The 54187-nt window shown below is 60.8% G+C and carries 62 protein-coding genes and 4 pseudogenes (1 of these 66 only partly in view); 39 read left to right on the forward strand and 27 right to left on the reverse strand.

The annotated features are described in order from the left end of the window. The 3 genes from ACE10X_RS03135 to ACE10X_RS03145 form a co-directional block, all read right to left on the reverse strand. Nucleotides 1-390, reverse strand: the 5' portion of a protein-coding gene (locus tag ACE10X_RS03135; RefSeq protein ID WP_202557271.1) for a hypothetical protein. It extends 60 nt beyond the left edge of the window; the window shows 390 of its 450 coding nt (coding positions 1-390); the start codon lies at nucleotides 388-390; its stop codon lies beyond the left edge, outside the window. A 6-nt stretch (nucleotides 391-396) separates the two neighbouring features. Further along, a complete protein-coding gene (locus ACE10X_RS03140; protein WP_011082904.1) occupies nucleotides 397-1647 on the reverse strand; it encodes a nucleotidyltransferase in 1251 nt (416 codons plus the stop codon). 75 nt (nucleotides 1648-1722) lie between these two features. Further along, on the reverse strand, nucleotides 1723-1944 hold the full coding sequence (locus ACE10X_RS03145) for a DUF2188 domain-containing protein (RefSeq protein WP_011082903.1): 222 nt from the start codon (nucleotides 1942-1944) through the stop codon (nucleotides 1723-1725). 134 nt (nucleotides 1945-2078) lie between these two features. Here ACE10X_RS03145 and ACE10X_RS03150 point away from each other — a divergent pair, with 134 nt between their 5' ends. The 3 genes from ACE10X_RS03150 to ACE10X_RS03160 are packed head-to-tail and all read left to right on the forward strand — an operon-like array spanning nucleotide 2079 to nucleotide 4406. Further along, a complete protein-coding gene (locus tag ACE10X_RS03150; RefSeq protein ID WP_011082902.1) occupies nucleotides 2079-2474 on the forward strand; it encodes a helix-turn-helix transcriptional regulator in 396 nt (131 codons plus the stop codon). Then, nucleotides 2471-2992, forward strand: a complete 522-nt coding sequence (locus ACE10X_RS03155) for an ImmA/IrrE family metallo-endopeptidase (RefSeq protein ID WP_011082901.1) — start codon at nucleotides 2471-2473, stop codon at nucleotides 2990-2992. Before ACE10X_RS03150 ends, ACE10X_RS03155 begins: the two co-directional genes overlap by 4 nt. Nucleotides 2993-2999: 7 nt before the next feature. Continuing rightward, the gene (locus tag ACE10X_RS03160; protein ID WP_011082900.1) at nucleotides 3000-4406 is read left to right on the forward strand and encodes an exodeoxyribonuclease I; all 1407 of its coding nucleotides are present in this window, start codon (nucleotides 3000-3002) and stop codon (nucleotides 4404-4406) included. Nucleotides 4407-4673: 267 nt separating this feature from the next. Here ACE10X_RS03160 and ACE10X_RS03165 read toward each other — a convergent pair whose 3' ends face one another. Together ACE10X_RS03165 and ACE10X_RS03170 are read right to left on the reverse strand one after the other, a co-directional pair. Then, nucleotides 4674-4889, reverse strand: a complete 216-nt coding sequence (locus tag ACE10X_RS03165) for an AlpA family transcriptional regulator (RefSeq protein ID WP_011082899.1) — start codon at nucleotides 4887-4889, stop codon at nucleotides 4674-4676. Nucleotides 4890-5250: 361 nt separating this feature from the next. Further along, on the reverse strand, nucleotides 5251-5409 hold the full coding sequence (locus tag ACE10X_RS03170; RefSeq protein WP_016839828.1) for a hypothetical protein: 159 nt from the start codon (nucleotides 5407-5409) through the stop codon (nucleotides 5251-5253). Between the two features lie 382 nt (nucleotides 5410-5791). On the opposite strand from ACE10X_RS03170, the gene ACE10X_RS03175 reads away from it, so the two are divergent. The 4 genes from ACE10X_RS03175 (at nucleotide 5792) to ACE10X_RS03190 (ending at nucleotide 11625) form a co-directional block, all read left to right on the forward strand. After that, entirely contained in the window at nucleotides 5792-6988 is a 1197-nt protein-coding gene (locus ACE10X_RS03175) for a hypothetical protein (RefSeq protein ID WP_026192137.1), read from the forward strand. Between the two features lie 172 nt (nucleotides 6989-7160). Next, entirely contained in the window at nucleotides 7161-9254 is a 2094-nt protein-coding gene (locus tag ACE10X_RS03180) for a ParB/RepB/Spo0J family partition protein (RefSeq protein ID WP_014490278.1), read from the forward strand. A gap of 56 nt (nucleotides 9255-9310) precedes the next feature. Beyond that, complete coding sequence (locus tag ACE10X_RS03185; protein WP_011082896.1) at nucleotides 9311-10369, forward strand: toprim domain-containing protein; 1059 nt, start codon at nucleotides 9311-9313, stop codon at nucleotides 10367-10369. A 326-nt stretch (nucleotides 10370-10695) separates the two neighbouring features. Further along, nucleotides 10696-11625: a DUF2493 domain-containing protein gene (locus tag ACE10X_RS03190; protein ID WP_011082895.1), complete on the forward strand. Its 930-nt coding sequence runs from the start codon at nucleotides 10696-10698 to the stop codon at nucleotides 11623-11625. A gap of 75 nt (nucleotides 11626-11700) precedes the next feature. Here the strand turns inward: ACE10X_RS03190 and ACE10X_RS03195 are convergent, their stop codons facing one another. Next, entirely contained in the window at nucleotides 11701-12369 is a 669-nt protein-coding gene (locus ACE10X_RS03195) for a hypothetical protein (RefSeq protein ID WP_011082894.1), read from the reverse strand. A 295-nt stretch (nucleotides 12370-12664) separates the two neighbouring features. On the opposite strand from ACE10X_RS03195, the gene ACE10X_RS03200 reads away from it, so the two are divergent. After that, entirely contained in the window at nucleotides 12665-13087 is a 423-nt protein-coding gene (locus tag ACE10X_RS03200; protein ID WP_014490276.1) for a hypothetical protein, read from the forward strand. Nucleotides 13088-13135: 48 nt separating this feature from the next. Here ACE10X_RS03200 and ACE10X_RS03205 read toward each other — a convergent pair whose 3' ends face one another. Continuing rightward, complete coding sequence (locus ACE10X_RS03205; RefSeq protein WP_011082892.1) at nucleotides 13136-13909, reverse strand: bifunctional 2-polyprenyl-6-hydroxyphenol methylase/3-demethylubiquinol 3-O-methyltransferase UbiG; 774 nt, start codon at nucleotides 13907-13909, stop codon at nucleotides 13136-13138. A 434-nt stretch (nucleotides 13910-14343) separates the two neighbouring features. On the opposite strand from ACE10X_RS03205, the gene ACE10X_RS03210 reads away from it, so the two are divergent. Beyond that, on the forward strand, nucleotides 14344-14550 hold the full coding sequence (locus tag ACE10X_RS03210) for a cold-shock protein (RefSeq protein WP_014490275.1): 207 nt from the start codon (nucleotides 14344-14346) through the stop codon (nucleotides 14548-14550). Nucleotides 14551-14581: 31 nt separating this feature from the next. On the opposite strand, the gene ACE10X_RS03215 is transcribed toward ACE10X_RS03210, so the two are convergent. Beyond that, nucleotides 14582-14923 carry a hypothetical protein gene (locus ACE10X_RS03215; RefSeq protein ID WP_011082890.1) on the reverse strand — a complete coding sequence of 114 codons (342 nt, stop codon included), beginning with the start codon at nucleotides 14921-14923 and terminating at the stop codon, nucleotides 14582-14584. A gap of 707 nt (nucleotides 14924-15630) precedes the next feature. Between ACE10X_RS03215 and ACE10X_RS03220 the strand changes: the two genes are divergently transcribed. After that, nucleotides 15631-15957 (forward strand): DUF736 domain-containing protein, encoded by a 327-nt coding sequence (locus ACE10X_RS03220; protein WP_011084751.1) that lies wholly within the window; start codon nucleotides 15631-15633, stop codon nucleotides 15955-15957. A 116-nt stretch (nucleotides 15958-16073) separates the two neighbouring features. Here the strand turns inward: ACE10X_RS03220 and ACE10X_RS03225 are convergent, their stop codons facing one another. Together ACE10X_RS03225 and ACE10X_RS03230 are read right to left on the reverse strand one after the other, a co-directional pair. Beyond that, on the reverse strand, nucleotides 16074-16484 hold the full coding sequence (locus tag ACE10X_RS03225; RefSeq protein WP_011082888.1) for a hypothetical protein: 411 nt from the start codon (nucleotides 16482-16484) through the stop codon (nucleotides 16074-16076). A 163-nt stretch (nucleotides 16485-16647) separates the two neighbouring features. Next, a complete protein-coding gene (locus ACE10X_RS03230; protein WP_016841283.1) occupies nucleotides 16648-16881 on the reverse strand; it encodes a helix-turn-helix domain-containing protein in 234 nt (77 codons plus the stop codon). A 231-nt stretch (nucleotides 16882-17112) separates the two neighbouring features. Between ACE10X_RS03230 and ACE10X_RS03235 the strand changes: the two genes are divergently transcribed. From ACE10X_RS03235 to ACE10X_RS03310, 16 genes and pseudogenes are all read left to right on the forward strand, one after another. After that, nucleotides 17113-17376: a hypothetical protein gene (locus ACE10X_RS03235; protein ID WP_011082886.1), complete on the forward strand. Its 264-nt coding sequence runs from the start codon at nucleotides 17113-17115 to the stop codon at nucleotides 17374-17376. Nucleotides 17377-17495: 119 nt separating this feature from the next. Next, entirely contained in the window at nucleotides 17496-17705 is a 210-nt protein-coding gene (locus tag ACE10X_RS03240; protein ID WP_014490272.1) for a transcriptional regulator domain-containing protein, read from the forward strand. Nucleotides 17706-17766: 61 nt separating this feature from the next. Then, nucleotides 17767-18282 carry a DUF2285 domain-containing protein gene (locus ACE10X_RS03245; RefSeq protein ID WP_014490271.1) on the forward strand — a complete coding sequence of 172 codons (516 nt, stop codon included), beginning with the start codon at nucleotides 17767-17769 and terminating at the stop codon, nucleotides 18280-18282. 203 nt (nucleotides 18283-18485) lie between these two features. After that, the gene (locus ACE10X_RS03250) at nucleotides 18486-18737 is read left to right on the forward strand and encodes an AlpA family transcriptional regulator (RefSeq protein WP_014490270.1); all 252 of its coding nucleotides are present in this window, start codon (nucleotides 18486-18488) and stop codon (nucleotides 18735-18737) included. A 13-nt stretch (nucleotides 18738-18750) separates the two neighbouring features. Then, nucleotides 18751-19866 carry a replication initiator protein A gene (locus tag ACE10X_RS03255; protein WP_014490269.1) on the forward strand — a complete coding sequence of 372 codons (1116 nt, stop codon included), beginning with the start codon at nucleotides 18751-18753 and terminating at the stop codon, nucleotides 19864-19866. Then, nucleotides 19863-20501, forward strand: coding sequence for a ParA family partition ATPase (parA, locus tag ACE10X_RS03260; RefSeq protein WP_011082882.1), 639 nt, complete (start codon nucleotides 19863-19865; stop codon nucleotides 20499-20501). The genes ACE10X_RS03255 and parA overlap by 4 nt, the downstream gene beginning before the upstream one ends. Then, complete coding sequence (locus ACE10X_RS03265) at nucleotides 20498-20764, forward strand: hypothetical protein (protein WP_011082881.1); 267 nt, start codon at nucleotides 20498-20500, stop codon at nucleotides 20762-20764. Before parA ends, ACE10X_RS03265 begins: the two co-directional genes overlap by 4 nt. Next, nucleotides 20751-21269, forward strand: a complete 519-nt coding sequence (locus tag ACE10X_RS03270) for a DUF2840 domain-containing protein (protein WP_011082880.1) — start codon at nucleotides 20751-20753, stop codon at nucleotides 21267-21269. The genes ACE10X_RS03265 and ACE10X_RS03270 overlap by 14 nt, the downstream gene beginning before the upstream one ends. Continuing rightward, a complete protein-coding gene (locus ACE10X_RS03275; protein WP_011082879.1) occupies nucleotides 21266-21811 on the forward strand; it encodes a S26 family signal peptidase in 546 nt (181 codons plus the stop codon). The genes ACE10X_RS03270 and ACE10X_RS03275 overlap by 4 nt, the downstream gene beginning before the upstream one ends. Before the next feature lie 34 nt (nucleotides 21812-21845). Then, the gene (locus tag ACE10X_RS03280) at nucleotides 21846-22181 is read left to right on the forward strand and encodes a DUF736 domain-containing protein (RefSeq protein WP_011082878.1); all 336 of its coding nucleotides are present in this window, start codon (nucleotides 21846-21848) and stop codon (nucleotides 22179-22181) included. A 370-nt stretch (nucleotides 22182-22551) separates the two neighbouring features. Beyond that, complete coding sequence (locus tag ACE10X_RS03285) at nucleotides 22552-23094, forward strand: lytic transglycosylase domain-containing protein (RefSeq protein ID WP_014490268.1); 543 nt, start codon at nucleotides 22552-22554, stop codon at nucleotides 23092-23094. A gap of 468 nt (nucleotides 23095-23562) precedes the next feature. Next, complete coding sequence (locus tag ACE10X_RS03290; RefSeq protein ID WP_018269524.1) at nucleotides 23563-25302, forward strand: VirD2 family relaxase/mobilization nuclease; 1740 nt, start codon at nucleotides 23563-23565, stop codon at nucleotides 25300-25302. A gap of 41 nt (nucleotides 25303-25343) precedes the next feature. Beyond that, nucleotides 25344-27326: a conjugal transfer protein TraG gene (locus ACE10X_RS03295; RefSeq protein WP_018269525.1), complete on the forward strand. Its 1983-nt coding sequence runs from the start codon at nucleotides 25344-25346 to the stop codon at nucleotides 27324-27326. A gap of 7 nt (nucleotides 27327-27333) precedes the next feature. After that, nucleotides 27334-27774 carry a ribbon-helix-helix protein, CopG family gene (locus ACE10X_RS03300; protein ID WP_011082874.1) on the forward strand — a complete coding sequence of 147 codons (441 nt, stop codon included), beginning with the start codon at nucleotides 27334-27336 and terminating at the stop codon, nucleotides 27772-27774. Beyond that, nucleotides 27771-27872: pseudogene (locus ACE10X_RS03305) on the forward strand (P-type conjugative transfer ATPase TrbB); the annotation flags it as partial. The gene ACE10X_RS03300 and the pseudogene ACE10X_RS03305, both read left to right, overlap by 4 nt. A gap of 536 nt (nucleotides 27873-28408) precedes the next feature. Continuing rightward, a complete protein-coding gene (locus ACE10X_RS03310) occupies nucleotides 28409-28804 on the forward strand; it encodes a GFA family protein (protein WP_014490264.1) in 396 nt (131 codons plus the stop codon). Nucleotides 28805-29132: 328 nt separating this feature from the next. Here ACE10X_RS03310 and ACE10X_RS03315 read toward each other — a convergent pair whose 3' ends face one another. Continuing rightward, nucleotides 29133-29372, reverse strand: a complete 240-nt coding sequence (locus ACE10X_RS03315) for an AAA family ATPase (protein ID WP_011082871.1) — start codon at nucleotides 29370-29372, stop codon at nucleotides 29133-29135. 166 nt (nucleotides 29373-29538) lie between these two features. Between ACE10X_RS03315 and ACE10X_RS03320 the strand changes: the two genes are divergently transcribed. Next, entirely contained in the window at nucleotides 29539-29661 is a 123-nt protein-coding gene (locus tag ACE10X_RS03320; protein WP_256379488.1) for a hypothetical protein, read from the forward strand. Nucleotides 29662-29770: 109 nt separating this feature from the next. Here ACE10X_RS03320 and ACE10X_RS03325 read toward each other — a convergent pair whose 3' ends face one another. The 5 genes from ACE10X_RS03325 to ACE10X_RS03345 form a co-directional block, all read right to left on the reverse strand. Beyond that, the gene (locus ACE10X_RS03325; protein WP_011082870.1) at nucleotides 29771-30052 is read right to left on the reverse strand and encodes a helix-turn-helix domain-containing protein; all 282 of its coding nucleotides are present in this window, start codon (nucleotides 30050-30052) and stop codon (nucleotides 29771-29773) included. A 257-nt stretch (nucleotides 30053-30309) separates the two neighbouring features. Then, the gene (locus ACE10X_RS03330; RefSeq protein ID WP_011082869.1) at nucleotides 30310-30666 is read right to left on the reverse strand and encodes an ABC transporter permease subunit; all 357 of its coding nucleotides are present in this window, start codon (nucleotides 30664-30666) and stop codon (nucleotides 30310-30312) included. Between the two features lie 12 nt (nucleotides 30667-30678). After that, nucleotides 30679-30981 (reverse strand): transporter substrate-binding domain-containing protein, encoded by a 303-nt coding sequence (locus ACE10X_RS03335; RefSeq protein WP_014490263.1) that lies wholly within the window; start codon nucleotides 30979-30981, stop codon nucleotides 30679-30681. Beyond that, nucleotides 30968-31324 (reverse strand): IS66 family insertion sequence element accessory protein TnpB, encoded by a 357-nt coding sequence (gene tnpB, locus ACE10X_RS03340; protein ID WP_011082867.1) that lies wholly within the window; start codon nucleotides 31322-31324, stop codon nucleotides 30968-30970. Before tnpB ends, ACE10X_RS03335 begins: the two co-directional genes overlap by 14 nt. Next, nucleotides 31321-31746 (reverse strand): transposase, encoded by a 426-nt coding sequence (locus ACE10X_RS03345; RefSeq protein ID WP_011082866.1) that lies wholly within the window; start codon nucleotides 31744-31746, stop codon nucleotides 31321-31323. The genes tnpB and ACE10X_RS03345 overlap by 4 nt, the downstream gene beginning before the upstream one ends. Nucleotides 31747-31824: 78 nt before the next feature. On the opposite strand from ACE10X_RS03345, the pseudogene ACE10X_RS03350 reads away from it, so the two are divergent. Further along, nucleotides 31825-31979: pseudogene (locus ACE10X_RS03350) on the forward strand (TrbI/VirB10 family protein); the annotation flags it as partial. A 179-nt stretch (nucleotides 31980-32158) separates the two neighbouring features. Here the strand turns inward: ACE10X_RS03350 and ACE10X_RS03355 are convergent. Then, entirely contained in the window at nucleotides 32159-32392 is a 234-nt protein-coding gene (locus tag ACE10X_RS03355) for a polysaccharide deacetylase family protein (RefSeq protein WP_011082865.1), read from the reverse strand. Between the two features lie 294 nt (nucleotides 32393-32686). Between ACE10X_RS03355 and ACE10X_RS03360 the strand changes: the two genes are divergently transcribed. Next, nucleotides 32687-32872, forward strand: coding sequence for a hypothetical protein (locus ACE10X_RS03360; RefSeq protein ID WP_011082864.1), 186 nt, complete (start codon nucleotides 32687-32689; stop codon nucleotides 32870-32872). An 82-nt stretch (nucleotides 32873-32954) separates the two neighbouring features. Here the strand turns inward: ACE10X_RS03360 and ACE10X_RS03365 are convergent, their stop codons facing one another. Then, nucleotides 32955-33323: a recombinase family protein gene (locus tag ACE10X_RS03365; protein ID WP_223153802.1), complete on the reverse strand. Its 369-nt coding sequence runs from the start codon at nucleotides 33321-33323 to the stop codon at nucleotides 32955-32957. A gap of 568 nt (nucleotides 33324-33891) precedes the next feature. On the opposite strand from ACE10X_RS03365, the gene istA reads away from it, so the two are divergent. After that, on the forward strand, nucleotides 33892-35442 hold the full coding sequence (gene istA / locus ACE10X_RS03370) for an IS21-like element ISBj11 family transposase (RefSeq protein WP_080586188.1): 1551 nt from the start codon (nucleotides 33892-33894) through the stop codon (nucleotides 35440-35442). Next, nucleotides 35439-36248, forward strand: a complete 810-nt coding sequence (istB, locus tag ACE10X_RS03375) for an IS21-like element ISBj11 family helper ATPase IstB (protein ID WP_016842034.1) — start codon at nucleotides 35439-35441, stop codon at nucleotides 36246-36248. Before istA ends, istB begins: the two co-directional genes overlap by 4 nt. Nucleotides 36249-36265: 17 nt before the next feature. Here istB and ACE10X_RS03380 read toward each other — a convergent pair whose 3' ends face one another. The 4 genes from ACE10X_RS03380 to ACE10X_RS03395 form a co-directional block, all read right to left on the reverse strand. Then, a complete protein-coding gene (locus ACE10X_RS03380; RefSeq protein ID WP_375764045.1) occupies nucleotides 36266-37036 on the reverse strand; it encodes a recombinase family protein in 771 nt (256 codons plus the stop codon). A gap of 22 nt (nucleotides 37037-37058) precedes the next feature. Further along, the gene (locus ACE10X_RS03385; protein WP_375764046.1) at nucleotides 37059-37451 is read right to left on the reverse strand and encodes a recombinase family protein; all 393 of its coding nucleotides are present in this window, start codon (nucleotides 37449-37451) and stop codon (nucleotides 37059-37061) included. 92 nt (nucleotides 37452-37543) lie between these two features. Beyond that, the gene (locus tag ACE10X_RS03390; protein ID WP_011082861.1) at nucleotides 37544-37831 is read right to left on the reverse strand and encodes a hypothetical protein; all 288 of its coding nucleotides are present in this window, start codon (nucleotides 37829-37831) and stop codon (nucleotides 37544-37546) included. 96 nt (nucleotides 37832-37927) lie between these two features. Then, entirely contained in the window at nucleotides 37928-38770 is an 843-nt protein-coding gene (locus ACE10X_RS03395; protein WP_011082860.1) for an acetoacetate decarboxylase family protein, read from the reverse strand. Between the two features lie 1182 nt (nucleotides 38771-39952). Between ACE10X_RS03395 and ACE10X_RS03400 the strand changes: the two genes are divergently transcribed. After that, complete coding sequence (locus ACE10X_RS03400) at nucleotides 39953-40711, forward strand: glucose 1-dehydrogenase (RefSeq protein ID WP_011082858.1); 759 nt, start codon at nucleotides 39953-39955, stop codon at nucleotides 40709-40711. A 45-nt stretch (nucleotides 40712-40756) separates the two neighbouring features. Further along, the gene (locus tag ACE10X_RS03405; protein ID WP_011082857.1) at nucleotides 40757-42517 is read left to right on the forward strand and encodes an oleate hydratase; all 1761 of its coding nucleotides are present in this window, start codon (nucleotides 40757-40759) and stop codon (nucleotides 42515-42517) included. On the opposite strand, the gene ACE10X_RS03410 is transcribed toward ACE10X_RS03405, so the two are convergent. Beyond that, nucleotides 42518-42943 (reverse strand): hypothetical protein, encoded by a 426-nt coding sequence (locus ACE10X_RS03410; protein ID WP_223153801.1) that lies wholly within the window; start codon nucleotides 42941-42943, stop codon nucleotides 42518-42520. A gap of 318 nt (nucleotides 42944-43261) precedes the next feature. On the opposite strand from ACE10X_RS03410, the pseudogene ACE10X_RS03415 reads away from it, so the two are divergent. Then, nucleotides 43262-43486 (forward strand): annotated as a pseudogene (locus tag ACE10X_RS03415) (ATP-binding protein); the annotation flags it as partial. A 43-nt stretch (nucleotides 43487-43529) separates the two neighbouring features. Further along, nucleotides 43530-43670, forward strand: a complete 141-nt coding sequence (locus ACE10X_RS03420; RefSeq protein WP_016841328.1) for a hypothetical protein — start codon at nucleotides 43530-43532, stop codon at nucleotides 43668-43670. 491 nt (nucleotides 43671-44161) lie between these two features. On the opposite strand, the gene ACE10X_RS03425 is transcribed toward ACE10X_RS03420, so the two are convergent. Further along, nucleotides 44162-45271 (reverse strand): IS630-like element ISBj5 family transposase, encoded by a 1110-nt coding sequence (locus tag ACE10X_RS03425; RefSeq protein ID WP_011082855.1) that lies wholly within the window; start codon nucleotides 45269-45271, stop codon nucleotides 44162-44164. Between the two features lie 156 nt (nucleotides 45272-45427). Next, nucleotides 45428-45718 carry a hypothetical protein gene (locus ACE10X_RS03430; protein ID WP_011082854.1) on the reverse strand — a complete coding sequence of 97 codons (291 nt, stop codon included), beginning with the start codon at nucleotides 45716-45718 and terminating at the stop codon, nucleotides 45428-45430. A 1027-nt stretch (nucleotides 45719-46745) separates the two neighbouring features. On the opposite strand from ACE10X_RS03430, the gene ACE10X_RS03435 reads away from it, so the two are divergent. Continuing rightward, on the forward strand, nucleotides 46746-48746 hold the full coding sequence (locus ACE10X_RS03435; RefSeq protein WP_011082853.1) for a cytochrome c: 2001 nt from the start codon (nucleotides 46746-46748) through the stop codon (nucleotides 48744-48746). Nucleotides 48747-48916: 170 nt separating this feature from the next. Beyond that, on the forward strand, nucleotides 48917-50104 hold the full coding sequence (locus tag ACE10X_RS03440; protein ID WP_244436112.1) for a cytochrome P450: 1188 nt from the start codon (nucleotides 48917-48919) through the stop codon (nucleotides 50102-50104). A gap of 324 nt (nucleotides 50105-50428) precedes the next feature. On the opposite strand, the gene ACE10X_RS03445 is transcribed toward ACE10X_RS03440, so the two are convergent. Next, nucleotides 50429-50725, reverse strand: a complete 297-nt coding sequence (locus ACE10X_RS03445) for a hypothetical protein (RefSeq protein ID WP_125459386.1) — start codon at nucleotides 50723-50725, stop codon at nucleotides 50429-50431. Nucleotides 50726-51374: 649 nt separating this feature from the next. Next, a protein-coding gene (locus ACE10X_RS03450; RefSeq protein ID WP_109866565.1) for an IS3-like element ISRj2 family transposase occupies nucleotides 51375-52504 on the reverse strand; the annotation gives its coding sequence in 2 pieces (ribosomal slippage) (nucleotides 51375-52252 and nucleotides 52252-52504; 1131 coding nt in all). A 132-nt stretch (nucleotides 52505-52636) separates the two neighbouring features. Here ACE10X_RS03450 and ACE10X_RS03455 point away from each other — a divergent pair. Both ACE10X_RS03455 and ACE10X_RS03460 read left to right on the forward strand, forming a co-directional pair. Next, nucleotides 52637-53822, forward strand: a pseudogene (locus ACE10X_RS03455) (transposase). After that, nucleotides 53822-54145, forward strand: coding sequence for a hypothetical protein (locus ACE10X_RS03460; RefSeq protein WP_014490252.1), 324 nt, complete (start codon nucleotides 53822-53824; stop codon nucleotides 54143-54145). The pseudogene ACE10X_RS03455 and the gene ACE10X_RS03460 overlap by 1 nt, the downstream one beginning before the upstream one ends. Nucleotides 54146-54187: the final 42 nt, after the last annotated feature.

The following is a 54187-nucleotide window of genomic DNA, read 5'->3' on the forward strand; positions in this document are numbered from 1 at the left end:
GCGCCAGCCCTCGTAAGCGGCAAGCCACTCGATCACCCAGGGCACAGTTGTCTGCGAGAGGCTGTCGAACGGCGACCAATCGTCGGAATCGGGATCGAGCATGCATAGCGTCACTTCGCCATCCGAACCGTAGTACACGTGAGGGAGCCTACCCTCCGGGTCGCCCGGACGGTGCCGTAACGGCGGTGACAAGACTTTGACGCGTGGCTGGAGAATGCGCACGTCGAGCCGTTCGATCACCAGCGGCGCTCGATAAGTGATCTCGACCTGAAACGTCTGAAGCAAAGGCCGGAGAGGGCCCTGCCACGCCGCGATTGCGCCGTGGCGGCCGATGAGTTTCAAGTTCGGCCACAAGGAAGCCATGTCAGTGATCTGGGCGTCGACCGTCATCACCACTTATCGGCGCTCTCCCATGTTGGTGTGTGCGCGAGCCGCGACTGGCGCCAGGCTGGTCGCCGCGCCGATGATCGCCGGCGCGGCGGGAACGAACAGGCCGCCGGAGCGCGTATAACCATGCTGCCGTGATTGAACTTGGCGCCCGAGCCGCTGGTTGAAAGCTTTGACAGAACGCGTGACGACCCGGTCCCCGAACTGCCCGCGCAACCACTCCTGCAAGTCCTCCAGCTGCACGTCGCCGGTGCGGGCGGCTTCGAGCCCGTTAGCGAGGGTGTGCAGGTGGCGAGAATAGGTTGTCTGTTGCAGCTGAGATTCTGGCCAACGGTCGGTGAAACGCTCGACCGGAAATTCGGGGTTGGGCACGACCAGGAGCTGGCCGCGCTTCGCGGCGTCGTCGATCGCGCGGGCCGTCCAGCGCGCCTGCCGGATCAGCATTTCCGCAAGCCTCATGCCCGGACGGGCGGCATGGCCGGCATGGCACGACAACATCACCGATGGCGGGATCCGGCCCGTCTCGGTCGCGTAGGCGATGTTGCGGTGCCGCTTGATTAGCTGCAGCGCGACCGTCGTCACGCTCTTGATGATGAGCGGCGTTTGCGGCGGAACGTCCTCGACGTCCGCTGCGGCGAAGGCGATTCCGGCCTGTTCGTACAGCTGACGATTCAGCGCCAGCGCGAACCGCTCCTCGGTAGGCGTTCGGGCGCAATACCACTTCCCGAAGGCATATGAGTTCATCGGCACATAGCGCGCCGGGTCGCTGCGAGTCCCCTTCTTCGCATGCGGGATCTCGCCTTCCTTCTCCTTCGGCGCCCGCCGCCGCGACGGCGTAATGTCAAGATGCATGCCGTCGGCGTAGTAGAGCGTGATGCACCGAGTTTGGCGCACGACCTTGCTTACCGGGTAGCTCTCGAGTGCGGCTTCCAGGTCATCCAGCAGCGCCTCGGGACCGAGGTCGGGGCCTTCGATCTCGGCGACGATATCGAGATCGTACTCGTCGTCCGTGCCGCGGGTCGACGTGGTTGCGTCGATTGCCATGGAGCCCTGGGGATAGAAGCAGGCGACCCTGCCTTCGAGCGGACTACCGGGTCGTTCGATGTAGCGTCGGACCGCCTCATATCGCTCGACCGCCTTGGCATGCAGGCCGGGCGGAAGCTGAATATTGATGGCAAGCTCGGCGAGTACCGCGTCCAGCGGGTCGGCAAAGGGATCATCAGGCCGATCATCGCGGCGCAGGGACGGAAAATTCGACATCGATATTGGTCCTCTTCTTTGAATGACCTCCGCGCGCCGATCCGACCGGATCGCCCTGGTGAGCGATCCGTTGGGTTATCCTTTCGGCGGGAAGGGATCGTTTCCGTAGGAGTTGGCGTCGCGAATGCGGCCATCGGGACGGTGGATGACGACTTCGCCGTGCTCGCGAAGCGCAGTGCTACGCGCCGCCTCCGTCGCCTCGGCTTGGGTGTGATGGGTGGACCCCACCCGCAACGCCCCCTCACGTCGGGTTGCCCAACCTGATTCGTGCGGCACGACATGAATGCGCTTCGACATCTCGGTTCCTTCGCCTCGTCGGTGAGCGTCGCGCTCTCCGGCGGGATATGGATTCCTGAGATTGGCCAATATGTCAAGTAATGATCACACTAGTAAGTTTGTAATAAGCACATAATGTTTGCGGGATTGACATTATGCCCGAAGCAGCGCAAACATCGGCGATGGCGGGCAATCCGGTCTATATAGCGTTCGGCAACGCGGTCTCGACGCGGCGCAAGGCTCTTTCGCTGACCCAGGCCCAGTTGGCGAGCAAAGTTAAGATGTCTCGCGCGTCGATCGCCAACATCGAGAGCGGCCGGCAGAACATATTGCTGCACCATGTCTATGCCCTCGCCACCGCGCTTGATTTCGCGAAGGTCGCCGACCTGCTGCCGCCAATGCCGCATAAGTCCATCGGGGAGGAATTGAAGATGACGCTGGTCAATGAGAAGCTTTCGAAGGAGTCGCTGTCCGAGAACGCGGGCGCCCAGGTCGCTGATTTGATCAGCAGCGCGCTCGCGCCACGCCGCGGCTCTAAGGTCGGATCGTGAGGGACGCTGATCCAGGTCGAGCGCGCGAAGCTGCGCGCTCGATCCTTCGGGAGTTCGGCGTTTCAGCGCCGCCCGTCCCTGTCGAACGCATCATTAAATCGCGCAAGATCGTCCTTCAGTACGCACCGCTGGAGGAGGATCTTTCGGGCATGGCCTATATCAAGGACGGCATCGGCATCATCGGCGTCAATGCGCTACATCATCCCAACCGCCAGCGTTTTTCCGCCGCCCATGAACTCGCCCATCATGTGCTGCACGACGAAGACATCAGACAAGCCGTTCACGTCGACAAGGGGATACGCGTTCTCTTCCGAGATGATATCTCAGCGCTCGGAACCGAACCGATAGAGATCGAAGCCAACGCCTTCGCCTCAGAGCTGTTGATCCCCGGCGACCTCTTAGCCGCCGTCTTGGAAGGCGGTGGTGTGGATCTCGAGGACGAGGCAGCGATTGAGGGTCTCGCGCGCCGGTTTAGGGTAAGCCCGGCGGCGATGCGTTTCCGGTTGACTCGTTGGTAGCACACCCATGAGCTTCGTCTTTTTCGACACCGAGACGACGGGGCTTAAGCGTGGCTTCGATCAGATTCTCCACTTCGCCGCTGTTCGCACCGATGAAAACCTGAACGAGGTGGCTCGGTTCGAGACGCGCTCGCGCCTTCAGCCACATGTGCTTCCCCATCCTTCGGCGCTTCGGACGAACGGATTGCCGATCGAGTCGTTGACTGATTCCAGCCTGCCGTCGCACTACACCATGGTAGGAGATATTCGCCGGACCTTGATTTCCTGGAGCCCTGCGGTTTTCGTCGGCTTCAACTCCATCCGCTTCGACGAGGAGATGCTGCGCCACGCCCTCTTCCAGTGCCTATATCCGGCATATCTGACAAGTAATCATCGAAACTGCCGCGCCGATGCGCTCAGTCTGGTGATGGCCGCCGATGCCGTGTCGCCTGCGCAACTAGTTGTGCCGGTCAGCGAAGAAGGGCGGCGGACATTTCGCTTGCAACAGTTGGCGGCGGCAAATGGCGTCGCACATGCTCGGGCACACGACGCGATGTCCGATGTGCTTGCGACGCTCGAACTGAGCCGATTGGTCTATCGAAGGTCTCCGGAGTTGTGGCAGCGCTTCGTGCGCTTCTCGAACAAAGCGACCGTCGCGGATTTCATTGAGGTCGAAGACGGCTTCGTGTTGACCGAGTTTTTCGGCGGCCAAGCTTATCATACGTCGGTCGTCTGCATCGGCAGGGATCCCGATCAGGCCAATGGCCGGCTTTGCTTGAGTCTCAACGAAGACATGGGCCGGCTTGCCGCGATGAGCGATCTCGAACTGCAAGTTCATCTGACGCAGAAGCCAAGTCCGATTCGTCGCTTCAGGATCAATGCCGCGCCCACGCTGACGGCGTTCTACGACGCTCCCGAGCATATGCTGGATGGCGGTTCGATGGGCGCCACCGGAGACCGGGCCTGTCTCATGAAGGCGGACACTGGTCTGTGCGCGCGGCTTGTGGCTGCTTACATGGCTGCGCGCGAGCCCTACGCATTATCTCCGCACCTCGAAGAGCGCATCTATAGCGGCTTTCCCGGTCCTGCTGATGAGGCACGCATTGCCGCGTTCCACGATGCGCGATGGGAGGACCGCCTCGCGATCGTCCAGGGCATGGAGGACGAGCGACTGCGCTGGTTCGGGCTCCGGTTGATCTATTTCGAAGCGCGCTCGGTTCTCCCCGAACCTACTCGATTGGAGGTCGAGCGCTACTTGACCGATCAGATGACAGGCGACGGTTCGGGCTGCCTCACCATCGATCAGGCGATGGCAGAGACGGAAAGGGTGCTTGGCGAGTTCGCCAGTCCAGATGATCTTCTGATCCAATATCGCACGTATCTGCAGGATCGACTGGCGCGGCTTGAGGCCTATCGGACACGGCTGATTGCCTGAACCGACCGGTTCGGAGCGCTCAACTCAACGTCGCCTTCTCTGCGCTGAGTATTTGGTCACGGACGGAGTGCCGCGAGGACATGGCGTCAGTGTTGAGCCGACTTATGATGAAAGCGGTGGTCTGACGGTGCACCGCTGAACAGGGGAAACGCAGCGCGGTTCGCGATTTTAGCTCCCTATCATTCCGAGCACAGCAACCGAGTCGTTGTCTCGAGCGTGCCAGCGGATTGAGTCATCATATTAGAGCGCGATTTTGTTTTTCTCAAGCTAGCTCACGTTCAGTTCTTTCGACGCACTACAAATCACCAGATTTCCCCGATCCCATGCGTCAAGCTCGTCCACCGGGTATAAGACGGCTTTGCCGATCTTGATGTATGCAGGCCCAGTTCGCATTGCGCGCCAATTCCGCAGCGTACCCACGGAGACCTCGCCACGGTATCGTGCAGACACTTCCTCCGGTGTCAGGAATTTGGACTCCGTCATTCGTCTTCTCCATCACTCCGCCGCACGAAACGTCACGGTCGAGATGACTGAGATGTTGGCACCCAGAATGACGGAAGAAAACGATATTCTCGATGACCCCGCATAGCTCGCGTCAAACGCGAGCGAGTTAACGCGTCAGCCTGCGTTGATAGCCGCAAGATAGCGTAACGGAGCGTAGCAAAAATACTTGCGGCTCTCGGCCGCAGGTACACTGACCAATCGCGAAGATCGGAAGGTCGTCCTTGTAGGAAGTGTCTTTGGTTAGAAATGCCTTGAGCTGATCGTCTCCCAACCCGTATCCGTTGTCTTTGCAGGAAACGATCATGGACTCTCGGTCGTCGAGCATGTCAGCTCGAATAAATTAGACGTCGATTTCAACCAGCATGTCCGTTTCAGAGGCGTCTTCGTGCTTGCGGATAAGGAATGAGTCGGTCGCATTTGAGATCGGTTCCTCAAAAACGACATACAGGTTCGAGCTGATCTTCGTATTCTTGATGCTGCCCCTGATATCGAACGTCATTTTCGTTTCAATCGCTGACGTTGTGGTCTGTGGAGGATCGTTCTGCCGGTGTGTGGGACGTCAAGTCAAGCTGTCGTATGAAAATGGCGAAAGCACCCGCCAGTTGGCTCCGATGTTCAGTTCCCCTTGTTTGCGCGCGCACTAACTTTCCGAGCTGGTCCATCGGGTTACGCAGCCTGTTGCTCCGATGATATGGCGAATTCCGGCGGTGCGCCTTTGAGGGGAAAGCCTTCCCCCTGGTCGGCGCCGCGGTCGCCGACGCACCCCCTTCTGCGGGGAGACCCCGCAACGCCCCCATTAGAGTGAGAGGACGGATCGGCTTCGCCGTGACGGGTTGATGATCGGAGGAGAGGCCTCCGGCGCCCGTCATGGAGATTGTCCCATGACCCAAGCAGAAGTTTTGATCGCTGCCCACGACTGCGCCGGCGGCTACAAGGTGGATGTGAGTCGCGGCGAGCGCATCGGCCGCGTTTCATCCGAATGGTTCTCGCGGCCGGCGGACGAACGCTATCTGTCCTTGTCGGATCTCTACTCCGCCGTGCGCAGCCGGAGCGAGCGCAGCCGGACCCGAACGGTCGAGAGCACCGCGATCCGAGTGGAGGCCAACCGCGACGATGCCGAGCGCCTGACGCTGATGCTACCCGGTTGCGACGCGCCGATCGCGCCGACTCATTGGAGCTTCGGTCAACTTGCCAGCTTGGTCGGAGCGCCGGCGGCTTACCTCCGTCAGCTTCCGGCACCGCTCGCTGGCATCAACCTGCAGTTCGGCCTCAGCTTTCATCGAGCCGAGCAGATAAAAACGCTTGAGGTGCAGGGCAGTCGCCTCGAGCTTCGCGCCGCGACGGGTCCGGAATATGGGCGTATATTTGACCACGAACTCGTGGCAGCTGTTCAGCGCATCGCCGGCAATGGCACGGGTGACACGCGCTGGAAGGTCCCAGGCGTGCTTGATTGGTCGACTGGCGTTTACAACCCGCGCGTCGACATCACCCAGGATACGACGACGCTCTACGCCTCCGATCGCGATGTCTTCCTGTTTCTGGTCGACGACCTCAATCCGATCGAGGCCGGCCGGCTGCCCGACGGCTTGCCGGACCTCTACTTCCGCGGCTTCTACTGCTGGAATTCCGAGGTGGGCGCGAAGACGCTCGGCATAGCGAGCTTCTATCTTCGCGCCGTCTGTCAGAATCGGAATTTGTGGGGTGTTCAGGATTTCGAGGAGATCACCATCCGCCATTCGAAATACGCCGCGACGCGCTTCGCCCATGAGGCGGCGCCGGCGCTGACACGCTTCGCGAACTCTTCGCCGATGCCCTTCGTCAACGGCATCAAATCGGCGCGGGAGCGGATCGTCGCCCGGACCGACGAGGACCGCAGCGAGTTTCTGCGCAAGGGCGGCTTCTCCAAGACCGAGACGGCGAAGATCATCGACACAGTTCTGTCCGAGGAAGGCCGGAAGCCCGAGAGCGTGTTTGATTTCGTCCAGGGCATCACAGCCGTCGCGCGCGACAAGACTCATCAGGACGCACGACTCGACATGGAGGCACGGGCGAAGAAGCTGCTCGACCGCGCGGCCTGATTCCCGGACAACCGGAGATACGGAACGGTGCTTTTCCGGTTCCGAGGCTTTCCGTCTTTCCTGTTCGTTGGCTTTGCGACGCCGCCCTCCAAAGTGAGAGGGCGGCGCTGCGCTTCGTGACGAGTTGATGTCGAGAGAGAGGCTCTCGGCGCCCGTCGCGGAGTATCATCCCATGGCGACTACCGTTCGCAAGATCACCCTTTCGCCCTCGCGCGATATCCCCTTCAACAGGCTCGTGCTGAGTCAGTCGAACGTCCGGCGCGTGAAGGCCGGCGTCTCGATCGAGGAGCTAGCAGAGGACATCGCCCGCCGGGGCCTTCTGCAGGGCCTCAGTGTCCGGCCCGTCGTCGACCAGGTCGGCGCCGAGACCGGCGTGTTCGAGATCCCGGCTGGCGGCCGGCGCTACCGCGCGCTGGAGCTGCTCGTCAAGCAGAAGCGCCTCGCCAAGACCGCCCCGGTGCCCTGCGTCGTCCGCGATAGCGGCATCGCTGAGGAAGACTCGCTCGCCGAGAACGTCCAGCGCGCTCCGCTTCATCCGCTCGACCAGTTCCGGGCATTCCTGGCGCTGCGCGAAAAGGGCCAGTCGGAGGAGGAGATCGCTGCCGCCTTCTTCGTCTCCGTCAACGTCGTCAAGCAACGCCTCAAGCTCGCGTCGGTTTCGCCGACGCTGCTCGACGTCTATGCGGAGGACGGCATGACGCTCGACCAGCTCATGGCCTTCGCTGTATCTGGCGACCACGAGCGTCAGGAAGTTGTGTTCGAGCGGCTGAAGGCGTCCCACGACAAGCAGCCCTACGTCATCCGCCGCATGCTGACAGAAGGCGCGGTCCGCGCTTCCGACAAGCGGGCGCTGTTCATCGGGGTTGACGCCTATACTGCCGCCGGTGGCACGGTGCTGCGAGATCTGTTTCAGGGCGACGATGGCGGCTGGATGCAGGATGTCGCGCTCGTCGACCAGATGGTGGCCGACAAGCTGAAGGCGGAATCCGAGACGATTGCCGCCGAGGGTTGGAAGTGGACCGAGGTCGCCCCCGATTTCGCTTACGGCCACGCTTTCGGTCTGCGACAACTTCGCGGCGAGATCGTCACCCTCACTGCCGAGGAGGAAGCGGCCCGCAACGCCTTGCAAGCAGAGTTCGATCAGCTGTCTGAGAAACACGCGGACGCCGATGAACTGCCCGACGAGGTCGACGAACGGTTGTCCGAGCTGGAAACAGCTTTGGAGGGGCTCGAGAGCCGGCCGGTTGTTTTCGACCCGGCCGAGATCGTGCGCGCAGGCGTCTTCGTCAGCATTGGCGCTGAAGGCGAGCTTCGTGTTGAGCGCGGCTACGTCCGGCCCGAAGACGAACCGTCGGCGGAGCCGGAGCCCGGTCTTGCTGAAGAAGATGGTGAGGCCGAACGGGCCAAGGCCGCGAGCTACGAAGGCGGCGAGCGCAACGTGTCGGTCGAGCCCGGCGCCGAGCAGGAGGAGGACGAGGGCCTTTCGCCCATCTCCGACCGGCTGATGACCGAGCTCACCACCCATCGGACACTCGGCCTGCGTCATGCCCTCGGTGAGCAGCCGCAGGTCGCCTTTCATGCGGCCCTGCATGCTCTGACATTGAAGACCTTCTACCACTACGGCTCGGATAGCTGCCTGGAGCTGGATCTGAAGAGCGTGAGTTTCGGCGCCCAGGCGCTCGGCCTGAACGACAGCGCCTTAGCCGAGGCGATCCGCGCTCGGCACGAGCGCTGGGCGAAGGCTTTGCCGAAGGAATCGGCCGACCTCTGGGACGCACTTCAGGCGTGGGACGGCGACAGCCAGGCGATGCTCTTTGCCCATGTCGTCAGCCTGTCGGTCAACGCCGTGCATGAACCCTGGAATCGGCGGCCGCGTGCGCTCGCTCACGCCGACCGTCTCGCCCGGGCTGTCGATCTCGACATGGCTGCGGCGGGGTGGAAACCGACCGTAGACAACTTCTTCGGTCGGGTGACGAAGACGCGAATCCTCCAGGCCGTGGTGGAGGCAAAAGGGCAGCGCGCCGCCGATCGGATCGAGCATCTGAAGAAGGGTGACATGGCTGCCGAGGCGCAGACCTTGCTCACCGACACGGCCTGGCTGCCCGAACCGCTTCGCACGCTGGGCCGAGCCATTGGCGACGAACCGGCGGTCGAATCTATAGTCGAGGAAACTCCAGAGCAGCCTAGCGAAAACAAACTGGAAGACGAAGAAGAGCGGACCGCCCACAATCAGCGAGCCGGTGAGCAGATTATGGCAGCCGAATAAGCCGTCGAGAGCAACAACAAGGTCCGCTGGCGACGGCGGACCTTTTCTTTTTGGGGATGACGATGGCCGATAACGCACACGATCTCGCACGGCGTCTCGGCCGGCAGGCTGAGTCCGTGTGCCGTCACTACCTCTCTGCCGGACGACGGGAAGGTAGCTATTGGCTCGTCGGCGACGTCCGCAATACGCCTGGCCGCTCAATGTTCGTGCGGCTCAAGCAGTCGGCGAAGGGAGCCGCCGGCAAATGGACCGATGCCGCCACCGGGGAACATGGCGATTTGCTCGATGTCATTCGCGAGAGTTGCCGCCTGGTCGACTTCAAGAACGTCCTCGACGAGGCGCGCTTGTTTCTCAGCTTGCCGCATCCAGAGCCCGAGCCCAATCAGCCGCGGCTCCGCAATTCCAGCGCGGCACGAGGATCGCCGGAGGCCGCTCGTCGGCTCTTTGCCATGTCGCAGCCGATCGAACGCACACTCATAGAAGCGTATCTCCGCAATCGCGGCATTACGTCTTTGCACGAAACCGGAAGCCTGCGCTTTCACCCACGTTGCTACTACCGGCCCGACGACCACAGCCCGACCGAGACCTGGCCGGCGATGATCGCCGCCGTCACCGATCTGTCCGGCGAGCTGGCTGGCGTACACCGCACCTGGCTCGACCCGCATGGTTTCAGCGAGGCGACGCTGGGCAAGGCGCCAATCGACACGCCAAAGCGGGCGATGGGCGACCTGCTTGGTCACGCTGTTCGATTTGGCGTCGCTGGTGAAGTCATGGCGGCCGGTGAGGGCATCGAGACGATGCTGTCGCTCCGCTGCGCCCTGCCGACCATGCCGATGGTCGCAGCTCTCTCGGCAGCGCATCTCTCCGCCGTCCTTCTTCCGGATACGCTCCGCCGGCTCTACATCGCCCGGGACGACGATCCTGCCGGTGACGGCGCCATGGCGACCTTGATGGATCGGGCGCAGGAGGCCGGCATCGAGGCAATCGTGATCTCGCCACAGCTTGGCGACTTCAACGAGGATCTTCGCCTGCTCGGATTTGACGCCCTTCGGGCCGCAAGCCGCGTACAGATCGCGGCGCAGGACGTCGCGCGCTTTATGGAGCTGGCGGCATAGCCGAAACGGGATGAGGGGCGACGCGGCCGCTTCGTTACCGCACGGTCGGTGAACGTGTTTCCCCTCGGCGCCAGAGGACTGCCCCACGGCCTTCTGAGAGGGTGATCGGGCGGCAGGCGGCCCGGACCGGCAACCTCGTGGGCCGACTATTTTCCGTCGGCGGCAGAGCCGCCTTTACATCGCGAGACAAAATAGTCGGCCCCCTTCGGTCCTCCGCCAAGGCTCCGGCCCTCCGCTGCGCTGCGGGTGCAAGTCCGTTCCGCCTGCCGCTTTCGTCGCCATGAAGGCCGCGATGGGCGCGGTCGATCCGACGAGGGAAAACCGCAATGACCGCCGACCACGACAACGATTTCGAGCCGCACCACAGCTCATCCCCGACCGACCAGGTCCTCCAGGAACTCCAGCTCCATGGCTACCGTCCCTTCCACGATGATCCCGATCCCCGGGGGCTTCCTGAAGCGCGAATCCTCGCCGGCAGCGTCGCCGACATCTTCGATGCCCTGGTGGTGGCGCTGTCCGATACCCGTCTTGAGCCCGACCTCGACGACCTGCTCTGGTCGATGGTAAACGTCTTCCATCGTGCGATCGACAGGATCGAGCGCGAGCTCGACGATAACGAGCTGGCCCAGCAGCGCTCGCAGCGGGAGCAGGACGGCAGCGAAATCAAATCCGTCGAGCTGGAGCGTCTGACGGCAGAAGGGCAAACGCTGATCGAGCGACGCAACGCCTTCGAGCTGATGCGCGACCAGGCCGCCGACGAGTTCGAACGCCACGCCCATTCCGCATGGCGGCCGCGCAACGGATCGAAGGTCAACCACCGCAATCTGACGTCAGCGATGATCGACAGCCGCGATTTCCTGGCCGCGAAGAAGCGCGCCGAAAATCAGGTGCTCATGCCACGCGGACCGAAAGTCGCGCTCACCGGTGGACTCGACTTCAACGACTACCGGCTAATTTGGGCTAAGCTCGACCAGGTGCACGCCAAGCACCCGGACATGGTGCTGCTGCACGGCGGATCGCCCAAGGGCGCCGAGCTGATTGCCGCCAAGTGGGCCGACAATCGCAAGGTCCCGCAGATCGCCTTCAAGCCCGACTGGACAAAGCACGCCAAGGCCGCGCCGTTCAAACGCAACGATGCGATGCTGGAGACGCTACCCATCGGCGTGATGCACTTTCCTGGCACCGGCATCCAAGACAATCTCGCTGACAAAGCGAAGAAGCTAGGCATCCCGGTCTGGAGGTACGGCGGCTCGTGAGCGCCGCCGTACCTTGTCGTGCAGAACGACAGACGAAATGAGAGCCCAATCGTGCCATGAAATGCCTAGCTGCCCTCAGGCGTCCTGATCATAGTAATGTGAGTCATCAATGGCGCCCGACGTCTCCAGCTCCGGCCGCATATAGCCGGTTCGACCGGCCACACGCTCAAATGTTATCATCGTCGTGAAAGCGATCGAATCCCCGTGGAACGGCTTATCCGGATCGTTCTCTCCATTGAGAGAACCTGAGACATTTGCCACGAGCACATCGTCTCCGACGTCTAGGCTTACTTTGTCTATGTAAAGCTCGTCAAAAAAAGCATTCGTCATAGCCATCTCACCCGAGAGAGCGTCCTCGATCATCATGGGATCTTCTTGAATGAAGGATACATCGATATACTCCTCGAGATCTCGGGTGTACCAAACCTCACCTGAAAAGTAGCCGTTTGCGTTAAGAAAGCTCGAGAGCAGCGAAGCCAGCTCGTCAACATTGGGTAGACCTGCAGGGAGACCATTGAGGTGCTGCACGCGCTGATCCATCAAGCGCAGATCAGGCATCAGGATCGCGGCTTTATCCAAAGCCGCAAGCTGATACTTCGGCTCGGCCCTTAGAGCCGCCGCGGTACCATAGCCGAAATACGCAGCCACGATCTCGTGGGCGTGACCTGATCCGAGCTTGCCGCCGGCCAGATCGTTGAAGGTCATACGCAGAAAGTCTGCGCACTTCTTTTGGATGGTAGACATGGCAAATCCATTTCACACCGGCGTCTTAGTGGCAGTCACAAGCGCTTCATGACCACCGCGCGCCGGCAGAATGGTTGCCGTTCGGGTGTTCGATTGGGAAATCGAGATGCCGCCTTTTGGGTCGCTTGCAGCCCGGGCGATCGGCTCCTGACGCTCAATATGGTCATTTTGTCATTCGCCCGCAACCGGATTTGTGACGATTCCGGTCGCTGGCATTTGCTGCTATACTGCGTTTGCGCCGTGGTGGTGGTGGAAGGCGCGACCGTCAGACCCCTATCTCACGGAGCCCACCACCATGATTGCCTTGGGACCACTGCTTATTTTCCTCGCCATAGGCTTCTTCGCCTGGCTACTCTTCACGCTTGCGGTCTTCGCGGTGCCCGTCTTCGCCGGCGTGACGATTGGTCTTCGGGCCTTCCACACAGGGGCTGGCGCTCTGGGCGGAATCGCGGTTGCGTTCGCGGCTGGCGCCGTAACCTTCGGCATCGGCCAACTCGCGCTCGCCCTCGTGACATGGGCTTGGCTGCGGCTCTTAATCATCATCCTCTATGTCGCGCCCGCGACCGTCGCCGGTTACAGCGCGACGCATGGAATCGCCCAGATGGCGATGTCTTCGCCCACCTGGCAAACGGTCTTCGCGATCGCCGGGGCCGTTGCGGTCAGCATCACGGCCTTGGCTCGCTTCACCGGCATGGCCGCAGACGGGCCGGCAAGATAGCGCTTGACGCCGGGCTGATATCAATACCGGGGCGGGCCCGGCAGGAACCTAATCCGGCCGGATATCACGAAGGCTTCGAAGCTTACCGCCGATCGATGTGGACGCAGATACAATCAGCATCATGGGGCGTTCGAGTTCTTCGGCCAATTGCGGCATCTGCTGGATCTGCTCGCGTGTTGGGGCAAACTCCTCGATCCGCCGAATTTGAAGGCCTGCGCCGATCAGCGTATTCAAGGTAGTGCCAAGTGTCCTGTGGTATTTCAGAACGCCCTTGGCAAACCAGTCCGTCCGACGTTCGCCCTCGACGGAATATCGATTGACCGGCCAGGTTTTGCGGCCCTCCTCATCGGAAATCCAGTGCGGATGTGCCGCGGCCATGAAGATCGGATGCTCAATCGTAAAGACGAAATGCCCGTCAGGAACGAGCGTTTTGCGGATCACATGTACGAGACGGCCAAAGTCCTGAACATAGTGAAAGGTCAGTGCGCTGTAGGCGAGGTCGAAAGCCGCCTCAGGGAGGTCCAGTGTGTCGAGATCGGCGATGCGATACTCAATGGCCGTATCCGCTGTGTCCGCCCTGGCACGCTCGATCATGTTCTGCGACAGATCGAGACCCAGAACCGAGGCCGCGCCCTGCTCGCGCATCCAGCGCGAGGCCCAGCCGAAGCCACATCCGAGATCAACGACACGTTTCCCGACCAAATCGGGCAGCATGGCCCGGATCGCCGGCCATTCAGGAGCGCCGTCCAGCCCATGCACCTGCCGGGGCAATTGGCTGTAGCCAGCGAAGAAATCGGGATTGTCGTAGATATTCTGCGCCATATCTGCCTGCTATTCGGCTTTTCGCTCTGTGCCGCTCCGGATGATTCTTACGCATCCAAGTCGAATTGTCGCAGTGGGCTGCGCCATTTGACGAGCCTATCCGGTCAAGCTGCTTCTCGCGCCGGAAACGAAAAACCCCGGCATGAAAGCCGGGGCTCCCGTGATGCCACGACGTACATCCGGCCGCGACAAGCAGGCGACAGTTAGCACGGAGTTTTCGAAGAAAATGTGACCTTCGCCTCGTCGTTCTTGAATGCCGGCCGATTTCAGCGTGCTCGTTCATTTCATCGAGTGGGGCACTCTATTTCTTCTGTCCAAGACCTACGAACGGGCGGGACAACGGATCCCATCGAGCCGCTTTCGCGCGGAGACTTGCGATCGGCTCGTTCAATGATTTAGATGGGAAGGTGTTTTTTCTTTTTGGAGCAAATGACGTGGCGTTAGGGACTGTTAAGTGGTTCAACCCGACCAAAGGCTATGGGTTCATTGCGCCGGACGACGGTGGCAACGATGTTTTCGTGCACATCTCGGCGGTAGAGAAGGCCGGCTATACCTCGCTTGTTGAAGGCGCGAAGGTCAGCTACGAGCTGGTGATGAACCGCAGCGGCAAACAAGCCGCAGAAAATCTCCGCCTAGGATAAGGCGCAGCTCGACGTCCTGGCATACTTTGAGCTAGCCTGAATCTCGTGGTTTTGAGACCTTTGGAAGATATCCTAGTTGGCGCTCGAGGGCGGCCAAAGTCGAGTGGGCTGAATCCAAACGTGCGGTCGCCTCAGTTAGGTTGGCCCACGCTTCGTTCTGCCGCGAGACAGCTGCCGAGCCGATCTTAATGCTATTCTTAAGACACCGCGTGTCTTGGCTGCGTAAGGCGCGCCCCAATTCAGGCAGTATCCTGGTCACCGCTCGATGCGCGGAACGTTCTTTTCGCTCCAGGCGGCCGACCACGGCGAAGGCCTCACGATAGTTCCATATCGCTTCGATGGCTCTGTTTTCAAGATCGCTTTTGTCGCTCATCCGGTTCTCTTCTCACTCGAGCTCTTAGCGGTCATCATTTGCGCGAGATCCTCCTCTGGGTCCGCGCGGCGAATTGTCGTAACCCCTGTAGGGGCGGGAAGGCCTGGCGCAAGCCGGCAGCGTCCATTGGAAGGGGCTGACTCGATCAGACATCCAGCGTGCTCGCATTCTAGTCTGTGAGCTTCACACAGAGCGGCCAAGCATCGAGACACGACCGATCATCGCAGAGTGGCAGTTTCGTGGCAGTCGTTGTGCGGCATCGACCAAACGGTGACGGATCACAACTACGGCCAGCCGCTCTCGTGAATGGGGCGTGCTGCCGACGCGCGATCGCGGAAGCGGAGATCCGTCCGTCTCGATTACAGAGGGCTAAGCAGCATTGGATTCGTTGGGCCAGCTCTCTCGGTGGGCTCCCAAATCGCCACGTTCTCCTTGATGTCAGCTCTGTTTGGATCGAGCGCACCAACGGCCTCTTCGATGGATGGATCTGGCCGAAGGACGGCTGAAGCCTCGACCGCCTTTGGCGCAACAGCGGCGTCACAACTTTCTTCCCCTGCCGGCTGCGCCGCCATTCCTCGCGCGAGACAAGAAAGTTCCTCCTTTGCTGTCCAGCCCCTTCGGGGTGCGCCGTCGATCGCCTCCGGCCTGTCGATCACCATCGAGGCCGCAAGGTGCGGGCTCGAAAACAGAGATCAAGGAGAACTACCATGGCGACCATCGGCACCTTCAAGAAGACCGGCAACAACGAGTTCAACGGCGAGATCGTCACTCTCTCGCTCCAGGCGAGGAACGTCCGCATCGTCCCCGAAACCAGCCGCTCGGGCGACAACGCCCCCAGCCACCGGATCTATGTCGGCCGGGTCGAGATCGGGGCCGCCTGGTCCAAGCGCTCCAACGAAGGCCGCGATTATCTCGGCCTCAAGCTCGACGATCCGAGCTTCACCGCCCCGATCTTCGCCAACCTCTTCGCCGATGAAGAGGGCGAGGGCTTCAGCCTGATCTGGTCTCGCCCCAACCGTCGCAACGGCGACTGAGCCGATCCGCAATGCCCCGCCCGGCTGGCCCGGGCGGGGCACCGCCACGCTGAGGAAGCGCGAAGGCACCTCGTTTGCCGTGACGGCGCAAGCGGCAAGGGCGTAACCGATGCCGATCAGCGGCCGCGTGCCGATTTGATTGGACGTCTTTGGTTGGCCTCGATCACGCTCTCGACGATGTCTTCCCAGTCCGGACAAATGGCGACGAGACGATCCAGCACTGTGGGATCCCGTTCGATCTGGCCAAGCGCCTGAGCGCGCCACTGGTCGTTGAAACTAATGCTCATCAGTCCCAGGCATTCGACAACCGAACTGTCGGGGAGCAAGTGCTCCATCGTTGCCGTCACTATGCCGGTCCACTGTTGGATCAGATGCCACGGCTCCGCCTCGCGCCGCGCCTCCAACTTCTCTCCGAGCAGGCCAATCAGCGCAAAGAACCGCGTTGGCCAAGGTTGCGGCCTGAGTTCCGTGACCAGAGCATCCACTGTCTCGCGAATGTCGGCTGGCAAGTGCTCGTACAGAGTCATGAGGCCTACTCCATCTCCCCAGCATGCTCGTCCGTTTCTGAACTAGGCATGCGCTTTGGAGACAGATCAGATTTACGTAAAGCCGACTATCAACTTATGCGTGAGGCAATGCGGAGTTGATTCACGACGTGCCGGTGTTGCGGTGGGGCACAAAATTGTCGCGTCATCGAGCCCGATGGGAATGAACCGTCGTTCGCTTGACGAGATCGGTTGCTTCGACGCCGAGCGCCTCCGCGATTCGGCCAAGCACGGTCACGCTGGCCGACACATCTGCGCGTTCAATTGCGCCGACGTAACGGACGCTTAGTCCAGCGCCATCGGCCAACTCTTCCTGCGTCATTTTCTTCACATGACGTATCCGACGCAGATTGACCGCCATGACCTCCTTGAGATCCATGGCAACAAGGGAACTCACATCGGAATGATCGTTCCAGGAACGATCGTTCCGATTCGTGCGTCACTGTGCTATTCATATCGTCTGGCTAGGCCCTGGTGTGCCGCTTCCGGGGAGCGCCGCGATGCGATCTGCGCATCACGGCACAATTCGAGTGTGACGATTTCCCAGCTTGCAAAGTTCTGGAGCTTAGATGAATTCTAATCGCTGCATCAATGCTGAGGGGCAATTGCAATGAACGGCGCGCCATTCCAGGACCGGCCGCCAATAACGGATCGCGTCAACGCCTATGACGAGAAACATCTTGCTATCTACGTTCGGTTGTTGATGGCCGAAGAGGAGGGCGCCGACTGGCGCGAGGTGGTCAGCGTGATCTTCGGCCTCGACCCCACGCGCGAACCAGATCGTGCCAAAAATGTCCATGATAGCCATCTCGCCCGCGCGCGATGGATGGTGGAAGCCGGATATCAGGGCCTTTTGGAACCGCGGATGCAGTGATTTGCGCCCCAATCACGCAAATTGCGATCTCGCGTGATGCAACCTCCGGGTCTGGTCTCTTGTAGCGTCTTTAGGGATCGTGGTGCGGGGCACAGAACAAAAAGACGAGAAGACAGACCATGCCGACCCAGTACTGGCGCTCGCCGGAGACCATCGAACGCCTGAATCGTCTTGAGCGCCCGGGTTTTGCCCTCGAATTCCTTCGTCGCAATGCCGACTACCGCCGCGACTTCGCCCGCACTGAGCGACAGATCGCGCGCGGCGAATCCGATCCCAACACCATCCGAACCAGTTTCGCACGTCGATGGAGGTTGCGGTGTCGCCCATGACCCCGCCTCTCCGGTTTGGCCCGAACCAGCCATTTGGCTGCCCGAGGCATCACCGGGAACATTGATCCTGACGCCCGCGCCGCCGGACTTCGAGACCGTTCATTCGATTGATCGCAACGCTTTCGGACTGTCGATCGTCGGGCGGACAGATGCTGACGGTCGCGAGCTGGTTGTCGCCGACGGCTCGGGTGAGCTCCATGTCAGTTTGCGCGACGAGCAGGCCGCGCGCCGTCCCGCCGTGCTTGTGCCGCTCGACGGCATGGGCGAACTGCGGGCCGACGTGGCGCTACACTTCGTGCGTCGCCTCAGCGGCCAGCGCACCGGTCTTCTCCCGGCGGCGCTGCGGCTGACGTCGTTTCAGAAACGGCGACTGATTCAGCTCCTGCACGCCTTCGACGTCCACGACCTGGGTGGCGGCCCGCGAGACGTGGCAGCGAAGGTGCTCGCCTCCGACCACGCTCAGCGCCGCTCGGTCGAGTGGAAGGATTCTCATGCCCGCCGCAAGGCGAACCGGCTCATTCACGATTCAATCGCTTTGGTCGAGCGCGGCTATCTGAAACTTCTACGCGGCCTCTGATCGGCTCCCCGATTCCTTCAAGCCATCGACCTGATGAGTTAGTTGCGCCCCGGTAGTACGCCTGGCTTCGCCTGGTTGCGACGATGGGGGGACACAAACGTACGTCAATTTTCGTCCACCCCCAACGCCTGAACTCTCCGCCACTCTGGCCCGGACATGCCGCGACTTGGCCGCGGCACTTCGAGGCAAGACGGAGATCTCCCATGCTCGACAGGCCTGCGCAACTCGCCACCCGTTACGTGCGCACCCCCGAGGCCGCGCGCCTCCTCGGCATCTCGCCGCGCACGCTTGAAAAATATCGCTGCCATGGCAATGGCCCGACTTTTCGCAAGCTCGGCGGCCGCGTTGTCTACGCCATCGGCGATCTCGAAGCCTGGGCCGATCAGGCCGCCTGCAGCTCAACGTCGGATCCGCGCTACCTCGAAGCGCGCGCCGCCGGCAACGCGCATCGCTAAGGCAACGCTCGTCATGTCGTCGCGTCGCCTCATCACACCCAGCGAGCGAAGCAAGCTCGACCCGTTCGTTGTCGCCACCGGTGATGCCAGCCCGCGTGATCAACGCGACCTGATGGAGCGCCCGTTCTTTTCGCTCGCCAAGGCCAAGCGAACAAGACCGATCCTCTACCAGACCGGCGACGTGTGTGTCGAAGTCTATGCAGTTCCTGAGCACGGTATGGCGACCATTTGGGATGCCGACGTGCTGATTTGGGCGGCGAGCCAGATTGTCGAGGCCGAGAACCTCGGTCTGAAGACCTCGCGCTTCCTGCGCTTCACACCCTACCAGCTTCTGACCGCAGTCGGCCGGCAGACCGGCGCCCGCGACTACAAGCTCTTGAAGGGGGCATTGGCCCGCCTGCAGGCGACCGTCATCCGCACCAGCATCCGGCAGGGGGAGCATTGGCGGCGCCACCAGTTCTCATGGATCAACGAATGGGAGGAATGCGCGACGCGCGACGGTCGGGTGCAGGGAATGGAATTCGTCCTTCCCGACTGGCTCTATCGCGGCGTCATCGATCGCTCACTCGTTCTCACGATCGATCCGGCCTATTTCAGCCTGACTGGTGGGATCGAGCGCTGGCTCTACCGCGTCGCGCGCAAGCATGCTGGCCGCCAGCCGAGAGGTTGGCTGTTCGAGGTCGCACACCTCCATGAGAAATCCGGCAGCCTCGCCAAGCCTGCAGACTTCGCCTTTGATCTCCGCCGGATCGCGGCACGTCAACCGCTGCCAGGCTACTGCCTGAGCATCGAACGCAGGGAACGCCGAGAGCTATTGCGCATCCTGCCATCGAAGTCATTCACAGCTCCTGTGGACGGCGCTGTGAATCAGCTCGGGACTTCGGGCGTTCACACTATCGGGACTCCGGGCGTGCCGGTATCGGGATTCCGGGAGTGCAAACCACAGCTAACGCTTTGGCCAGGAAACACGATCGCCTGCCCTAACTTAGAGTCTAACTTAGAATCTAACTGTTGTAGTGGGGCCGCGCGTCTTGCGGATAACACCGACATCCGCGCTCAGCCGCCAACCGAGCACCCAAGCCAACCATCTCTGCCGCTTTCAGGTCGCAAGACGGGAGGCATGCGATGATCGTCGCCGTGCTCAACCAGAAAGGCGGTGTCGGCAAGACCACGCTCGCCCTGCACCTCGCCGGCGTATGGGCGCTGCGCGGAAAGCGCGTGACGCTGATCGACGCTGACCCCCAGGGCTCCGCATTGGACTGGTCGCAGCAGCGTGCGCGGGAGAATGTCGCACGGCTATTCGGCGTCGTTGGCCTCGCGCGCGATACGCTCCACCGCGAGGCGCCGGAAATCGCACGCACCGCCGATCATGTCGTCATTGACGGACCGCCGCGCGTCGCGGGACTGATGCGTTCGGCGCTGCTGGCGGCGGATCTCGTGTTGATCCCCGTGCAGCCGTCGCCATTCGACGGCTGGGCCTCGGCCGAGATGCTCGCTCTGCTGCGAGAGGCTCGCATCTATCGTCCGCAGCTTCCTGCTCGCTTTGTGCTCAACCGCTGCGGCGCGCGCACGATCATCGCCCGCGAGACTGCCGAAACTCTCGCCGACCACGATCCGCCGGTGCTCGCCAGCACCATCGGCCAACGCGTTGTCTTCGCCGACGCCGCTCAGTCCGGACGGCTCGTCTTCGAGTTCGTCGAGCAGAGCGCCGCCGCCCGCGAGATCGCCGCGCTCGCGGCAGAAGTTGCGAGGTTCGCGCCATGAGCGACCGCTCTATCAAACGCGGCTTCGCCTCGCGTCCGGGCGATGCCGAGAGCTGGATCAAAGCCAGTGATACGCCGCCACGCAGCGTGAATGATGCTGCCGCATTCACCGCGCGCCTGACGATTGACGTCACGCCCACGCTGCGCGGCCGCATCAAGGTCGCCGCGTTCCAGCGCGGCGTGACCGTCGCCGACATGCTGCGCGAATTGCTGGCGCGAGAGTTCCCCGCTGACGCCCCGGAGAACCGTCATGAACGACAATGAAGCCTTGCCGCCGCGTGCAGTGCCGCCCTCGCATCGACGGGATGTCGCGCTCACCCATGTCGAGCTGACCTGGATCGAGAAGCGGATCGAGCACTGGCTGCGCTTCGGCCGCCGCGCGGAGGAGAAGATTCTCGACCGTCGCCGCAGCATCTCGAGCTTTGAGCCGGGCAGCATCTTCGGCTTCGTCCGCTGGGCATCGAACGACTATGGCACCGTGGTGTCGCGCATGGACATCGTGCGTGCCGTGGAAGCCGGGCAGCGCTATCAGACGCTGCCCTTCGTCCGCCCCGGTGGCGAAATCCTGCTGCGCGTTGATAGCTGGCCGAAGGTCGAGCGCGTGTTGCAGGCCATCGACGCCATCGAGGCGCTCTCCATCGATCCGGCTGACGCCGCACCCGAATACTGGCGGCATCTCCACAACCGTCTCGCCGCCGACCATGTGCCGCGCGCCTACACGCGCGAGCAGCATATCGCCTGGCTCAAGCGCCGGAGCGTCACGCCATGACCCGCTTCGGCTATCTCATGTTGACCTACCTTGCGGCGCTGGTCGCCGGCGCCCTGGCCCTCGTTCATCCTGCGCCGCGGCTGATTTGGAACGCTACCGCGAGCACGCCAATAGGGCTCTACGCGCTGCATCCGCTCGGAGAGCTGCGCGACTTGGAACTGGTCGCGGTACGGCTGCCGGAACCGATCGCCAGCTTCCTTGCCGATGGCGGCTTTCTTCCAAAAGGTCTGCCGCTGCTGAAGCGTGTGATGGCGCTGCCCGGGCAAACCGTGTGCCGGTCGGGCGATGCCATCACGGTCGATGCTGTCGATGTCGGCGCCGCACACGAGCACGATCATCGCGGCCGTCCGCTGCCGCGTTGGAGCGGTTGCCATACCCTCGAACCGGGCGAGGTCTTTCTCATGAACCCGACCGTCCCAGACAGCCTGGACGGCCGCTATTTCGGCGCGCTCCCCGTCAGCTCGATCGTCGCGCGCGCAGTCCCGCTTTGGACGGACGAAGCCGCCGACGGCCGTTTCGTCTGGCGCGCCGCCACTCATTGACCCGTTTCCAACCCAGCAACCCAGGAGCTTTCCCATGGCACAAATCGGCCAGTTCACGCGCGATAAGTCCGGCTTCACCGGTCGCGTTGAAACGCTGTTCTTCGAGCGGATTCTCACCCTCGTCCCGGCCGAATCCTCGGATGCCGAGAACGCGCCGGACTACCGTATCCGCCTCGGCGATGCCGATGGCCCGGAGATCGGCGCAGGTTGGAAGCGGACCGGCGAGAAGGCCGGCGATTACGTTTCGCTCGTCATCGACGACCCGGCGCTGCCGCGGCCGATCCGCGCAAATCTCTTCCAGTCGGGCAACGACAAAGCGGCCTGGACGCTGAACTGGAATCGTCAGCCCCAACGCGCCGAGCGGGACTGATTGCATGCAGGATCCTGTCGCGCGTGCCGCCAACCAGGCGCATCAACGGTCCACCCCCTTGTTCGGGGAAAAGCCCTCTCATAACTCGGGTCCACGCAACCGTCGGGCGGCCGCCACGCACAGCGGCGGTCAAACCGGTGGTCCGTGCGCACCGCCGGTAGGCAGCAAGACGCCTCGCCATGATGGCGGAGACAGGGCGAGCCTTGCCGTTCTCCTCCTTACCGGCCTGCTGGTGATTGGCGGGCCAACGGCAGCAGTGTCCGGGCAGAGAGCACCGGCACGAAGTCAACCGGCGAGCGATCACTACGCATCTCATGTGGCAGAGGCCGCGCAGCGCTTTGGCATTCCGGCTGCATGGATACGAGCCGTCATGCGGGTCGAGAGCAATGGCGATCGGCGTGCCGTCTCACCCAAAGGCGCACTCGGCCTGATGCAACTCATGCCCAAGACTTGGGCGGACATGCGCGCGCGCTATGGTCTCGGGCGCGATCCCTTCGATCCCCGTGACAACATCCTCGCCGGCGCCGCCTTTCTTCGCGAACTGCACGACCGTTACGGCTCGCCGGGCTTTCTCGCGGCCTATAATGCAGGTCCCGGCCGCTACGAGGAGTTTCGGGATAGACACCGTCCACTGCCCGCGGAGACGACAGCCTATGTCGCGGCCATCGTCCCTTTTGTCGACGCGGAGGGAGCGCCAGGACCTCTTCTCCTCGCGGCTTCTTCTCGTTCATCCTGGACGCGGGCGCCGCTGTTCTTCGACCACGCTGACGGGCCGTCCCCTGGCGCGCGAGCGGCGCTCGATCAACCCGCGCACGGCGGCTCAGTCGGCACTACGGTGCACGATATTTCGGCGATTGCGCCGCAGTCGGAGGGCCTGTTCGTCGCGCTCTCGGCCATGGGGCGATCGCAATGACTGCACGGCATCTTCAACGTCAATGCGCGGATCGCGGTACGTCTGCAGGCACCCTTGTTGCGGCGGCTGCACATCGGGCAGCTCGCGATATCAGCTGTCAGTTTCCAGGTTCGCTGGCGCCCCTTGACGAACATTCGGTTTGCATTCGAAACGCTGCAACACAGTCATACGGGCGATGCCTTCGGCCCGCGCTCTACTCGTCGCTTCGCTCCTCACCGAGCCACCCTACGGGTGTCTCGGCCCTTCGCGTAACGATCGCTATCGCAAACACTCGCAAACAGTGGGGGCTTCCGCGAGTACCGACCGAACGATGGCGAGATAAAAGGCCGCAATGTGCGGCTCGGTCGGTTGGTTGTTTGTGCTGCTATTTTTCCTCGGGTCCGCAATGTGCGGCTTCGGCGCGCAATGTGCGCTCGACTATCAACCCGTTGCAGGGATTCTGCATTCCGCACATTGTCGAGGCTGGCCATGGCTGAAGACAGCGATTTTCAACCACGGCCCGGCCGCATCCGCTCCTCGAGGAGCCAGCGGGCCAAGCCCTTCATCGCCCAGGCGCTTGCCGCCGCTCAACGCGCTGGCGGCGGCATTTCGCGAGCCGGCCAGCTCGTCAGCCACCGTCATTCGCGCTTCGGCCGCGGCCGAGCCGCCAGCGTGCGGGCAAACCGTCTGCTCACCGGCCGCTCGCGTCTGGTGACCATCAAGACCCGGGTCGTCCGGCACAGGGCGAGGTCGGCGCCGCTCGCGACGCATCTCGGCTATCTCCGGCGCGAAGGCGTGACCCGGGACGGGGAGAAGGCCCACCTGTTCGGCCCGGGCACCGAGGATGCCGATCCCAAGGCCTTCGCCGAGCGCTGTCAGAATGACCGCCACCATTTCCGCTTCATCGTCTCCCCCGAGGACGCGCCTGACATGGCCGACCTCAAGGGTTTCGCCCGCGAATTGGTCGGCCAGATGGAAGTGGATCTGGGTACCAAGCTCGACTGGGTGGGGGTCGATCACTGGAACACCCAGCACCCCCACGTCCACATCATCGTGCGCGGCGTCGCAGAGGACGGCCAAGACCTCGTCATCTCCCGCGACTACATCAAGGAAGGGATGCGCGCCCGCGCCCAGGACCTGGTCACCCAGGAACTTGGACTGCGCTCCGATCTCGACATTCGTCGCTCGCTCGAGAGCCAGATCGGAGCCGAGCGCTGGACGCAGCTCGATCGCCAGCTTGTTCGCGATGCAAACCAGCACGGTGTTATCGACCTTGCGCCGCGTCCCGAGCAGCAGCCCGATCAATTCCATGCGTTGAAGGTTGGCCGGCTGCGACACTTGGAAAGTCTTGGCCTCGCTCATCAACTCGGGCCCGGCCAATGGTCCATGGACGAGGCCGCCGAAACGACCTTGCGCGAGCTCGGCGAACGCGGCGACATCATCAAGCGTATCCACCGCAGCTTGACCGAACGCGGCATCGAGCGCGGGAGCGCGAGTTACGTGTTATCAGGCGAAAATCTTGACGTCCCCGTCATCGGGCGTCTCGTTGATCGCGGTCTCGACGACGAGCTCAAGGCGACCGCCTATGCCGTGGTCGACGGGGTCGACGGCCGCACCCACCACATCCGGCTGCCCGACCTCGACGCTGCCGGCGACAGCGCGCCAGGCTCAATCGTCGAGCTTCGCAAATTCGATGACGCAAGAGGGCAGCGTCGCGTGGCGCTTGCCGTCCGCTCCGATCTCTCGATCGAAGCGCAGGTGACCGCGAGCGGCGCGACATGGCTCGATCGGCAGGCCGTCGCGCGCGACCCTGTGGCGCTTGGCCAGGGCGGCTTCGGCGCCGAGGTCCGCGACGCTATGGAACGGCGGCCCGAGCAGCTCATCGGGCAGGGGCTCGCCGAACGCCAGGCGCGTGGACTGGTGTTCGCGAAAAACCTTATCGGCACGCTGCGCCGTCGGGAGTTAGAGGATCTCGGCAAGCAGCTCGCCGCCGAGACCGGTCAGCCGTTCAACCCGTCGGCTAGCGGCGAGTATGTGGCAGGCACCTATCGGCAGCGCTTCGCGCTCGCCTCCGGCCGCTTCGCCATGATCGACGACGGTCTCGGCTTCCAGCTCGTGCCTTGGACGCCCTCACTCGATAAACAGCTCGGCCGGCATGTCTCTGGCGTCGCGCGCGCGGATGGCGGCATCGATTGGGGTTTTGGGCGCAACCGGGGGCTCGGCTTGTGAGTGATCCTTCCAATCACCGACGTCAGGAGAGGGCGGCCGCCATGTCGGCGACCAAGATTCTTTGGGGGCAGGTCATCATGGTCTTCGGCATCGTCCTGCTCACGATCTGGGCCGCGACGGAATGGACGGCTTGGCGCCTCGGCTTTCAGCCGCAGCTCGGGCAGCCCTGGTTCGAGCTGCTCCATTTTCCGTTCTACCTTCCGCCTGCCTTCTTCTGGTGGTGGTATGCCTACGATGCTTACGCGCCCTCAATCTTCACCGAGGGCGCCTTCATCGCGGCATCCGGCGGCATCATCGCTGCGGCGGTCGCGATCGGTATGTCGGTCTGGCGCGCCCGCGAAGCGAAGAATGCCGAGACTTATGGGTCCGCGCGGTGGGCGAAGGCAAAGGAGATCGAGCAGGCTGGATTGCTTGGACCCGACGGCGTGGTGCTCGGCCGGTTCGAGCGCACCTATCTTCGCCATGATGGACCGGAGCATGTCCTGTGCTTCGCACCCACGCGATCGGGCAAGGGCGTCGGCCTCGTCATCCCTTCGCTCTTGACGTGGCCGGGCTCGGCTATCGTCCACGACCTCAAGGGGGAGAACTGGCAGCTCACTGCCGGCTTTCGCGCCCGACACGGCCGTGTCCTTCTGTTCGATCCGACCAACGCGAAGTCGTCGGCCTATAACCCGTTGCTCGAGGTGCGCCGCGGCGAGTGGGAGGTGCGCGACGTCCAGAACATTGCCGACATTCTGGTCGACCCGGAGGGCAGCCTCGAGAAGCGGAACCATTGGGAGAAAACCAGTCACGCCCTGCTGGTCGGCGCGATCCTCCACGTCCTCTATGCCGAGGAAGACAAGACGCTCGCCGGTGTCGCAGCCTTCTTGTCCGATCCCAAGCGGCCCATTGAGACGACGCTTGCCGCAATGATGCGAACCGCGCATCTCGGCGAGGCCGGTGTTCATCCCGTCGTCGCGTCCGCTGCCCGCGAGTTGCTGAACAAGTCCGGCAACGAACGCTCCGGTGTCTTGAGCACCGCCATGTCGTTCCTGGGCCTTTACCGAGATCCCGTGGTGGCGGAGGTGACGCGGTGCTGCGACTGGCGGATTACCGATATCGTTGGCGGAGAGCGAGCGACCACGCTGTACCTTGTCGTGCCGCCCTCCGACATCAATCGCACCAAGCCGCTGATCCGTCTGATCCTCAACCAGATAGGCCGCCGCTTGACCGAGGATCTGCAAGCCAAGGCCGGCCGGCGCCGGCTCCTCCTGATGCTCGACGAATTCCCGGCGCTCGGCCGGCTCGACTTCTTCGAGTCTGCGCTGGCCTTCATGGCCGGATACGGCATCAAGAGTTTCCTGATTGCTCAGTCGCTGAACCAGATCGAGAAGGCCTACGGGCCCAACAACTCGATCCTTGACAACTGCCACGTCCGGGTCAGCTTTGCGACCAACGACGAGCGCACCGCAAAGCGCGTGAGCGACGCGCTCGGCACGGCGACCGAGATGAAGGCGATGAAGAACTATGCCGGCAGCCGGCTGGCGCCTTGGCTGGGCCACCTCATGGTGTCGCGGTCCGAGACCGCCCGCCCGCTGCTCACGCCCGGCGAGATGATGCAGCTCCCGCCCTCCGACGAGATCGTCATGATGTCGGGCCTCCATCCGATTCGGGCGAAGAAGGCGCGCTATTACGAAGATAGACGTTTCCAGGAGCGCATCATGGCGCCGCCGATGCTGACGAAATCCAATGGCGGCCGGTTGGACGATTGGAGCTCAAGGCCATTGCCGCCGCGCCCAAGGGCATTGGAGACGTTGAACGACGACCAGACGGATGACGAAGATCCAAAGGCCGCCGACCGCAGGCAGCAGCCGGAACTCGATCGAGACACGGTGGAGAATAAGGAACCACTCGAGAACGAGTTCGCTTCGGACCTCGTGGATGAGCTCGATGAAGATGTCCCGCGGATCAGGCGCATGAACGACATGATGCAGGGCGTGGCGCGCCAAGCCTCCCTCGATCCCGGCGACGATCTCGGATTGTGAGGTAGCCATGATCGGGACAAAAAAGAAGGCTCAGCTGTCGGTCTATCTCGATCCTGATGTCATGAAGGCGCTATCGGCCTACGCCGCCCGGCGCGAGCAGTCGCTGTCGCTTATCGCGGAAGCCGCGATCGCTTCCTTTCTGTCGCCGGACGCCGATGAACGGCGAGAGGCTGCTACTGCCAAGCGTCTTGACCAGATCGACCGCCGGATCGCGCGCCTTGAGCGGGATGTCGGGATTTCGGTCGAGACTATCGCTCTCTTCATCCGCTTCTGGCTCACGACAACACCATCACTCCCCGAACCCGCCGCCAAGGCCGCGAGAGCACAGGCCGGAGCGCGTTATGATAATTTCCTTGCCGCATTGGGCCGCCGGCTCAATCAAGGGCCGAAACTGCGGCAAGAAATCCCGGAGGATGCCCAGCAGACTGACTCGTCCCCAGGCGAGTGATGCTCAACCCCGACGGTCGGCTCTGGATCGATTGGCTGTCTGGCGGGTTGGAGGATAGCGGACGAACGATGTCCGCCGCCGACGGCGAGCGGATCGTGGACCATCCAAAAAGTGTTAGGCGACCCGCGTGCTCAACTGCGAAATGCATGCCCTCCCCTGGATCAACTCGATCAGAGGCGACCCCCTGGCCCCGTATGCGACCGTCTGATGCGAGCTATATCCCTCGACGGCCTGCCAGGATCGACTGCGACCTAGCGAGTGATGTCAACGGGATGAGGGGGGATCCTGTGTTTGCGACAATTGTACAAGCGTTGCCAAGATTGCCTCAGTCGAAGACACGGATAGTGTTCGCACATTCACGCTCGATTTCCCAGACTGGTTAACCAATGACCTCGCCATTGAAGCGGGCGTATCTTTAGACGGTGTGTGTCTCAAGGCGACGACTGGCATTTCTTCCACCCGAGTTCTTCTCGACTCCAATCGAGCGAGTAAGCCAGGAGCCAATCAGCGCGCCGCGCCCGTGACTTGCTGGCGGAGTTGCGGCTATTATGTGTTTGCGAACAGGATCAACGAGATTTTGTCAGGCCCCATCCGTTGATCTATCTTCGGTCGGGCTTCTAGAGACAAACCGCCGATGATGAAGACGTACACCGGCTCGTGTCACTGCGGCACCGTCCGTTTCGAGATCGACGCCGATATCGACCATGTGCGGGTTTGCGACTGCTCTATCTGCTCGAAGCGTGGCGCGCTGATTTATCGCGTCGCCGAGGGCGACTTCCGGCTCCTGACGCCCCTCCAGGAGTTGTCGGTCTATCGCTGGGGTTTATTCACTGCGGCTGACTATTTTTGCCCGGTTTGCGGTATTTTGCCGTTCCGCAAACCAAGCCAGCCCACCGCAGCAGAACGCGAAGCCGGCATTCGGCCGTTCGACGGATGGGCAGTGAACGTGCGTTGCCTGAAGGACTTCGATCCGTTTTCAGTGCCCGTTCGGCAGATTCACGGCAGCAGGCTGACAATTGATTCGCCATAGCGGCCCTTGCCATGGACTTTCCGTTCGACTGCACGTGTTTATAATTGGTGATGTTCGTTGGACGTCGGCACTCAAAGAACGAAATCGGCCCTTTCCACCACGCTGAGTTTGGGAGTAGTGCCACTTCATAGCCGAGCATCGGGAAAACCTTCAGAAGATGCTCGTTTTCGACAGGCATCCTCGAAATCATGACGCGTCTCTTGATCGGTCGCGTGGATGGCCGGCCAAGGCGGAAGCGATGAACACGCGTCGATGATAGTGGCGTGCCTGTCCGAGTTCCTTGTCGCCGGCTCGCCTGTCACGCGTTCGAGACCCGCTGCGGCGTCGATCAGGCCGCGATCGAATAAACCCAGCCGTCGAACGCACTCGCTCGCGTCAGGTTTTCAAGGGAAAGATCAAACGCACTGTGCAGGCGCGCTTCAATACCTGTCCCGGGCAACGCGGGAACGCCCGACTCCAATTCCTTCCTTACGACCGGGCGTCCAGGCTCATCTATCGTCGCGTAGCCGCGTCGGCCGAGTTCGGTCAGCAGCGTGGACTTCCCACAGCCGGGGCATCCCGAGATCACGGCGAATCGATCAGATATTCTTCAAGCTCAATTGGCGCTCCAATAGACTTGCCTGATGAGGCGTAATCTCCGCGCCTTTGCGCCTCCGGACACATCACACGTGGACTACGAAAGATCGCCCCAGTGGGGATGAACCCGGTTGCCGTGGTCAATCGGCTGCGTACAAATGGTTGAAAAAGTCGAGGCAATTGCGATTATCGAAGTCTCCTCTTCCGATGCGACCGCGCCCGCCAATGCATTTCGCGAACCTGCATCCGGCAACCAGTCGTCACTCACTCCCGTGCTGTGAAACGCACTCCAATTTAATCACAGCCCTGTTCGGCCGGCAAAGAAGGCTTGTCGGGCGAAATTGGTGTTCTAAGTCCCTCAATTGGCTACGTAGAAGCCGTTGAAATTCGCTATTTTTTCTTGCGACGTGGACCCGCTGGCTTGCGGCTTTTAGGCAAGGTCTTCGGAGACCTAGCACCTTTGGGCGGCAGAACAAAGAACTCGGACAACTGCACGTCCAGCGTTTCGGCGATGCGGTCGAGAAGATCAATCGTCGGGTTCTTCGATTGCCGCTCAAGACTACTCATGTAGGAGCGGTCGATCCCGGCCTTCCAAGCCAATTGCTCCTGCGAGATACCCCGATTCACGCGAATCCGACGCACATTCCAGGCTACAATCGCACGAGTTTTCATACGTCAACTCATGCCATGGTGCTAGGCCTCAAAACACTGGCTATAATCCCGCTATTATTTCTTGGTCGGTGTTCCTCGACGTGATCTAGCCTCAAACGCGGCCGGGACCGTGATCGATGCACGTGGGCAGTCGGCGTCCCACGCGCTTCGCACGATGCCCGCGGCTTAGGATGTCGACAGTGTATCGGGGTATTTCGCCTCTAAGCTTTGGCCTATCTCCGAAAAAGCGCTCAAGACCGCATCGATCTGATCCCGTCCTATTCCAGCGTAGATGACCAACCGTACGTATCGATCGCCATAAGGGACGACAAGCACGCCCAATCCCGCTTCACCCAGCGTCCAAGATTTGAGGGCAGGAGCTCCGGAAAGACGTAGAACCACAGGAACATCTGGATCAGCAATGGCACGTTCCGAAAGAGAGCTGTGTAGACGAAGCCTATTCCACGCACCGCTCTCGATCGAGCAGTGCGGGCTGTACCGACTAAGGTTCCGATCGCAAGCGCTAGGAGGAAGCTCACCACCGCCATGACTATTGTGAGACGCAGACCTTCCAGCAGCCATCCAAGCTGCGGCTGCTGGAAGAGAATACTCCAGTTCCAATTGTAGGAGAGCATTCGACCCAGCCGCTATTGAGGGACTGCTTGCGCTTGCAAAACGGTCTCGAGCTTCTCGCTCAGTGGAATTCCAAATTGGTCAAACCACTTGTGGTAGAGAGATGTTATCTCTCCCGAGCGAAAGAGCTCGGCCAGCGTCTTGTTGACAGCCAAGCGAAACGCAGAGTCGTCACGGCGCATCATTAACCCGTACGGCTCGAAGGAGAGCGGGCGGCCGACGACCTCCAGACGGTCGCGAGCCGGCTTTTGTCGCAAAGTGTAGAGGATCGCGTCGTCCGAACAAAACGCGTCGGCGCGATCGCTATCGACAGCCAAGAGTCCTTCTGAAAAATTCGAGATGTTTAGGATTTTCACGTTTGGGACCTTTAGTTTCTGGACCCATCTGCGCCGCCGAGATCGATACTGCGCCGTCCGACGCCGAAGGCCATATGAACTTGCCGCGATCCAGGCGCTTGGCGTAGAGCGACATGCCCAGCCCGTCATGCCAGAGGATCTTGACCAGATCGCCGCGGCGACCCCGGAAGATGTAGAGATCGCCAGCATGAGGATCGCGCTTCAGGCTCTCCTGGACCGCAAGCGCCAGGCTTTGCATCCCGCGGCGCATGTCGGTGTGGCCGGTGGCGATCCAGACCCTGACGCCGCTCGGGATCGGGATCATCGCCGTCTCAGAAGCTCAAGAACCCGCTGCAGCGCCTCCGCGTCCACGTCCCGGTCAACGCGCACGCGACAGCCGCCCCCAAGCTCGATCTCGATAATGCCGGCCCGTGCACGTTGCGCAGGCGGTGAAGACACCGGTTGTGGCGCGCCACTCGAGATCGGAGCCGCCGCAGGCGTCATCTCAACCGGAACAAGCACCGGCGCGGCATCCCCGCTCAACTTGCCTTCCCGCGCCAACCGGCGCCACGTGAACAATTGGCTTGTCGACAGCCCGTTACGTCGTGCCGTGACCGACACCAGACGTGGCCCGCCATAGCTCTCGGTGACGATTCGCTGCTTTTCTTCCAATGTCCAACGACGTCGAGCGCCTGTCGAGACGACTTCAAGTCGGGAAACCTTCGGCATAGGCATATGGTCAGTCATACGCCTATGTCTTCATCCTCCATCAAACCGCACAAGGCGGTCCTCCCCGGAGCGATACGTCGTCTATGCCGAGTCGCTGGACGACCTAGCAGCATCAGCCAGACTGGCCAGCAGATCTGCAGCGCCAGCTCAACATCCAGCCGACGCTGACCATCCGGCCAGGTTTCCCCGTGCGGGTCATCGTTACCCGCGATTTGGTATTGGCACCCTACGGCAAGGGAGGAACGCCATGACGAAGCTCAAACTCGGTCCGCTACGCGACATCCCGGTCTGGCGTATCTTGATCCATCATGCGTTGCCGAACGCGGCCGTGCCATATTGACGGTGCTCGGGTTGCTTGTTGGGGGAGTGGTCACGGGCTCAATCCTTGTTGAGACGGTGTTTTCGTGGCCCGGGATGGGCAATCTGCTTATCACGTCGATCGGCAGCTGTGGTGCGCTACGGTGTGGCCCTGGGCGGCCATACGCCGCACGAGCTCGGGAAATTCCGCCGAGGATCGGCCCACCAGAAAGAACGTGGCTCGCGCGCATTCCTGTGCGAGCGCAGCCAACACCTTATCCGTGTTCGGCGGCCGCGGTCCGTCATCGAAGGTGAGGACGACTTCATAGTCCGCCATCTGCGAGTTCGGTTTGATTCTACGCTTCATCGCGCGATTCAAACACGGTGCACCTTTGTGTGTCGATATAATTAATGACTCAATACGTGTTATACAAAAGAATACAACTTAAACGTTGACATGGCCGAATGGTATTTCCTATCGTCGCATCCAGAAAACCTCGTACGGCAGGCGTAAGCCATCTTGCGCGCCGGCAGTTTGCCGAAGGCGTAACTGACGATCGTAGAGCGCTCCGTAGGGAGCGCTCTACGTATTTGAGCAACGCGGCCGGCAAAAGCCGGCATCTGATGGCCCCGGCACGCTCCGAAAAGGTGGTAATAACCCGTGCGAGACCTGATCATCGAAGCCTTTGACAGCGTCATCCGCTGCGAGATCGCGGAAGCAGACGACGTTCGCAAGGAAATCGCCCAGCGCGGCGCCTACTGGGCCGGCGACGAGATATGGAAGCTGGGCCGCCAAGTCGCCGCGCTGCGCAAGCGTATCGCCGAGCTGGAAGAAACCGACGCATGATCTCAGCAGACCGCGAGTATCTGCTCGATGCCCCTCTAGAACCGTGGCTTCAATCGCTTCGAGCGGCACCGTGCGCCGGTTATCACAGAAACCAGTTTCCTTCATGCGCGTGCAGATCGTTTGCCTCAGCAGTCATCCACTGCTCGCGCGGGTTTTCGCGGCTGATGCGCTTGCCGGTCTCCGGGACCTTTATGAACCTTTGGCGGTTCCAGATGATCCGCCCGGCGTACTGAAGGATGCCGTTCAAGCGCTTGCGGCTACCGTCAATGGTCGAGGCGTTCCAGGCGCCGCCACGTGGCCCGGGTACGCCTTTCTTGTTCAAGGCAGTTGCGATGTCGCGTGGCGAGTTGCCGCCTTCAACGGCTTCTTCATCTGCGGTGTTAGACTCACGAAGGCTTTTCCTTGCCGACGCATTCGATGAGGAAGCGTGACAGCGCTTCGAACGTGTCAAATCGGTTTATGGTGCGGCCCTTATAGACTTCCTTTGAGAACCAGAACATGCGACGACTGAAGGTGAGCCACGCCGGGGCATCAAGACATAGTCGAAGATCGCTTCGTTCTTCTCGTCCAGCCGAACCGCGACAACCCATCCCTTCGGCCACCTCACGCGGTATTGCAGCGTCCAGCGCAAGGGCCGGTTTTCATAGTTGCGGCATCTCGCGACCCGAAAGACGACATTCACGACATTGTCGATTCGAAGACATTCAGTCGAAGCATTGAGGGTGGCACTGCGACCAAGTCTCTCGAAGGCGTCTCGAAGGCGAGCAGCATTGCTAAGCTGAAGGGCGGCCCACCGTTGGTGCGACGCGTATTTGTCAAACCATTCTTGATTGCCGTTGTACCCAATAAGACGGTAGATTGCCGCGCGGCGAACAGGATGGAAGTGGAGCGTCGACCATGATGAGAGGGCTACGCCGGGCTCGTGACGCAGGGAGGGCGTAGCCCGACCGGAGTTACGAGCCCGGCGTCGGCGCGATCCACAGCGGACCGCGCCGACTGGTGATCGCGGCCGGCTGGTTATGCAAGTGGTTCTTCCGCCAAGAGGAATCACTCGCGTGCCAGGCCGACACATTACCGATCACCAAATGAGGCTCTACATGAAGTACCGTCAGACCGATAGCCCGCCCGTGGCCGCCGCCAAGGCGTCGTTCAGCACCTCGACCGCTTACCGGATCGAGCAGGATCGACGCCTTCCGTCGCAGAAGAAGGCTCCTCGCGGCCGTCGCCGGCCAGATCCCTTGGCCCGCGTATTTGAGACAGAGATCGTGCCGATGCTGAAGGCCGCCCCCGGTGTGCGGCCGGTCACGATCTTCGAGGAGTTGCTCCGACGCCATCCTGAGCTCGGCGCCGGCATCCGTCGCACGCTGGAGCGCCGGATCCGGGCCTGGCGGGCGATCCACGGCGAGGAGCAGGAGGTCATCTTCCGGCAGACCCACGAACCCGGTCAGCGCGGCCTGTCCGACTTCACCGACATGGGCGAATTGGGTGTCACGATCGCGGGCGTGCCGCTCGACCATCGTCTCTATCACTTCCGGCTGGCCTATTCCGGGTTTGAGCACGCCCATGTCGTGCTCGGCGGTGAGAGCTTCATCGCTCTGGCCGAAGGCCTGCAGAATGCCTTGTGGTCACTCGGTGGAGCGCCACGGGAGCATCGCACCGACAGCCTGTCGGCCGCCTTTTGCAATCTCGACCGCGACGCCAAAGACGATCTGACGCGGCGATACGAAGACCTCTGTGCCCATTACGGCATGCGCCCCTCCCGCAACAATCGTGGCATCGCCCACGAGAACGGGGCGATCGAGAGTTCGCATGGCCATCTCAAGCGGGCGGTCGGCGACGCGCTGTTGCTGCGTGGCACCGCCGACTTCGACGATCTCGCTGCCTATCGTGGCTTCATCGATGAGATCGTCAGCCGCCGCAATGCCCGCAACGCCAAGCGGATCGACAGCGAACGTACCGCACTTCAGGATCTGCCGGACCGCCGCACGTCGGACTATGAAGAGGTGATCGTCCACGTGACATCGTCCGGCGGCTTCACCTTGCGCAAGGTGTTCTACACGGTGCCGTCGCGCTTGATCGGCCATCGGCTGCGGGTGCGCCTGTATGACGATCACCTCGACGTGTTTGTCGGCGGCACGCATCTCCTCACCTTGCCGCGCGGGCGGCCGCATCCCAATGGCAAGCACGATCAGGTCGTCGATTATCGGCACGTGATCCATTCCTTGCGGCGCAAGCCGATGGCGCTCCTCAACCTGGTCTACCGCGACCAGCTGTTCCCCCGGGAAGCTTACCGCCGAGCCTTCGACGTCTTGCGCAAACGCTTACCGGACAAGAAGGCCTGCCGGATCATGGTCGATCTCCTCGCACTCGCCCATGAGCGCGGTTGCGAGGCCGAACTCGCCGATCAGCTCACGGCCGACCTGAACGACGGCCGGCTGCCCGACCTCAACCGGCTACGTACTCACTTCGCCCCGGATCCCGCCCAGATGCCGAACGTCGTGGTGCGCCTCGCACCGCTCGCCACCTATGAATGCCTCATCGGTACTGCCGAGATCGGAGGTGCCGCATGAGCACAACCAACGTAGTCGACACCGCGCGCCTCAATCTGTTGCTCAACGAGCTGCGGCTGCCCGCCATCAAGGTGCTGTGGCCGCAATTTGCCGAGCAGTCCGATAAGGAAGGCTGGCCGGCGGCGCGCTTCCTCGCCACCATTGCAGAGCACGAGATCGCTGAACGCAGCCGTCGCCGCATCGAGCGCCATCTCGTCGAGGCGCGGCTGCCCACCGGAAAGACCTTTGACAGCTTCGACTTCGAAGCCGTACCGATGATCTCCAAGGCGCAAATGACCGCGCTCGCCGCCGGCGACGGCTGGTTGAACAAGGGCGCCAATCTGCTGCTGTTTGGTCCGCCCGGTGGCGGCAAGAGTCACTTGGCAGCAGCAATCGGCTTGGCTCTCATCGAGAACGGATGGCGCGTCCTCTTCACCCGCACCACCGATCTCGTGCAGAAGCTCCAGGTGGCGCGCCGCGAACTCAACCTCGAGGGTGCCATCAACCGCCTCGATCGCTTCGATCTCGTTATCCTTGACGATCTTGCCTATGTCACCAAGGACCAGGCCGAGACCAGTGTGCTGTTCGAGCTCATCAGCGCACGCTACGAGCGACGCTCTTTGCTGATCACCGCCAATCAGCCCTTTGGAGAATGGAACAAGGTCTTTCCGGACCCAGCTATGACCCTCGCGGCGATCGATCGCCTTGTTCACCACGCCACCATCGTCGAGATGAACGTCGAGAGCTATCGCAGGCGGACTGCCCTCGAGCGAAAGCGTGGTCCAGGGCGGCCACCGGAGCACGCGACACAAAAAACGCTCGCTTGATTGACGCTCCGCGACAATCAAAGCAAACAAAACTCTTGCGCGCGACAATCATCGCGGCGATCATCATCGCGCCGCGACACTGACTCGCCATCCTGATCGCCGCGCTCTTCCGACCCAGATCGTCGCGCTATAGACATGGACGGCAGTCCCGGACTTGAATTGATAATCGTCTTACTAAGCTTGCCTTTCTTCATCAGGACCTTACGGAGCCGAAGCAACATTTCCTCTTCGGGAATGCTGACGCGCCCCTCACCCATAATCTTTTGCGCGCGCCGGAATGCGTCGCGATGGACGATAGGTTCGATGGCATTCTCTTTTCTGATCCAGAGCTCCCTTGGGTTGCGCGTCACCTTGGCGCCAAGTTTTCTGCTTTTGCGATTGTAGGTCAGAACGCCGATATAAGCTTCGTTCCGGAGGAGGTCACCGACAGCCTTTCCAAGCCACGGTCTTCCCTGGCTATTCAAGATCCCTCGCTGGTTGAGCTCTCGGGCAATGGTGGCCTGCGATTTGTGACGGAGATATTCGTGGAGAATCCAATTCACGATCTCGACTTGATCGGGCGCACCGGGGATGAGCTTGACATGGTCGGTAAGCAAAGATTTGCGCTGGCCGATCGTTAAAATGCCCTTCGGTCTGCATTGATCGTCGACGAGACGTCGTTGGAACGCGTAAGCCGTAGGGCCGCCCATTTTGAAGCCGCGATGCGTCAGCCGGACTGACCCTGCGAAAACTTTGGCGGAGAGTTCCCGACTGAACTCAGCCGCCATCACTCTCTTAATATTCTTCATGATGCTGGCGAGAAGGCTTCCGTCATTGTCGAATTGCTCCGCGCAATAAGCAACCTCGACGCCCGCCCTGCGGCAGATGAACTCGTAGTGCGCGCTCTCCAACGTCCTGAAAGCGTCCCCATCGGCTCACGTCGAAGACAAGCAGATGAGCGAAGTCAGCGCGTCCCGATTGCACGTCTTCAACCAGTTCGGTAAGGCCCCCCCGGTTTTCGATTCTGAGGCCGCTTTCTCCCTCGTCACGATAGGTGTGGACGATGGTTAGCTTGTGAAGTTCGGCGTAGGTCGCGATGACCACTGCCTGATTCTCAATCGAGTATTGCTGGTAATCCGTCGACATGCGGACATACTGCGCCGCCCGTCGCGCTTTCTGCGACTGAGGCAGACGTTTCGCGTGTACAACAAGGGTGTTCCCCATGTTGCCTCCCCGCGGCTATATCGCGCCGCGCTGTATTGCGCATCGCAAACCATTTAGGCGCATCATCAAGTCCGCGCCATCGGAAAGTGTATTCAGAAAGAGTCAACTGCTATGTCGTTTTTCTTGAAAGCACGTTGCGGCGGGCGAAGCGAGCTGCAGAGAAATGCGGGTTTGCGCTTTTGGGCCCGTAGCCGACATGTCCGGCGCAGCTCTTTCGTCTGCTTCTGACGAGGCAACCAGCAGGATATCGTCGTTGTCCTTGTCGATGATGTTGAACGCCCATCCATCATGGCTGTGGCGATCGCCACGTCGGCCTTCTTCTCCTTATTGCCGCTATTCTTGTTGTAGACGTGGGTCTTGAAGCCGGCCTTGTCGACCATCTTCCAGAATGAGTCGCCGGGGAGGTGAACCCCACATACCGCCCGTCAGCTGGCAAACCGACAGCGCTGGCAGCAATTTAGGATTGGATGAATTCTTCAAGCTCGTCGATCATCGTTTACCGGGTTTGATTCCTCCGAAAGGATATCAATGGCCTCGAGCCTTGCGTCATACTCCTCGTATGTGCCGAGCAGGGCTTGGCCAACTGTCAAGTTGTGCACGGGATCGATAATCGAGGGGGAGTCGTAAGTTAGGGAGGTTGGTCCAGTAAATAGAACTTCTTCGCCACGCTCGTCGCGTCGCAACGTTCGGTCCGTACACCATTTGACGAGTTGCGTGACCTCTCCCTTCCCGGACTCAATGATGGGCGGCAGCTGCCGAACCGAGTAGAAATTCGTCCGCGCAGAATACATCTGCCGCGAATCCGAGCTCATGCGCTCGTCTGGTTGAGCGGTAAGGGTCAGCAGGCGCTTGCCTTTCGGACGCTCGAGCGTACCCTGAATTAGACCGCCTTCTCTGATCAGTCTAATGTGCGCCAGCTTTTTTGGAGCACCAAGAACCTCTCGTCCCGAGGCGAGAGCTGCATCATTTACCGTCACGTAAATGTAAGGGATGTAGTAGCCAGTCTCGCCGTCGGGATCACGAACTTGAATTCCTGAATAGCACTCCAAGTATGGCCCGACAGTGCTTGAGCGATAGCTCGCGACCCCCACAATGGCGATTGCAGGGTTTGCTGCAGGTGCTAGTTCCTTCGGCAATAAACAATTCGCCTCGTGCCCCACGCTGAACATAAGGTTTATGGCTTGGCAGCCGAGAAACGCACCGCCACGATTTTTGCCCCCATGGTAAAGAGGCGCATCAAGCGGAATGCCTTTGACGTCGGGCATCGCATCCTCCTTGATCTCAGAACAATTCGCGCGGTTGGAGATTGAGCTATTCATCTCACCGCGCCTCTCCGGTTGTTGAAGCGCCCCTGAAGCGACTGTACTGCGCTGGCAGCGATGTGGGTTCGGTAGTCCGTGCGGCACATCGATCCGGTGATAGCGATCTTCGCTACGCGAGGCCGCAGTGCCGTTTCTGCGCCTTGCACCTCAATCCGCCGGATTAAACGATCCGAAAACATCCGACACGCTTGACCTTTTCCATTCTAGAAGCCGGCAGCTGTCCTGTGCTGCCGGATGCGCCTGATTGTGCATCCATTCCGGCGGAGCCTGCTCACCGATGATGACGTCAAGGCGAGTGGGTGATTCCTATTTGTCTATCAGTCGTTATGCAACGTCGATGCCAGGCACCTCGTGCGGTTTATACGGCTCACTGGCTGACGTCAAATTGGGTACGAGTGACCCGACAACTTTCGACCCTTGTTCTGTTGCCTTCCTCGCTTGTCCGATTGACGACGCGATGTCGAAAGCCCGACATGATCAAGTATCCGGACAGAAAGTCGATGAGGCTCTCTCACGAGTTTTCGCAACAGCCTCGATTAAACCAGATCAGCGTAACATTGTCGCTGCGCATGGTCGAAAACGCAGGCCCTGACATCGCCGTCTCGGTGGAGAGTCGGAAGACCTCCGGCGCCTGTGCAAGAGTCACGTGAGGCTGACTTCCCATCAGAGTCTCGGCGCGCCGATTGCACGGAATGGATACTCCAATTCGCAAGACTAAGGAGAACCTCATGCGTTCTGCGCCCCACTTTTCGATCCACAAGGAGCTCAGCACCGTTCGGCACCGGTATCGCTCCGCTCGCGGGTACCGATCCTATCTCCGAAACCGGAGGAAATTCGGTCGCAAATTGTCGGCGTCTAGAAGGCGGGGTAGTTCGGCAAAGCCAATGCAATAATCCAAAGGATGGCTAACGCCTGAGCGGCGGAAGCATGTTCGCGACGTGAAATCGTTATCGAAGTGCTTTAGCGCCAATTTACACGGGTACTGCGCACAGGCTTTGGGAATCAAAGATGATACGTAGCAGAGGGCAGATCGCCAAGAGTCCGGGGCGTGGTGCAGACCGCAACTCTTGGCTTGCCCGACTTTCAATGCTCGTTCTCAACCATTTTGATCAACACGCCCGTCATCCTTTTTGATGCTGAAAACCCCTGCACCGCCACTGATCGAGGGAACCAAGAGTTATGGGACGTGTGAGCGAAAAAGTCATTTTGGTAACCGGCGGGGCTCAAGGGATGGGGGCCGCTCATGCGCGCCTGCTGGTAGCCGAGGGCGCGAAAGTCGTGATCACCGATATTCTTGACAATGAAGGAGCGACTTTCGCGGCCGAACTTGGCCCATCCGCGATCTATGTGCGTCAAGACGTCGCTCAGCCAGGGGAATGGTGCCAGGCGATTGCGGCTGCGGAGGGCAAGTTCGGCGCGGTGCACGGCCTCGTCAACAATGCAGGCATAGCGAGTATGGCTCCCATCGAGCGGTTCCCGCTCGAGCAGTGGGAGAAGACCCTGGCTGTCAATCTCACCGGTGTATTCTTGGGAATGCAGACTGCCCTACCTGCGATGCGCCGCGCGGGCGGAGGCTCGATCGTCAACATCTCGTCGGTCGAGGGGATGAGGGGTAGTCCTGGGCTTCACGCCTATGTTGCTTCCAAGTTCGGCGTGCGGGGCATAACGAAGTCCGCTGCCTTGGAGGCCGCCGCGTCCGGCGTTCGCATAAACTCTATCCATCCGGGCTTCATCAACACTCGGATGACAGAGAACATCGATCTTTCCAGTTTTCCAATTCCGCTCGCGCGGCCAGCCGAGCCGCAGGAAGTGTCACAGGCAGTCTTGTTCCTGCTTAGCGACGAGTCCTCTTATCTTACCGGCTCCGAAATCGTCGTCGATGGCGGTCTGACGATCGGCGTCCCGCAGAAGGGTCAGGCGGTCGAAAACATCTTCTGACTATCAGCGGACGGATTGTCACATCAAACGAGATCGAATGTCGCGATGTATTACACCAGTGGAAATTACGAAGCTTTTGCTCGGCCCCGCAAACCCGCCGGCGTGGATAGCAAGACAGCATGGTTCGTTGGTTCGGGGTTGGCTGCGCTCTCCGGCGCGGCCTTCTTGATCCGCGACGGGCAGTTGCGTGGCGACCGTATCACCATCCTCGAACGACAGACGGTTCCGGGGGGCGCGTTGGACGGTTGTCAGGATCCGGAAAGGGGATTCGTGATTCGAGGTGGTAGAGAGATGGAGGATCATTTCGAGTGTCTCTGGGATCTGTTTCGTTCGATCCCATCGCTCGAACTTGAAGGCGCCAGCGTGCTCGATGAGTTTTACTGGCTGAACAAGGATGATCCGAACTACACACTACGGCGGGCGACGGTGAAGCAGGGGCAGGATGCCCATACCGATGGCCTCTTCACACTGAGCGAACAGGCCCAGAAAGAGCTGATTGCCCTTTTTCTTGCCACTCGTAAGCAGATGGAGACCAAGCGCATCGACGAAGTGTTCGGAAGAGATTTCTTCAACAGCAATTTCTGGCTCTATTGGCGGACCATGTTCGCCTTTGAAGAATGGCATTCAGCCCTCGAGATGAAACTTTATCTGCATCGATTCATCCACCATATCGGCGGCCTGCCGGATTTCAGTACGCTGAAGTTTACCAAATACAATCAATATGAATCGCTCGTTCTGCCGTTATCCAAATGGCTGTTGGCGCAAGGCGTCAACTTTCGCTACGGGGTCGGAGTCACCGATATCGATTTCGACATAAAGCGTGGCCGCAAGCAAGCCACAGCCATCCGCTGGCTGGAGAATGGCATTGAGGGCAGTCTCATTATTGGCGCCGACGATCTTGTTTTCATGACGATCGGGTCGCTGACCGAAAACTCGGACATGGGGGACCATCACACGGCCGCCAGGCTCAACGAAGGACCGGCGCCCGCCTGGGATCTGTGGCGGCGTATTGCGGCCAAAGATGCGGCCTTTGGACGCCCAAATGTCTTTTGCGGCAATATTCCTGCAAGCAAATGGGAATCGGCGACGATCACGACCCTGGACAAACGCATTCCAGCATACATCCGCAAGATCGCCAAACGCGATCCGTTCAGCGGCAAGGTTGTCACAGGAGGCATCGTTACGGTGAAAGATTCGAGCTGGTTGCTCAGTTGGACCACAAATCGCCAGCCGCATTTCAAGCGCCAGCCCAGCGATCAAGTCGTCGTCTGGGTCTATTCGCTATTCGTCGATAAAGCCGGCGACTACGTGAGGAAACCGATGCAAGATTGTACGGGCGAGGAAATCACGCAAGAATGGCTTTATCACCTCGGTGTGCCGGTTGCGAGTATACCGGAACTCGCCGCTGGGGCCGCCAAGACGGTCCCGGTGATGATGCCCTACGTCACTTCCTTCTTCATGCCGCGGCAGGCGGGCGACCGGCCAGATGTTGTGCCGAAAGATGCGGTCAATTTCGCCTTCATCGGCCAGTTCGCGGAGTCGGGTGAACGGGATTGTATCTTCACGACGGAATACTCCGTTCGGACCGCGATGGAAGCCGTGTATATCCTCCTCAAGATTGAACGTGGCGTGCCCGAGGTATTCAACTCGACCTATGATATTCGCAAGCTGCTTGCAGCAATGGGTAGACTGCGCGACGGCAATGAAATTGAGATCCCGGGACCTGCGTTCCTGCGCGAGCTCATTCTAAAAAAGATTGAAGCGACTGAGCTTGGCGAACTACTCAATAAATATCACCTGAGGTGATTAAGGCAGCGGACGCTGCGGCTTCGCTCGGATAGAGAAGCGCTGTCCTGCGCCGTGACGGCTCGGACTCGCCAAGGCGCGGATCAAACGTTCGCGCCGATCTTCCAGGCAACCTTTAGGCGTACTCTGGAATTCGGTGTTCTTTCGGCTTGATGTTATTCTCGCCACACGCATCCGATTAACCTCTTGCCACGAGGTGAGGGCGAAACTAGCTAGTGGCTCGTCACAGTGATCTTGATGGTTTGATACCGGCCAGCTTAGGATAGGCAAGTTTTCTGGCGGCACAAGGACTTCGATGCTTCTGGGGATGCAGGATTCGGCGGGTGGCCGTCCGGACATGTGCGAATAGGTATAGATGAACGCCAGATAATGGCCCTGCTTCTCGGTAAAGCGTGCGCCTGGTTTTTGACTCATGGATCGATTCATCCGTGCCTCCTTAGTCGTCCGTGAAGAACAGGTAAGGGGCTGATCTGGAGTCGTTGTTTTTCGGCTGCGGCGATTTTGTGATTGCAGGCTTTGACAGTGCGGTAGCTCGGAACCTGCAATTTGCAGTTTGAGATTCCCTCGAATCGCACGGCATGATTCGGCGCTCGTATCGGGAGGAGCCGATGCGACCGAAGAAGCCGAAGGCGACGGACGAAGGTGATCTGTTCCGGGCCAGGCTCAAGCAGGTCATCAACATGGAGCACGAACTGGTTCAGCACGCCGGCAAGATCAATTGGGACTGGATCGACTATCGACATGAAGGCGCCGCGCGGGCTCGACAAGCCGCTGTTCCAAAAGCTCGTCGCCGGCGAGTGGATCGACCGGCATCAGAACCTGCTCATCATCGGCCCGACCGGCGTCTGCAAGAGCTGGATTGCTTGCGCCTTGGGCCACAAGGCCTGCCGCGACAACCGCTCCGTGCTCTGTCAGCGGCTGCCGCGGCTGTTCGAGGCGCTTGCCCTCGCGCGGGGCGACGGCCGATGGTTGGGTTGCCGATGAGCTCCGCGCTTTGACTTCCTTGTAGACGTTGCTGATCGACATCGCGGATGTTGCGACACCGCGCCATCGACGAACCGCGTTCGGATGCGAGATCGGCGTGATAGCCATCGATCTTGGCGAGCATCTCCTGCACGAGCGCCGGATCAAAGTCGATAGCGACTGCTGCTGACTTTGCCGTCGTTTGTCCCTGTTGCGTTGCTTGGCCTCGGCGAGCTCTCATGCGCTTGACCTTGCCGATGATGGCGTTGCGAGATACGCATCGCCACCCCTCGCAGACACCGAGTGGCCCGCGCTCCACATGCATTGCAGAAGCGACACCTCCTCAGAATCCCATGCCGATGTGGCTTGATTGACCATCGTTCGTCATCGTCACGAGCACGAGTCGATGGTCGTTTTGATTGTCGCCAAAAGCAGTGCGTGTCGATGTTTACGCTTGTTCGCCGCTATTCGATGTTCGGAAAGGTTTTTGGCTGCGACGATCGGCCTGCCTTATAAAATAGGCAGACGAACGTGTATTTATGCCTGCGGTTGCATCGTGTCCGGAAAGTTGATCCGCTTACGTTAACGGCTGTTGACAACATGCGTTAACGGCGTTGCAATCACCAGCACGACAAACGGCGGTGAGTTTACCAACTAACAACAGCAGCTAGTCACATGAATCTAAAGTTCGCCACATAGAGTCTGCTGGGCTTTGTGGCAAAAGCGTTTGACGGAAGCCAAGATCTGGTCTGCGGACTTGGTCCATTTGAAGGGCTTCGGGTTGTTGTTGTGCAATTCGATGAAGGTACGGATGTCGGCTTCGAGCTGCCTGACGGAGGTGTGAACACCTCGCCGGATCTGCTTTCTGGTGAGTTCAGCGAACCAGCGCTCGATCTGATTGATCCACGACGCGGAAGTCGGCGTGAAGTGGACATGATAGTGCGGCCGGCGAGCGAGCCACGCTTTAATCTTGGGGGTCTTGTGGGTAGCGTAGTTGTCCATGACGATATGGACAGCGAGCCCCTCAGGGATTTGAGCGTCGATCTCTTTGAGAAACTTCAAGAACTCGAGCGCCCGATGGCGCTTGTAGCATTTGCCAATGACGAAGCCGGAAGCGACATCGAGCGCGGCAAACAGCGTGGTCGTACCATGCCGCACATAGCTATGCGTGCGACGTTCCGGCACCCCAGGCATCATCGGCAAGACCGGCTGCTCGCGATCGAGTGCCTGGATCTGGCTTTTCTCATCGACACTGAGGACAACGGCTCGGTTAGGCGGCGACAGATAAAGCCCGACAATATCGCGCACCTTATCGACGAATAGCGGATCGCTCGATAGTTTAAATGTCTGGCTGCGGTGCGGCTGCAAGCCGAACGCCGTCCACATTCGGCGGATCGTGGTGTGAGAAAAGCCAGTATCCGCAGCCATCGAGCGGATCGACCAGTGCGTTGCGTCGGGCGGCGTCGTACGCAATGTCCGCTCGATTACCTCGGCAACCTGATCATCGTCGATGGTTCGAGGGCGGCCCGGGCGGGCTTCGTCAAGCAGGCCATCACAACGATCCTTCAAGAATCGGCGGCGCCACTTGCCGACGGTGTGTTCATGGATGCCAAGTTCGGCAGCCACAGACTTGCTTGGCAGACCAACTGCACACCGCAGGATCGCGCGGCATCGCTCAGATAGCGATCGGGCTACACGATGACGACGAACTTGCCTCTCCAAGTACGCCCGCTCCTGCGAACTCAGCACCAACGGCGCGATCGGCCGGCCTTTCACACCTGCATTCGCCACGAGCGCTCTCCTCTCTAGAGATCCGAGCGATCAACTAATGTCACGAACTTCCGTTCCAGATGACTAGACCACGACGGCGTTACTGCTCGCACACGGCTACTAGCGTGGGTACCCGAGCGTTTGCGCGGAAGGATGGGCCATGCAGTCGATCCCTTGCTAGGTGTCGTCGGTGCCGGGGATCGTGCCGTTCTCGGAATACTGCCAGAGCTTCCGGTGCCGCGACGCCGACGTCTCCGGAGGTGACGATGCTGACGTCGACTCGACTTCAACCATTTCAACAGCGACGATGCAAACTTGGTCGCTTGGATCAGCCCTGCGGGCAGCAGGCCGCCGGAGCCGCCGCCGCCGCCGCCGCGGATGGTCGAGCAGCGCCTGGACGGCCTCGTGCAGATCGTCGAGCGGCTCAAACCCACCTTCGAGAAGGTCGTTCAATTCGAGCCGCAGCATCTCGTCATCCCAATCGGTGCGTCGAAGGCCTCGAAGAGACGCGACCAAGCGCGAAGCTCGAGACAATACCCGAGAGTGTACCAACAGCAACGGGACAGCTCGCAGAGATGGAAGCAAAAGTAAAAAGATCAAACAGCGTCATAGCAAGTCCGCCGATCTGGAAGCTAAGCGCGCGCTGAACCGCCTGAAGGAGGTTGACCCGGAGGGATATGAGGCCTTCCTTCGTAAGCGCGAGAACCGCGGGGACACTGGCGGTTTCGGCCCGGCTGGACGGGCGAGGCCATAGTCACCACCACATTCCTCGCCGTCGCATTCGCACAACTCTGGCGCGTCGTCGCCATGCGCAGCAGCCGCTCCGGTACCGTTTTCAACGAGTTCACGCGCAATCCATGGGTCTGGCTGCGCTCGGCCTGTACGGCCCTCTGCTCGCAGTCCCTCTCTACTGGCCGCCGATGACAGAGGTCTTCCACGTCTGCCACCGACGCTCACGATGTGGAGCATTGTCGCGGGCTACAGCCTGACGCCGATGCTGCTAATTCAGGTCAGCCGCGCCGTCATCGTGCTTGCCAAACGAAGCCGTTAAATGGTAGCCGCGTTGCTTGGCTCGAATTCGCCGTCTGCATCATCGTGATCGGCGTGGCCGGATGTATGCTCATGGTCATTGCGCCCTACGGAGTCCTGATCTCCGAGTGCGAGCCTATTGCCCTCAGGCGCCCGGCCAATTCCGTTCGCTCGCGTTCCCGCGGATTACAGCCCCCCGATCTCCCACAGCGGACCCAACGTCACTGCAAATTCGATCGCGAGGATGGGATGGCGGCTCGAACAAGAGCTCGTCCGAACGCTCTAGATGTTCTTGTTATGCGGTCAAGTTCGCCCATTCCACAGACCACCGATTGTGACGTCAGAAAGAATAGTGATCGCGTCTCAAGGACGTCAACAGCAGGGGTAAGCCTACAAGATCATGTAGTTGTAGTATTACTGTTTGCACGGCTCTCTGCTGGAGGCCGTTCGCTGACACGGGGGAGCCATGTCGACAGTTACCAGCGCAATTCGGCGCCTTTGGTGGCGACGCTTTCTTGTTCTTCTGGCGATCATCGTGGTCATTGCTTTGATCGCAGTCATGACCAGCTCCCAGCTTGGCGCGACAATCGAAGCTCTGACGCCGCCTGGTCTCCCTGAACCGGTTTCCGCGAGCGAGCAGGTTTCGCTCGATCAGGGCTGGAACGCCGAAGACGCCGATCGATTCCATCATAAAGCCCAGGGCACGCAGACCTTACCGATCCCGCTGTCATGGTTTCTCGCCCTGGAAGCGCCGCTGAACTCGCCTTTCGCTATCCCCTTTTTCAAACGAGAACGGTTTTCTGACAACCGCTATTTACTGCGGTTTGGATTCATAGAGTCTGCCGAAAGCGAGAACAATGAGTACGGTTTGCCGATCGGCTTTGCATATTCGCCGTTTCAGTCGATCCGCGGACTTTCGCGTAAGGAGACTGCCGTTGGATTGACCTGTGCCGCGTGCCATACCGGCCAACTGATCTTCAAAGAGAAGCGCTATGTCATTGAAGGCGGCCCCGCCGTGACCGATCTCGGTCAATTGACAAATGCGCTCCGCGCTGCGCTCGCACAGACCGCTTTGTCGGCAAAGCTACCCTTCTTCGACGGTCGCTTCGGGCGGTTCGCGAAGCGCGTTTTAGGAACCGAGTACAGCGATCTTACACGCGTCCAACTGTCCAAGGAGCTCGATGGAATACTTGGTGCTCTGATCGATCAGCCCGCTGGGATCGACGTCACGGAAGGGTTTACCCGCCTCGATGCGCTCAATCGCATCGGCAACCAGGTGTTCGCACTCGACCCCAAGCGCTACGGCAACTACGTCAACCTCAACGCCCCTGTCAGCTACCCGCACATCTGGACATCGTCATGGTTCGATTGGGTGCAGTACGACGGCTCGATTATGCAGCCATTGGTGCGCAATGCCGGCGAGGCGATGGGGGTTTCGGCGGAGCTCAACCTCACCGCCCCGCCCAAGGGGGGACGTTTTGCCAGCAGCATCCCCTTCGATAATCTGCACTGGATCGAACAACAGCTCGCTGGAAAGGACCTGCCGCTGGTGGCGAAAGCCTTCACCGGACTGAATGCGCCAGCCTGGCCCGACAGCTTTCCTGCGATCGACAAAGCCAAGGCCGCCGTGGGAGCCCAACTCTACGACAAACATTGCAGCGGCTGCCATCTTCCAGCGCTGACGCCGGACATCGTGCACGGCAAGGCCCCGGACGCGGAGTTCTGGAAGAACTTCGGCCCTATCCGCTGGCGCGGTCGCGATGGGCAGGAGAAGCAGACGAGGGAATCCGTACTCAACGTCAAGATCATCAAGCAAAGCCATATCGGCACCGATCCGGCCCAGGGCGACGTGCTGCGCAATCGCACCGTGGACACCGCCGGCAGCGAACTGGCCAGGGCGGGCCAGAGCAGCCCAGGGCTCGGCCTCGACATCGATGTCTGCCAACGGAAGGCTGACAACACGCTGGATACGATCCACCTCTCGGACCATGCGATGCAACTCTACGCGCTTGCGCTCGGCGCCGTGGTCCAATCCGGCATCGACGAATGGCTTCGGTCGACCGGGACGGTCCAAGCGGAGATCGAAGGCGATCGGCCGAACTGTCTAGCGGCAGGTTTCGGCTATAAGGCGCGTCCGCTGAACGGCGTATGGGCGACTGCGCCGTTCCTGCACAACGGCTCGGTGCCGACGATCTACGATCTGCTCAGCCCGGTTGCGGAGCGCCCACAAGTCTTCCTGCTCGGTGAGCCCAGCTTCGATCCTGTCCGCGTCGGTATCGTGACACGGACGGTCGCTCCTGAAGGCAGGACCTACGACAGCAAGGGCTACTTCATCATCGATACGTCGAGGCCCGCCAATCGCAATACCGGCCACGAATTCTCGAACGAGAAGCATGAGGGCGTCATTGGCCCTGCGCTGTCTCCGGAGGAGCGCAACGCAATCATCGAGTTCCTCAAGTCGATCTGAAATTGATTGGGTCAGCTCCAACTGGAGCAATAGCGAAGACCATCTCGCTCCCGCAGGGGGAAAGGTGGACGGAAGCCCGGATCGACCGACCAGGCGAAGCTTTTCGGAGTTAGGGTGCGGCAGCAATGGCGGAACAGAAACAGGGGCCGGCGGCGAAGTTCCTGAAATGGATGATCGCCAAACATCCGGATGCATTGTTCGCATTCATCCGGCGCGTCAGGCCCAACCTGGCGTTGGGCGCCGCGGGGCCGGTGTTCATCACCCGCTTCCCCGACGTGCAGGAAGCGCTGAGCCGCCCCGACATCTTCAACGTCACCTATGCGCCAATGATGGACCCTTCGGTCGGCCCCTTCATGCTCGGCCGCGACTGCACCGAAATAAACCAGCGCGACAAGGGTATCATGCGCGCCTTCATGCGCATGGAGGATCTGCCGGCAATTCGCCAGAAGGTGCGCAGCCTCGCCAATGCGTCTGTCGAAAAGCAGATCTATACCCAGAACCAGATCGAGGTGGTCAGCACGTTGTCGCGCCTGGTGCCCATTCAGCTGACCCGAGAATATTTCGGCTTTCCCGGCCCCGATCTGGCCTCGATGTTCCGCTGGTCGCGCGCGACGCAATATGACATGTTTCACAACCTGGACAAAGATCCGAAGGTGCACCAGGACAACATTGACGCTGGGCAGGAGATGCGCGCCTATCTGACACAACTGCTCCCGCAGCGGCGCGAGCAGCTGAAAAATGGGGCGCCGCTCGAGGACGTGTTCAGCCGCCTGCTGAATAGCCATTTTGACGATTCGATCGGCTTCGCCGACGAACGCATTATTACCAATATGATGGGCACACTGGTCGGCGGGATTGAGACCACATCGGCGGCCATCGTGCAGCTGCTCGACGAGTTGTTCAAGCGCCCGAGGATCCTGAAGGAGGCCATCGACGTCGCCAGCAGCAACAACGACCATCTGATGTATCGCTATTGCTGGGAAGCGCTGCGCTTCAACCCGATCAATCCGTTCGTGGTGCGCCACTGCCGGACCGATTACCGGATAGCCAAGGGCTCGCTGCGCGCGACGACAATCAAGGCCGGCAGCACGGTGCTGATCTCGACCCGGTCGGCGATGCGCGATGGCTTGCAACTGCCGGCGCCGTCCAGCTTCGCGATCGACCGGCCGGAGTCGGTCTACATGCATCTGGGCTACGGGATGCACACCTGCCTCGGCGACCAGATCAGCCGCATCCAAGTTCCGGAAATCGTTCGCCGCATCCTGCAAATCCGGGGCGTCCGTCCCGCCGCGGAGATTGACTACGCAGGAGGGCCGTTTCCAGAGCGTTATCCCATCACCTACGACACGCCGGTCTGAAGGCCGGACTTCCCAGCAACGAGCCGCGAGTACCGATCCGGCCGCTGGCGTGGCGGCCTCTGGCGTCAGCACTAGGTCGGTCGTCGCGAAGTCTCCGTCACGCGATGCGCGTGAGATGCGTGAGGCAATAATCAATCGTGTCGGTGGTGTGTTCCGCTTGCGAAACACATCAATAGATGAGAGGCAGAGCTTCGCATGCGCGGCTACTACATTGGCTTACCGAGGAAATGGTTTAAGCGAACGGAAGCCGTACGCTGAAGCGGGCCTCGGCAACCGGCAGTTATGCACGAACATCGCGCAATCAGCGCAACAGCAATGATACGCTCAAACGGCACCTGCAGGATCACCATTACGCACGACGCCGACGACTACAAACAGCGCATAGCATCGAGCGCTGCTTCTGCTCGCTGATACACTCTTTCGACGCTTGGCACCCGTTATGACAGGCGAATAGGACAGGCGAACCGTAATTTTACCGGCTTCTTCATCGATCTCGCGGCCGCATTGGTCTGCGGTTGCACGCGTTTCCCCGTAGCTGTCCGGATTGGCAAGTGTTGGAACACGGTGTTCTACTTGAAAGAACACCGGCTGAGGGATTTTATACTTAAACTGTCTTTTCACTAAATTCCGGTGGCGAGGCCGCGGGACTGCATCGTCTCGCGGCCCCATTGATTTTTCGTCGTTGAGGTCCGGGCGAGCTCCTCCACCGAATTCCGACTCTTTACTCCCAGAAGGGGTAATCGCTTCGATCGCCCGTTGGCATTCAGACGCGTCAAATTCGGGCCGTCGGCAAGTCCTCGCTGGACAGCATTCCGGAGTATGTTGTCGTGGAGTGCACATGGCTGCTGCCAACCTGATCGACAGTAGCGACAGCGATCGTACGAAAACGCGCTCCGCATCGAACATGGCGCGTGCTGTTTGACGTCCCAAGATGGCTGGAGTTCTCCCATCGAGACAGCTTCGGCCGAGCTTGTTTGGCTTTCTGGCTCTGCCAAAGGGCAGAGCCAGACTGATACAACAAAGTCGGCTCGCTGTCGCGCGCGCCATCGAAAACTGCCCCCTCGACGTCACGAGGAATTGCCCCCTCCTTGGATAGCCGAGGAGAGAGCGAATGAACGAGGAACAGAGCTGGCCCCGGTTGTTTGGACAGCGCCCCGCTGGATTTAAGTGGATTCCTGCCGGGTTATGCTGAACGCGGGGCTTTACGATTTTGTCGTTGCGTCGGGAGGGCGTAGCCCGACCAGAGCGACGACAAAATCGTCGGCGACGGTCATGCGGCCATCACCATAGCTTGCGTGCCGAAGTAAGCCTCGTCGGGCGTGCGCCCGTCAAGGCTCGAGTGAGGGCGTCCCTGATTGTAGAAGGCCAGATACTTGGCAATTGACGCTCGCGCCTCGGACACGCTGTCGTAGGCGCGGAGATAAACTTCTTCGTATTTGACCGTGCGCCAGAGCCGCTCGACAAACACGTTGTCGCGCCAGGCGCCCTTGCCATCCATGCTGATGGCGATCTTCGCGTCCAGCAGCACATCGGTGAACTCGAGGCTGGTGAACTGGCTGCCCTGGTCCGTGTTGAAAATCGCGGGCCTGCCGTGCTTCGCCAACGCCTCCTGGACCGCTTCGACGCAGAAGGCCGCCTCCATTGTGATCGAGACGCGATGGGCCAGGACCCGTCGGCTGAACACATCGACGACCGCCGCGAGATAGACGAAGCCACGCCGCATCGGAATGTAGGTGATGTCCATTGCCCACGCATGGTCGGGCCGCTCGATCTTCAATCCGCGCAACAGGTACGGGTAGATCTTGTGACCCGGAGCCGGCTTGCTCGTGTTCGGGCGACGATAGACCGCCTCGATCCCCATGCGCTTCATCAGCGTCGCGATGTGGCGGCGACCGGCGTATACCCCCTCCCGCCGCAGCAACGATCGCAGCATACGCGCTCCCGCGAAGGGATAATCGAGATGCAGCTCATCGAGCCGACGCATCAAGGCAAGGTCCTCGGCCGAAACTGGCCGAGGTTCATAGTAGACCGTGCTGCGAGCCAGCTTCAGGACCTTCGCCTGGCGCACGATAGAAAGATCATGACCGCGGTCGATCATCGCTTTGCGCTCAGCAGGCCCGCCTTGGTGAGCGCGCCGGACAAAAAATCGTTTTCCAACGCCAGCTCGCCGATCTTGGCATGCAACGCCTTCAAATCGACCGGCGTCTCGGCCGATGTCTTGTCATGCCCAAACACGCCGGCGGCGCCTTCCAGGAGCTGGTTTTTCCAGATCGTGATCTGGTTCGGATGAACATCAAACAGTTGCGCCAGCTCCGCCAGTGTCTTGTCTCCTTTGACCGCAGCCAAAGCAACCTTCGCCTTGAATGCCGGAGAATGCGTCCGGCGGCTCTTCTTCGTCATCTTCGCTCCTGATTCGCAGCAAGAATCCTCGCCGCTGTCAGGCAGAAAATCCACTCAAGCTACTGTCCGAATTTGCGGGGCCAGCTCTAACGAATCAAAGGCTTGTCGTGGAGTAATTCACAGGGGCAGGTGATGAATACGCCGGATGACGTGACGGAGATGTTGCACCTGAGGGTGTGTGGGTGAGGTCTGAAGCGGATTGCGCGCCAGCTGGGCTGCAGACGGTGAAGGACTACGTGGCGCGGGTGGGTGAAGCCTTCAAGTCGCCTGAGCGGGCGAAGCGGGTCATGGCCTTGAAGGCTGGCTGCGCGAGAGGTTCATTCGACATCGCGGCAATGCGGATGCGGTCCGTCACGACCTGTTGGCCGAAAACGGCTTGGCGGTCAGCCGGCGAACGCTGCGACGCGCCGTGCAGCCCTACCGCCAGGCACTGAAGGCCGAAGCTCTGGCGACGACCCGGTTCGAGACGCCCCCGGGGCGGCAGCTACAGATCGACTTCGGCGAGCGTCTGGTCGATATCGGCGGGGCGAAGGTCAAAGCATTTGTGTTCGTGGCGACCCGCGCCGAAAAGCAAGAGCACTGGTTCGCTGGGCTCGAGAGCGCATTCACGACCTTGCCGGAGGAAGTGCTGAAGGACAATCCACGCGCGCTCGTGGTGCGCCACGACAGGTGAGCCGGTCGGTTCAGTTTGACGACAAGCTCATCACGTTCGCGAAGCATTGGGGCTTCCGTCCTCGCGCCTGCGCACCGTATCGGGCGCGCACAAAGGGCAAGACGGAGAATGGCGTCCGCTACGTGAAGAAGAGCGTGATCGCGGGGCATTCCTTCGCGAGCTGGGAGGCATTCGAGACGCATCTCGCCGAGTGGGAGGGCGGGGTGGCGAACGTACGTATCCACGGCACGACGGGCGTGGCGCCGATCACTCGCTTTGCGTGTGACGAGGTACACCGGTCGAAGCCGCTCGGCGTCGCTCGGATCGCCGCGCGAACTGGCCCGCGTCGTCGGCAACGATTGTGCTGTCGAGATCGATACGAACAACTACGGTACCCTGGCGGCTGATCAGCGAGCGCGTGGCGGTGACGGTCGCGGCTGGCGAGGTGCGCATCCACCATGGCATGCGCGAGGTTGCGGTCACAGGCAATCGGAGGATCGCCGGCTGCGGATCGTCGAGTTCGCCCACCTCGACGGGGTTGCCTGTCGCGATGGCGCGGTCTGCCAACCAGCAACCGCGACACCGACAGTGCCGGCGCCTTCACCACTGCCCTCGTTGTTACGTCCTCTTGCCGAATACGAAGCTACGATCGGAGGGAGCTTCTGATGGTGCGTACAAAGAAGGTCACCGAAGCACCAATCGATTGGCTGGGGGCCATGCTGGCGCGCTCGCAGCTCTCCGGCATCCGCGACCAGCTCGACAACCTGCCCGACGAGACGGCGCGCGTGAACCTGTCGGCGCGTGAGACGCTGATCCTACTGTGCGAGCGCGAGGTCGTGCGCAAGGATCATAGACGCAGCCGTCGATCGACCGAAGCAGATCCGCGACCTGGCCGCCGTCACGTTGGATCGCCAACGGCGAGAACGTGCTGCTGCTCGCGCGCTCGAGTCAGGTTCATGCTGCCCACCTCGCTACCCCCTTGGAGTTGAGTTTCTTTTTGACCCGGATCGCCAGACGATGGCCGCCGGAAC

Source organism: Bradyrhizobium sp. Pha-3 (assembly GCF_042258325.1).
GTDB lineage: Bacteria > Pseudomonadota > Alphaproteobacteria > Rhizobiales > Xanthobacteraceae > Bradyrhizobium > Bradyrhizobium elkanii.

Bases quoted from the DNA above. Each gene is read 5' to 3' on its own strand.
- ACE10X_RS03140 (WP_011082904.1), bottom strand. From the start codon at position 1,647: ATGTCGAATTTTCCGTCCCTGCGCCGCGATGATCGGCCTGATGATCCC.
- ACE10X_RS03145 (WP_011082903.1), bottom strand. From the start codon at position 1,944: ATGTCGAAGCGCATTCATGTCGTGCCGCACGAATCAGGTTGGGCAACC.
- ACE10X_RS03150 (WP_011082902.1), top strand. From the start codon at position 2,079: ATGCCCGAAGCAGCGCAAACATCGGCGATGGCGGGCAATCCGGTCTAT.
- ACE10X_RS03160 (WP_011082900.1), top strand. From the start codon at position 3,000: ATGAGCTTCGTCTTTTTCGACACCGAGACGACGGGGCTTAAGCGTGGC.
- ACE10X_RS03165 (WP_011082899.1), bottom strand. From the start codon at position 4,889: ATGACGGAGTCCAAATTCCTGACACCGGAGGAAGTGTCTGCACGATAC.
- ACE10X_RS03170 (WP_016839828.1), bottom strand. From the start codon at position 5,409: ATGACGTTCGATATCAGGGGCAGCATCAAGAATACGAAGATCAGCTCG.
- ACE10X_RS03175 (WP_026192137.1), top strand. From the start codon at position 5,792: ATGACCCAAGCAGAAGTTTTGATCGCTGCCCACGACTGCGCCGGCGGC.
- ACE10X_RS03180 (WP_014490278.1), top strand. From the start codon at position 7,161: ATGGCGACTACCGTTCGCAAGATCACCCTTTCGCCCTCGCGCGATATC.
- ACE10X_RS03185 (WP_011082896.1), top strand. From the start codon at position 9,311: ATGACGATGGCCGATAACGCACACGATCTCGCACGGCGTCTCGGCCGG.
- ACE10X_RS03190 (WP_011082895.1), top strand. From the start codon at position 10,696: ATGACCGCCGACCACGACAACGATTTCGAGCCGCACCACAGCTCATCC.
- ACE10X_RS03195 (WP_011082894.1), bottom strand. From the start codon at position 12,369: ATGTCTACCATCCAAAAGAAGTGCGCAGACTTTCTGCGTATGACCTTC.
- ACE10X_RS03200 (WP_014490276.1), top strand. From the start codon at position 12,665: ATGATTGCCTTGGGACCACTGCTTATTTTCCTCGCCATAGGCTTCTTC.
- ACE10X_RS03205 (WP_011082892.1), bottom strand. From the start codon at position 13,909: ATGGCGCAGAATATCTACGACAATCCCGATTTCTTCGCTGGCTACAGC.
- ACE10X_RS03215 (WP_011082890.1), bottom strand. From the start codon at position 14,923: ATGAGCGACAAAAGCGATCTTGAAAACAGAGCCATCGAAGCGATATGG.
- ACE10X_RS03220 (WP_011084751.1), top strand. From the start codon at position 15,631: ATGGCGACCATCGGCACCTTCAAGAAGACCGGCAACAACGAGTTCAAC.
- ACE10X_RS03225 (WP_011082888.1), bottom strand. From the start codon at position 16,484: ATGACTCTGTACGAGCACTTGCCAGCCGACATTCGCGAGACAGTGGAT.
- ACE10X_RS03230 (WP_016841283.1), bottom strand. From the start codon at position 16,881: ATGGATCTCAAGGAGGTCATGGCGGTCAATCTGCGTCGGATACGTCAT.
- ACE10X_RS03235 (WP_011082886.1), top strand. From the start codon at position 17,113: ATGAACGGCGCGCCATTCCAGGACCGGCCGCCAATAACGGATCGCGTC.
- ACE10X_RS03240 (WP_014490272.1), top strand. From the start codon at position 17,496: ATGCCGACCCAGTACTGGCGCTCGCCGGAGACCATCGAACGCCTGAAT.
- ACE10X_RS03250 (WP_014490270.1), top strand. From the start codon at position 18,486: ATGCTCGACAGGCCTGCGCAACTCGCCACCCGTTACGTGCGCACCCCC.
- ACE10X_RS03255 (WP_014490269.1), top strand. From the start codon at position 18,751: ATGTCGTCGCGTCGCCTCATCACACCCAGCGAGCGAAGCAAGCTCGAC.
- parA (WP_011082882.1), top strand. From the start codon at position 19,863: ATGATCGTCGCCGTGCTCAACCAGAAAGGCGGTGTCGGCAAGACCACG.
- ACE10X_RS03265 (WP_011082881.1), top strand. From the start codon at position 20,498: ATGAGCGACCGCTCTATCAAACGCGGCTTCGCCTCGCGTCCGGGCGAT.
- ACE10X_RS03270 (WP_011082880.1), top strand. From the start codon at position 20,751: ATGAACGACAATGAAGCCTTGCCGCCGCGTGCAGTGCCGCCCTCGCAT.
- ACE10X_RS03275 (WP_011082879.1), top strand. From the start codon at position 21,266: ATGACCCGCTTCGGCTATCTCATGTTGACCTACCTTGCGGCGCTGGTC.
- ACE10X_RS03280 (WP_011082878.1), top strand. From the start codon at position 21,846: ATGGCACAAATCGGCCAGTTCACGCGCGATAAGTCCGGCTTCACCGGT.
- ACE10X_RS03285 (WP_014490268.1), top strand. From the start codon at position 22,552: ATGCGGGTCGAGAGCAATGGCGATCGGCGTGCCGTCTCACCCAAAGGC.
- ACE10X_RS03290 (WP_018269524.1), top strand. From the start codon at position 23,563: ATGGCTGAAGACAGCGATTTTCAACCACGGCCCGGCCGCATCCGCTCC.
- ACE10X_RS03295 (WP_018269525.1), top strand. From the start codon at position 25,344: ATGTCGGCGACCAAGATTCTTTGGGGGCAGGTCATCATGGTCTTCGGC.
- ACE10X_RS03300 (WP_011082874.1), top strand. From the start codon at position 27,334: ATGATCGGGACAAAAAAGAAGGCTCAGCTGTCGGTCTATCTCGATCCT.
- ACE10X_RS03310 (WP_014490264.1), top strand. From the start codon at position 28,409: ATGATGAAGACGTACACCGGCTCGTGTCACTGCGGCACCGTCCGTTTC.
- ACE10X_RS03320 (WP_256379488.1), top strand. From the start codon at position 29,539: ATGGTTGAAAAAGTCGAGGCAATTGCGATTATCGAAGTCTCCTCTTCC.
- ACE10X_RS03325 (WP_011082870.1), bottom strand. From the start codon at position 30,052: ATGAAAACTCGTGCGATTGTAGCCTGGAATGTGCGTCGGATTCGCGTG.
- ACE10X_RS03330 (WP_011082869.1), bottom strand. From the start codon at position 30,666: ATGCTCTCCTACAATTGGAACTGGAGTATTCTCTTCCAGCAGCCGCAG.
- tnpB (WP_011082867.1), bottom strand. From the start codon at position 31,324: ATGATCCCGATCCCGAGCGGCGTCAGGGTCTGGATCGCCACCGGCCAC.
- ACE10X_RS03345 (WP_011082866.1), bottom strand. From the start codon at position 31,746: ATGACTGACCATATGCCTATGCCGAAGGTTTCCCGACTTGAAGTCGTC.
- ACE10X_RS03355 (WP_011082865.1), bottom strand. From the start codon at position 32,392: ATGAAGCGTAGAATCAAACCGAACTCGCAGATGGCGGACTATGAAGTC.
- istA (WP_080586188.1), top strand. From the start codon at position 33,892: ATGCAAGTGGTTCTTCCGCCAAGAGGAATCACTCGCGTGCCAGGCCGA.
- istB (WP_016842034.1), top strand. From the start codon at position 35,439: ATGAGCACAACCAACGTAGTCGACACCGCGCGCCTCAATCTGTTGCTC.
- ACE10X_RS03380 (WP_375764045.1), bottom strand. From the start codon at position 37,036: ATGAAGAATATTAAGAGAGTGATGGCGGCTGAGTTCAGTCGGGAACTC.
- ACE10X_RS03385 (WP_375764046.1), bottom strand. From the start codon at position 37,451: ATGGGGAACACCCTTGTTGTACACGCGAAACGTCTGCCTCAGTCGCAG.
- ACE10X_RS03390 (WP_011082861.1), bottom strand. From the start codon at position 37,831: ATGGTCGACAAGGCCGGCTTCAAGACCCACGTCTACAACAAGAATAGC.
- ACE10X_RS03395 (WP_011082860.1), bottom strand. From the start codon at position 38,770: ATGAATAGCTCAATCTCCAACCGCGCGAATTGTTCTGAGATCAAGGAG.
- ACE10X_RS03400 (WP_011082858.1), top strand. From the start codon at position 39,953: ATGGGACGTGTGAGCGAAAAAGTCATTTTGGTAACCGGCGGGGCTCAA.
- ACE10X_RS03405 (WP_011082857.1), top strand. From the start codon at position 40,757: ATGTATTACACCAGTGGAAATTACGAAGCTTTTGCTCGGCCCCGCAAA.
- ACE10X_RS03410 (WP_223153801.1), bottom strand. From the start codon at position 42,943: ATGAATCGATCCATGAGTCAAAAACCAGGCGCACGCTTTACCGAGAAG.
- ACE10X_RS03430 (WP_011082854.1), bottom strand. From the start codon at position 45,718: ATGCTGCGGCTCGAATTGAACGACCTTCTCGAAGGTGGGTTTGAGCCG.
- ACE10X_RS03435 (WP_011082853.1), top strand. From the start codon at position 46,746: ATGTCGACAGTTACCAGCGCAATTCGGCGCCTTTGGTGGCGACGCTTT.
- ACE10X_RS03440 (WP_244436112.1), top strand. From the start codon at position 48,917: ATGATCGCCAAACATCCGGATGCATTGTTCGCATTCATCCGGCGCGTC.
- ACE10X_RS03460 (WP_014490252.1), top strand. From the start codon at position 53,822: ATGGTGCGTACAAAGAAGGTCACCGAAGCACCAATCGATTGGCTGGGG.